Here is a 46,282-nt window from a genome sequence, read left to right as displayed (position 1 = left end):
GCGCAACCTGGGCTTACGTCACGAAGGGGTGGCTTCGTGCGCGAGGACGAGGAGACACTCCGGAGGGGCACCGCCCCAACCCCCACTCCGGCCCCGCCCGAGGGGCACAAACCCAGCCCCGCCGGCGATTGAGGCGCACGACCGGCGGTGGGGTCAGCGTCGGCGTAGCGAGATACGGGTGAGGGTGGCGGTCTGGATCAGGAGCAGGGCGCCGCCCGCCGCGGCCGGCCAGAGCGGTTCGGCCGGGCGGGGGCCCAGGGACCAGGCCGGCCCGTCCGGGTCCACCACCACCGCCAGCCGCGCCCCGACCGGGAGGTCCATCGTCACGGGCCCGGGAAGGTCGCGGCCCGCCTCCGTGCGCAGCCGCAGCGAAGGGGTCTGGGTCGAGCCGTCCTGCACCATGGTCCGCGACGCGACCACCGCCGTCTCCTCCCGGCCCCGCTCGTGCAGAAGGTGCCGGTCCCACGCGATCCAGCCGGTCACCGCGATCCCCACCGCGGCGAGCGCGACGGCGGTGCGGGCCACGAACTCCGCGTCGGTGCCGTGCGGTACGGCCGCGCCGAGGACGAAGAGGCCCAGCAGGATCAGGATCCAGAAGCCCTCCGGCCCCCGCAGCAGCAGGATCGCCCCGAACTCCGCGGCCAGCAGCAGGCAGTTGCGTACCAGAGCCCCCGGCACCCGCCGGACCAGTTCAGACATGGACACATCATGCCCGGGGAAACCCGGGTGCGCCGCTCCCCGGGGCACCTTTAGGATCGGGGCAAGGGCGGGGTCGTAGCACAGAGGTAGTGCGCCTACACAGCATGGAGGAGGACGCCGGTTCGAATCCGGCCGCCCCGCCCCCCTACTCCAAGGCCGCCACCCACGCCGCGGCCCCCGCCAGCGCGGACGCCGCGGCCGGCAGTGGAAGTCCCAGGAAGCCGTGGAAGACGCCCGGGTGGAGCTGGACCGTGCAGTCGACGCCCGCCGCCGCGAGGCGGCGCCCGTACGCGAGGCCCTCGTCCCGCAGCACGTCGCAGTCGGCGAGGACGATCAGGGTGCGCGGGAGCCCCGACAGGTCGGGGGCGCGCAGCGGGGAGACGTGCGGGTGGGCCGGGTCGCCGCCGTAGGTGTCCCAGTACCAGGCCATGTGCGCGGCGGTGTGGAAGCAGCCCTCCGCGTAGGCCTCCACGGAGGCGGAGTCCATCGACGCGTCCAGCGGCGGATAGAACAGCAGTTGGCCCGCGGCAAGTTCGGGGGCGCGCAGCGCGGTGACCGCGGCGAGGTTGCCGCCGCTGGAGTCCCCCGCCACCACCACCCGGGCCGGGTCGCAGCCCAGTGCCTGGGCCTGCGCGCGCGCCCACAGCAGCACGGTCAGCGCGTCGTCCGGCGCCGCGGGCCAGGGGTGTTCGGGGGCGAGCCGGTAGTCCGCCGAGACCAGCACCGCGCCCGAGGCCGCCGCCAGCCTCCGGCACAGCGCGTCGTGGGTGTCCAGGCCGCACATCACCCAGCCGCCGCCGTGGAAGTAGACGACCAGGGGGCGGCCCGTGGCTCCCGGGGCGGGGTCGTAGACGCGGACCGGGACGCCCGAGGCGTCGGCGTCCCGCACCGAGGCCACCTCCGGGCCGGGCGGCCGGGGACCGGATGCCGCCGCCCGCAGGGCCGCCGGATCGCCGGGGCCGGGGAAGCCGGCGGACATCGCGTCGCACAGCAGACGGGCTGCCGGTGACAGGGGATCGCTCATGCCGTCGTCATCCCCCCGTCGACCGTGAACTCCGTGCCCGTCACGTACGAGGACGCATCCGAGCAGAGGAAGAGGACCAGCTCCCCGACCTCCTCCGGCCGTCCCATCCGGCCCAGCGGCACGTGCGACCAGTCCCGGCCCGCGACCGCTTCGGCCACCATCGGGGTGTCGATGGCCCCGGGGTGCACCGAGTTGACCCGGATCCGGTCCCGGGCCAGGTCCAGCGCCGCCGACCGGGTCAGCCCGCGCAGCCCGAACTTGGTGGACCCGTAGGCCGCGTGGCCCGGTATGCCGACCAGTCCGGCCGTGGAGGAGATGTTGACGATCGAGCCGCCGCCGCCCGCGCGCAGGACCGGCGCGACCGCCTGGATGCCGAGGAACGGTCCCAGCAGGTTGACCCGTAGGAGCGCCTCGAAGCCTTCGAGGGTCTGCTCCTCCACGTGCGCCGTGCGCCACAGGGCCGCGTTGTTGACGAGCGCCGAGACCGTGCCGAAGGCCGCGACCGCCGCCTCCACCACCCCCGCCCAGCTCGCCGCGTCGGCCACGTCGTGCCGTACGTACAGTCCCTGGTCTCCGAGTTCCGCGGCCACCGCCCGGCCTTCGTCCTCCCGTACGTCCGTCACGACGACGCGCGCCCCGGCCGCGGCGCACAGCCGGGCCTCGGCCGCGCCCTGGCCGCGTCCGGCGCCGGTGATGGCGACGACCTTCCCGTCGAGGGAGACTCCCACGGTTCAGCCCTCCAGCGCGCGGAAGTGCGGGATGACCTTCTCGCCCCACTGGCGGATGGTCTCCATGCACGCCTCCTGCGGCACGGTGCCCATCTGGATCAGGCACATCACCTCGTCGACGCCGATCTCGCGCAGCTGCTCGACGTAGGCGATGGCGGTCTCGGCGCTGCCGTACGCGTGCTCCGCGTTGTAGGTGCCGGTGTCGACGGGGCGGGCCGGGATGTTCGCCTCGTGCAGCTTGGCGACGAGCTCCTCGCGGCCCTGCGCGAGGGCCGCCGCGTGGTCCTCGTCCTCGGCGTGGCCGGTCGGCTCCGGGCCGTTGCCGTACCAGTGCGCGATGGACTCGGCGAAGAAGCGCTGGCCGCGGGTGCCGAGCCGCAGCGCCCGCGCGGCGTCGTCGAGGACGATGGTGGGGCAGAGGGCGGAGAGGTGGTCGTTGGCGCGGTCCGAGACCAGGCGCTCGCCGGTGCGGGTGGCGATGGCCTCGTCGTAGACCTTGCGCATCGCGCGTACGTCGTCGGCGCCCGCGAAGCCCATCACCAGGGCTCCGATGCCGAGTTCGGCGGCGAGCTTGAGGGTGTCGTGCTTGGAGCAGGCCATGAAGAGCGGCGGGTGCGGGTCCTGGACGGGGCGGGGCAGGATCGCGCCGGGGCCGATGTCGAGGGAGCCGTGCCACTCGAACTCCGGCTCCCGCCAGGCGGCGGAGAAGATCCGCAGCGCCTCCTCCATCTGCGGGTAGGTGTCCTCGGGGCGGACCCCGTACATGGACATCTCCTGGCGGGTGGCGCCGCGGCCGGCGCCGATGTCGACGCGGCCGCCGGAGAGGACGTCGAGCATGGCGGCGCGTTCGGCGACGCGCACCGGGTGCTGGTAGCCGAAGGGCATGGTGACGACGCCGTGGCCGATCCGGATCTTCTGCGTCCGGGCGGCGACCCAGGTCAGGAAGATCTCGGAGGCGCTCATGTGGGCGTACTGGGTCAGGGAGTGGTGTTCGACGGCCCAGATCCGGTCGAAGCCCATCTCCTCGGCGAAGACGGCCTGTTCCACGCAGTCGTGGATGACCTGGCGCTCGCGTTCGGGGGTGGGGTCGACGAGCTGCGCCTCGAAGATCATCGAGAACTTCACGCTGAGGTCCCTCCATCCAGGAGTTATTTCTAATAGGAATACTTCTAGCAGTCATACCCCTCGGGGGGAAGGGCGCCGCGGGGACCGGTCGTAGACTGCGCTGCGTGGCAGAAGAGACGGCAGGCGAGACGAAGAAGCAGACCCTCCCCGCGACCAGCTGGGCGGTGCTCGGCCTGCTCTCCTTCGGCGAGGAGCTCTCCGGCTACGACCTGAAGAAGTGGTCGGACTGGTCGCTGCGGTTCTTCTACTGGAGCCCGTCCTTCAGCCAGATCTACGGGGAGCTCAAGCGGCTGGAGAAGGCCGGCTACGCCTCCTCGCGGCTGGTCGCCCCGGAGAGCGGCACCCGTGACAAGCGGGTGTACCGGATCACCGACGAGGGCATGGCGGCCGTACGGGAGTGGGCGCGGGAGGCCCCGGTCGACCCGCCGGTGCTCAAGCACGGGCCGATGCTGCGGCTGTGGCTGGGCCACCTGCTGGAGCCGGAGCAGATGCGCGAAGTCCTCGTACAGCACCAGGAGTTCGCCGAGAAGATGCGGCGCCGCGCGGTGGCCGACGTGGAGGGCGCGAAGGACGAGGCGGCGTGGGCGTACCCGACGCTCACCCTCAAGTGGGCGGAGCGGTACTACGCCTCCGAGCGCGATCTGGCCGCCGCCATGCTCTCCGACATCGAGGAGCTCGGCAAGCGCCCGTAGGCGCGCCGGAAGTAGAGCAGCGGCGGCTCGGCGGGGCGGTGCGCGGTCAGGCCGGTGACGCGGCCGAGCGCGATGACGTGGTCGCCGCCGTCGAGGACGCCCTCCAGCGCGCACTCGACGGTCGCGAGGACCCCGTCGAGCAGGGGCGCGCCGTTGCCGCCCGCGCGCCAGGGCACGCCGGCGAACTTGTCTCCCCCGGTCACGGCGAACCGGCGGCACAGCTCCCGCTGGTCCTCGGCCAGGATGTTGACGGCGAAGGCGCCGGCGGCCCGGATCCTCGGCCAGGTGGTCGACGTGCGGGCGGGGCAGAAGCAGACCAGCGGCGGGTCCAGGGACACGGACGAGAAGGACTGGACGGCCATTCCGACGGGGTGGCCGTCGCTTCCGCGTGCCGTGACGACGGCGACGCCGGTGCAGAAGCTGGACAGGGCGGACTTGAGGTCCGGCATGGAAACCTCCAGAGCGGATTGTTCCTACTAGGTATATGCCTAACAGAAATACCTGTGGTTGGATACCGCTCACGCTCGCTCGCTCGTCGCACAGGGAGGGTCCGATGCCACCACCACCGCCCCCGCCTCCACCGCCCCCGCCTCCTCCGCCACTGCCGATACCGCCGCCGCCCGCCACGCTCGCCCGGCTCCCCGAGTACGCGGCCGCCGCCCACGGGGAGTTGGAGGCGCTCGCCGACGGCGAGGTCCGCTGGACCTTCGCCCGGCTGGCCGCCGAGACCGCCGCGGCCGCCCGCGCCGCGATCGCCCACGGGATCCGGCCCGGCGACCGGGTGGCGGTCTGGGCCCCCAACAGCCGCCGGTGGATCACCGCCGCCCTCGGTGCGGTCGCCGTGGGAGCGGTCCTCGTACCGGTCAACACCCGCTACAAGCCCGCCGAGGCGGCCGACATCATCCGGCGCAGCGGCGCCCGCGTGCTCTTCACCGAGCGCGGCTTCCTCGGCACCGACTACGCGCGGGCCCTGCACACCTCGGGCGAGGACCTCGGCGCGCTCGCCTCCACCGTCGTCCTGCGGGGCGGCGCCGGCCCGCACGGCACGCTCTCCTACGAGGCGTACGTGGACGCCGGGCACCGCGTCACCGAGGCCGAACGCCTCGCCCGGGCGGACCGGATACGCCCGGACGACCTCAGCGACATCCTCTACACCTCCGGCACCACCGGCCGCTCCAAGGGCGTGACGACCACCCACGGCCAGACGATCCGGCTCTACCTCTCCTGGTCCGAGCTGGTCACCCTGCGCCCCGGCGACCGGTACCTGCTGGTGAACCCCTTCTTCCACACCTTCGGCTACAAGGCGGGCGTCCTGGCCTGCCTGCTGCGCGGCGTCACCATGCTCCCCGAGGCCGTCTACGACACCGACCGCATCCTGGCGCGGATGGCCGCCGAGCGGGTGACCTGCCTGATGGGCCCGCCGACCGTCTTCCACGGCCTGATCCGCCACCCCGGGCGCGCCGCCCACGACCTGTCCGCGCTGCGGCTGGCCGGCACGGGCGCGGCCTCCGTGCCCAGCGCCCTGGTCGAGGAGATCCGCGGGGTGCTGGGCGCCCCCGACGTGTTCACGGCGTACGGACTGACGGAGTCCGGCGGCGTCGTCACGGTCTGCCCCACCGACGCCGATGCCCGGACCCTGGCCCACACCGTCGGCCTGCCGCTGCCGGACACCGAGGTGCGGATCGCCTCCCCGCTCGGCGAGGTGCTGCCCGCCGGGGAGCCCGGGGAGGTGCAGGTCCGCGGCTACCACGTCACCCCCGGCTACCTGGACGACCCGGCGGCCACCGCCGAGGCGGTCCTGCCCGGCGGCTGGCTGCGCACGGGGGACATCGGGGTCCTGGACGGGCGCGGCTACCTCTCGATCACCGACCGGCTGAAGGACATGTACGTGGTCGGCGGGTTCAACGCCTATCCGGCGGAGGTGGAGAACGTCCTGCTGACCCACCCGGCCGTCACCGACGCGGCGGTGGTCGGGGCCCCGGACGAGCGCCTCGGCGAGGTCGGGGTGGCCTACGTGGTCACCACCGGCCCCGTCACGGCCGCGGAGCTGACCGCCTGGTCGCGGGAGCGGCTGGCCAACTTCAAGGTGCCGCGGCGGTTCACGCGGCTGGCGGAGCTCCCGCGCAACGCGGGCGGAAAGCTGCTGAAGACGGAGCTGCGGCGCGCGGCGCGAAGGGAGTCGACGTGAACGGTCCGGGCGGGCGGGGGCTGGAGCCGACGCCGGAGCAGGAGGAGCTGTGCGCTGCCGTACGGGCGGTCCTCGCGCGGCATCGGGGCCACGCGGCCTGGTCCCCGCTGACGGCGCAGGTGGGCGCGGCCGCGCTGGCGGTGCCGGAGGAGTACGGGGGCCTGGGCTGCGGGGCCGCCGAGATCGGCGTGGTCATGGCGGAACTGGGCCGCGCGCTGAGCCCCGTACCGTTTCTGGGCTCGGCGGTGCTGACCGTGGGGGCGCTGCTGGAGTCGGGCGACCGGGAGGCGTGCGCGCGGCACCTGCCGGGGCTGGCGGAGGGCACGCTGGTGGGCGCGCTGGCCTGGGCGGAGGCCCCGGCGGGCGGCCGCGGCGGCTGGGAGGCCGGGGACGTGGCCACGCGGGCGGTGAAGGCCGGTTCGGACTGGCTGCTGACCGGCACCAAGCGGTACGTCCTGGCCGGGCCGGTGGAAGCGGGGCTGCTGCTGGCCTTCGCCAGAACGGGCGACGGCGAGGGCGAACTGGGGCTGTTCGAACTCACCGCCCCGCCCGCGTCCTTCACCGTACGGTCCACCATGGACCGCACCCGCCCCCTCGCGGAGCTGACCCTGGACCGGACCCCGGCCCGGCTGCTCTCCGCCGACGGCGCCGGTGTCCTGGCGCGGGTCCGGGACGCGGCCTGTACGGCGCTGGCCGCCGAGCAGGCGGGGGCGGCCGGCCGGGCCCTTGAGGTGACGGTCCGGTACGCGAAGGACCGGGTCCAGTTCGGGCGGCCCATCGGCTCCTTCCAGGCGGTGAAACACCGGCTGGCGGACATGTACACGGCGGTGGAGACGGCCCGTTCGCTGTCCCTCGCGGCAGGCGCCGCCGTCGCTGACCGCCCGGAGCTCGCGTCCGCGGCCAAGTCGGCCTGCTCGGAGGCGCTCGCGTACGTCGCAGGCGAGGTGATCCAGCTGCACGGCGGCATCGGCATCACCTGGGAGCACGAGGCGCACGAGTTCCTCAAGCGCGCCCACGGCTCCGCCCACCTGTTCGGGACACCCGCCGCGCACAGGGAACGCCTCGCCTCCGAACTGGCGTTCCTCTCTCCCGGTCGACGTACGGCTGACATACCCTCGGGCCCATGACGGGCAGTGCGATCAACCTCCGCAAGGTCGAGGAGACGGCTCCGGCGCTCGTGAGCCTCTACAAGAGCGCCGGGGTCTCCCTGCACAAGTACGGCCTGGAGGGCGGGCGCGCCGCCGTCTACCTGGTCCTCGACTACTCCGGATCGATGCGCCCGTACTACCGGGACGGCAGCGTGCAGGCCCTCGCCGACCGGGTGCTGGGCCTGTCCGCGCACTTGGACGACGACGGCCGGGTGCCGGTGGTGTTCTTCTCCACGGAGGTCGACGCTGTAGAGGAGATCTCCCTCTCCGGGCACGAGGGCCGGGTCACCGAGATCGCCTCCCGGCTCGGCCACATGGGTAAGACGTCGTACGACGCGGCGATGGAAGCAGTGATCGACCATTACCTGGATTCGGGGTCTACGGACCCGGCCTTGGTCGTCTTCCAGACGGACGGAGGGCCGCTCAGCAAGTTCGCGGCGGAGAAGTACCTGTGCAAGGCGGCCCGGCTGCCGCTGTTCTGGCAGTTCGTCGGCTTCGGGAACACGCGCAGCTCGCAGTTCGACTTCCTGCGGCGGCTGGACGAACTGCCCGTCCCGTCCGCCCGCGTCGTGGACAACGCGGGCTACTTCCACGCGGGCCTGGACCCGCGCGCCGTCCCGGACTCACAGCTGTACGACCGCCTGGTCGGCGAGTTCCCGGTCTGGCTCGCGGCGGCCCGGGGCGCGGGCATCGTGCGCGCCTGAGCGGCGGGCGCGGGGGCCGCGCGCTTTGATGGAGGTATGACGACGAACAACTGGGCAGCGTTCGAGAAGGCGGAGCCGGAGTTCGCGGCGGCCGTCCAGGCCCGCTTCGCGCAGTTCCCGCACCACGTCCTCGGCACCCTCCGCAAGGACGGCTCCCCGCGGCTGGCCGGGCTGAATGTCGACATCCGCGGCGGGGAGCTGTGGCTGGGCATGATGGCGGGCTCGCTGAAGGCCCGGGACCTCCAGCGCGATCCGCGTTTCGCCCTGCACACCAATCCGGGCGCGGGCGAGGAGATGCCGGACGGGGACGTACGGATCTCAGGGCGCGCGGTGGAGCAGGTGGACCCGCCCGAGCTGCACCGGTACGCGGAGGAGACGGACACCCCGCACCCGTTCCACCTCTTCCACGCCGATCTGACGGAGGTCGTGCACATCGGCGTGGAGGGCGACGATCTGGTGGTGCGGACCTGGACCCCGGCGCGCGGCCTGCGCACCATCCGCCGGGGCAATGACGACGAGCCGCCGAGGGAGGACCCGCCGGGCGGGACCCCGGCCGACCCGGTGCCGGGCGGGCCCGCTAGCTGAGCGGGAAGATGTCGGCGGTCCCGACGACGGAGGGGTCGATGTCGACCCAGTTGCGGTCGATGTTGATGGTGACCCCGCCGTAGGTGGCGTTGTGGTCGCCGCGGAACTGGTGGGCGCGGCGCCGGCCGCCCCACTGGGGGGTGCCCGCGGGCAGGCCCATGTCGGCGTCGGAGACGGAGGCCGAGTTGTTCCAGCGGGCGACCCACAGCACGTCCGGCATGGCCTCGGGGGCCTGGTGGTGGTGGGCGCTGAGCGCCTTGGCTCCGGAGCTCGCCGAGACGTAGGCGGCGGAAAGGTAGCCCAGCTCGTGCAGCCGTACGGTCCAGGCGGTCAGGTAGGCGACGACCGGGGCGTCCCAGGTGGCGCGGTCGGTGTAGTTCTCCAGGTCGTTGTAGAGCAGGGTGCCCGGGGGCAGCCCCAGGGACGCGGCGGCGGCCGCCGCGCCGTCGGCGGCGGACCGGCCCTGCGCGTCGGCCTCGGAGGGGTCGGTGGACAGGCCGGTGCTGGAGCTGTTCCAGGGCTGCGGGCCCACCCAGATCGGCATGAGGTGCCAGCCCCCGTCGGCCTGCCGCCGTACCCAGTCGGCCGTGAGCTGCGGCTGGGCACAGGCCCGGGCGCGGCCGCCGATGTAGATGCCGATCGCGCCGAAGGGGGAGTCGGCCCGCCAGGTGTCCATGGACCGCTGGGTCGGGGCGGTGCAGGCGTCGAAGCCCTCGCCGGTGAAGGGTGCCTGTGCGGTACGGGGCGTGTCGCCGTCGGCGGCGGCCAGCGCGGGCCGGACGGGGCGCATGGGGCCCGCGGGGGCACCGGGGGCACTGGGCGGTACGGCGCGGGCGCGCGCCAGGACCCGGCGTACGGCGTCGGGCGCGGTCCCGTAGGAGACGGTGGCCATGACCCCGGGCCGGGTGAGGGCGTACCGCAGCTCGTTGCTGTCGGACCGGGGCGGGTCCTCGGGCAGCGTGGTTCCGGAGTCGACCGCGATGGTGGGGATGTCGGCGCGCTGCGGGGCTCCGTCGAGGGGTTCGAGGTGGAGGGTGTCGGCGCGGCTGACGGCGGCCCGGCCGGTGCACTGGCTCTGGGTGCCGGCGTGGCCGAGGTAGAGGGTGGGCAGGTCGAGGCGCAGGCAGGCGTCCGGGTCGAGGTCGAGGTCGACGACCCGCCAGTCGGCGGGGACGGCGAGGCGCAGACCGGCGTAGTCGATGGTGCGCGCGTCGAGGGTCCGGGCGTCGGCGGTCCGGGCATCGATGGTCCGGGCGTCGGCGGCGGTCGTCGCCGCGGGGAGTACGGGGACCAGCAGGGCGGCGCCGAGGAGGCCGCTCAGCAGCGTTCGGATGGGGGCCATGATCCGGATAGTTACCAGACGGCGGGGCCCCTCAACTTCGCCGAGGAGCCCCGCAGATGGTCCGTACGGCCTATTGCGGCCCGCCCGTTGCTGCGGCCTATTCCGCGGCCTGGTCCTGGAAGGCGGGCAGGTCGAAGATCCGCTGCTTGCCGGCCTCGTCCATGAGCTCGACGAGCGGCAGGACCAGCTCCCACAGGTCCTGCTTGTCGACCTCCCGGACGAGTGCGTCCAGTTCCGTGTCGCCGAGCGTGGCGGCGGCGTCCGCCACCACCTTGCGCGCGTCCCCGGGCAGGACGCCGACCAGCGGCAGGAACTCTCCCCACAGCCCGGTGGACACGACGGCCCTGACCACCCCGGCCAGCACCTGCGGGTCCCGCAGGGAGTCCAGCCGGGCCACGGCGAGCCGGTCCTCCTCGCCGAGCAGGGCGACGAGGGGCAGCAGCGTCTCCCACAGCCCCTGATCGTGCGTCACCCGCACGAGTGAGTCCAGCTCGGCCCCGTCGAGGCGGGCGGTGAGCTGGGCGATCCGCAGCCGCTGCTCGCCGCCGACCATGGCGGCGACGGCGAGGGCCTCCTCCCAGAGCCCGGCGGCCGAGGCGGTGCGGACCACCGAGCCGAGCCGCTCGTCGCCCATGAGTTCGAGGATCCGGGGCAGCCGCTCGGGCAGGTCCACGTAGAAGCCGGCCTTCAGCACGTCCGCATCACCCACCTGCTCCAGGATCCGCCCGAGCACCTGGTCCCTCATGTGGCCGACGAACCGGCCCATGGTGAGGTGGTCGCGGTTCTCGGCGAGCACGACGGCGATCCGTACGACGAGCCCCTCGTCGAGCCGGTCGACGATCGCGGCGATCTTCCGCGGGTCGAGGTGGGCACAGGACTCGGCCGTGAACGACACGGGCAGCTTCTCGATGATGTCGGCGGCCCGGCCGGCCTCCAGCCGTCCGGCGACGGCGGCCGCCAGCCGGGGCCCGAGCGCCTTCTGCGAGATGGCGGCGGCGACTCCGGCGGGCACCAGCTTGGTGGCGGCGGCGATCCGGTCGAGCATCTCGGGGGCGCCGTCGAACAGCGCGGCGGTGGCCCCCTCCCGGAAGGCCCGCACGTCCTCGCCCGGCAGCCCGGCCAGGAATCCGAGCTCGGCGGTGTCGAGACCCACCAGCCGGGCGACCTTCTCCACCTCGGCGCGGCTCGCGGCGCTCACCGGAACAGCACCTTGCGTACGGCCCCGCGCGCGAGGGCGGGCACCAGCTTGAGCGCCTCCTCGGCGGCCTCGTTCAGCCCGTCGGCCTGCCGGCCGCGCTCGGCGTGCAGCGCGTCGGCGAGCCGCGTCAACTCCCCGGCGCCCAGGCCCCCGAATGACTCGGGTGGCTCGACTCCCCCCAACTGCGCGGCCAAACGACCCAGTTCCTGATCCACACTCACGGGGCGACCTCCCATGCCGGAGACGACGGCTCGCCCCGAGCGTGGTCCTGTATTGACTAATAGTCAATACTCGCGGGTAGCAGAACCTTCCCCGCGCCGGGCGCACAACTGGGCCATAACCCTGCGCGACGGGACCGGGGTGCCGCAGGATGTGCGTGTCGGGTGCGAGGGGGACCGCGGGCGGTCCCGGAGCCATGGGGGCGTGGCGGACGTGGCAGGACAGCTCATTGGCATGGTGCTGGAGGACGGTGGCGAAGAGACCGCTGTCGTCTTCGAGGTCGACGGGGACTTAGCCGGGTCCGACCTGGAGATGGCGGCGGCCGAGGACGGACTGGTGGGACGGGCCGGCATCTCGCTACAGGACGCCCTGGACCGGGTGAAACCCACCCTGTCCAAAGTCGCCCGGACCATACGCGAACTGGGCCCGGACGAAGCCGAGATCGAGTTCGGGCTGAAGATGGGCGGCGAGACCGGCGTCATCGTCGCCAAGGGCACGGCAGAGGTGAACTTCGCCGTCCGTCTCGTCTGGCACCGCGCCTGAGCCGGATGGGGGCGCGGCGCGACGGGTTCGTCGTCAAGATCCGGCAGGGCACATCCGACGTTCCCGTCGGGGTCGGCTTCGTCGTGGGCGACAAGCACATCGTGACCTGCGCGCACGTGGTCAATGTGGCTCTGGGGCGGCAGAAGGGGACCTCCGACCGGCCGGCTGACGAGGCACGCATCCAGGTCGAGTTCGTGCTGCTCGGCGATGCCGAGGGAGCTCCGCTGCGCAACTGCCGCATCGCGGCCTGGGATCCGCCTCCGGGGCCCGGGCGGCCGGGCCGCGACATCGCGGGACTCGTGCTGGTGGGGGGAGACACCCTCCCGGTGGGGGCCGGACCGGCCAGGCTCGTCGACCCCAGGAACGGTCTGGCGGAGAGCACCGAGGTGTCCGTCTTCGGCTACCCGGGCTCTCCCCCGCGCAAGGCCAACGGCGCCTGGAGCAGCTGTGTCCTGCGGGGCGCCGTCGGCGGCGGCCTGGTCCAGCTCGACACGGCCGGCGAGTCCGCGTTACGTGCCCAGCCCGGCTACAGCGGTGCGGCCGCCATCATGTCGGACCGCTGGGGCGACGCGGTGATCGGCATGCTGGCCGTCGCGAGCCGCAATGGCGAGCACGAGGACGCGTACGCCGTGCCGCTGTCGGAAATGGCGGCGGCCTGGCCCGAGGTGCTGGAACGCAGCGTGCTGCCCCCGTGCCCCTACCGGGGCCTGCAGGCGTTCACCGCGGCCGATGCCCGGGCCGGTGTGTTCGTGGGCCGGGAAAGGGAGATCGAACGGCTCCGGGCGATGCTCGTGCACCAGCCCTGCGTCGTGGTGGCCGGGCCTTCGGGGGTCGGCAAGTCCTCGCTGGTCGGGGCCGGTCTGGAACCGGCCCTGGCCGCCGACGGCTGGACCGTCGCGAGCTTCCGGCCAGGTTCCACACCGTACGAGTCGGTGGCACGCGCACTGCTGGACCTGGAGGACCCCGGCGCCCACCACACGCTGGAGCGGCTGGAGAGCCGTGCGCGCTCCCTGCGGGAAGAGGGGTTCTGGCCGGTCGCCACCCGGATCGCCTTGCTCACCGGCCGTCGGCTCACCCTCGTCGGCGACCAGTTCGAGGAAGTCCTCAGCAACGGCCCGCACGGGCTGCGGCAGGAGTTCCTGGATCGGATGTTCCCCGAGCCGGACACCATGGACGACGCGCCAGTCCGGCTCGTCTGCACCCTGCGGTCCGACTTCCTGCCCGACCTGCTGGACCTGCCCACCGTCGGTCCCCGCATCCAGGACCGCCAGCTCAACGTCTCCCCGCTGGACGAGGCGGCACTGACCCGGGTGATCGTCGAACCGGCCGCCGCGGCCTCGGTCGTCTACAGCCGGGGCGTCGCCGAGGCCATCGCCGCCGAGGCGGTCAAGGCCCCGGGTAGCCTCCCGCTGCTCGAGTTCGCTCTCACCGAGCTCTGGCCCATGCAGCAGGAACGGAAGATCACCTTCGACGGGTACCACGCCCTGGGCGGAGTCTCGGGGGCACTCAACCGGCACGCCGAGAAGGCCTTCCAGTTCCTGGCCCGGCAGCTGGACGAAGCCCGGATCCGACGGGTGCTGCTGTCCATGGTGCGGGCCCGCGGCGGGGCGAGCAGCGCGGTCCGGGTGACGGCCCTGAAGGCCCATCTGGACCGGGACTGGCACGTCGCCCAACTCCTGGCGGAGCCGGACCGACGGCTGGTGGTCCTCGGGACGACCGGACCCGGGACGGCGGAGATCGCCCACGAGGCGCTGATCAGGGAATGGGACAGGCTCGCCGACTGGGTCGACGCCGACGCCGACTTCCAGCAGTGGCTCGCCGTCATGGAGGAGCGGGCCGCGGACGGAGACCTGCTTTCCGCGACCCGGGTATCTGAGGCGGAACACTGGCTGAGCGAGCGCAGCAGCGACGTACCCACCGTGGTGAGCGAGTTCATCGAGCGCAGCACCGCCGCCGTGCTCGTCCAGCGGCACAACGAGGTGATGCTGACCAAGTCGCAGGAGCTGACCCAGCAGTGGATCGAGCGGTCCACGATGCTGGAGAACCGGCAGGGGGCGCTCCAGGACGCCAACCGGCAACTGGAGGAGAAGGCGGCACGGCTGGCCCGCGAGAACAGCGCGAGGGAAGCCCACTTCGCCCGGACCGAGGAGGCGCTGCAGACCCTGCAGGAGGGCAACGAGCTGCTGGCCCTGTCGATCAGGCACAAGAGCGAGTTCCTGGCCAACATGTCGCACGAGCTGCGCACTCCGCTGAGCTCGCTGCAGCTCCTGGCCCGGGAACTCGCCGACAACGCCGAACGGACGCTGACCCCGAAGCAGGTCGAGTACGCCCGGGCCATCCACGGTGCGGGGCGCGACCTCCTCGCACTGCTGGACGACATCCTCGACCTGTCCGACGCGGAGACCGGCCGGATGCAGATCGTCCCGGTCCGGGTGCCTCTGCTCCAGGTCGCCGACCACCTGGACGCCGCCTTCTCGCCCCTGGCGCAGGAGAAGGGGCTGGAGCTGTCCGTCCGAGTGGCACCAGAGCTGCCTCCGACGCTGTACGCGGACGAGCAGCGGCTGCTCCAGATCCTGCGCAGCCTGCTCGGCAACGCCGTGAAGTTCACCGACCACGGCGACGTACGGCTGGACATCCAGCCCGCCGACCGGAAGCTGCCGGCGTCGGTCCGCGGGCGGCTCGCCGACGTGAAGGCGGCGGAGCTGATCGCCTTCTCCGTCGCCGACACGGGGACCGGCATAACCGCCGGACGGCTGGAGGTCATCTTCGAGGCGTTCAAACACGCCGGCGACCCCACCGACAGCAGCCACGTCGGGGCGGGGCTCGGCCTGTCCATCAGCCGGGAGATCGCCCGTCTGATGGACGGCGAGATCCACGTGGCGAGTGAACGCGGGCTCGGCTCCGTGTTCACCCTCTACCTGCCCCTCATTTCCGGCGGGCCGCTGCCCCCGCCTGAACCGCACGCCCTCCCCGCCCCGGAGATCCTCGCCGAAGGCACCGCCGAACCCGCCCCGTCCTACGGCTTCGCCGGGCAGAAGGTGCTGATCGTGGACGACGACGCCCTGGCCGCGTTCCGGCTCACCACGGACTTCGAGCAGCACGGCCTGGAGGTGCTGTGGGCGGAGCGCGTACCGCAGGCGATCGCCACGGTCACGGCCGACCCGGAGGTGGCCCTCGTCCTCCTGCGCCTGCCCACCCAGGGCATGAGCGGCAGCTCCGCGGGAGCCTCGGTCATCGCCCAACTGGCCGGCAGCTCCCGGCGCCCCGTCATCGCCCTGGCCCGCAAGGCGACCGCCCTGGGCCGCGAAAGGGCCCTGGCCGCGGGCGCCTCGGACTACGCCATCGACTCCCCGGACCCCGACCGTCTCCTCCCGGTCCTCCACCACTGGCTCCACCCGAACCCTCCGGCCCCGTAACCGATCACCTGCCGGTTCCCACCCCGAAGACGGCCCAGACGGTCTTGCCCACCGCCTCGTCCAACACTCCGAACTCGTCCGCCACCTCTTTCACCAGCCACAGTCCCCGCCCCGCGGACGCCTCCGGCGAGGTGCACTGGATCACGGGAAGTCCCGGACCGCTGTCACGAACCTCGATCAGCACACGGCCTGATTCACGCACGAGACGAACAGCGAAGTCCCTGCCTGGCGGAGCACCGTGAAGTACCGCGTTCGCGGCGAGCTCCGAGGCACAGAGCCGCATATCGGCCCACCTCTCCACGACACCCCATCCGGCCAGGGTGTCGCCCACGAACTGCCTGGCCCGTAGCGCTATTCGCGAAAAGCAGCAAGGTTTGCGAGATTGGGTGGAGACGCCGTCGTGTCACATAACGCGGGTCGGGGTACCGCCCCCTGACGGACATACGGGAGGACGATGTGGGCAGCAGCGGATGGACCAGTACGTCGTTGCCGTACCTGACTCCGCGCGCCGCCGGGGAGGCGGACGCCTGGACGGGAGAGGCCGGGGCTCAGCGGGGCGGACAGCGCGTCCTGCACACCGGAGAGGTCACCGCCCCATCGGAGGTCGCCCTGATGCTCGGCCTAGCTGGCGACGAGACGGTGGTGGTCCGCCGCAGGATCATCGAACTCGACGGCGCACCGACCGAGCTGACGGACACCTACTACCCCGCGGCCATCGCGGCAGGGACTCCACTGGCCGGCACCGGGAAGATCCGTGGTGGCGCCGTGACCCTGCTGGCCGCCCTCGGGCACGTCGGGGTGCGGGTCGTCGAGAACGTGACGGCACGGATGCCCAGCGGTGAGGAGCGCGAGCAATTGCGCCTCGGGTCGGGCGAACCGGTACTTCAACTCGCTCGCACCACCTACGACTCGGCGGACCGCCCGATCCAGGCGGACGTGATGGTCATGCCCGCAGGCCGCCAGCAGTTGCGGTACGAGATCAGGATCGGATGACCGTGCCCAGCCACGAACCCGAGGGAGTCGACCCGCGGCCGCTCCACGCCCGCATCGCCGCCGACCTCCGCGACGAGATCATGAGCGGCGACCTCGCGGCGGGCGCCAAACTGCCCTCGACCGCTCAGTTGAAAGACCGCTTCGACGCCTCCAACGCGACGATCCAGAAGGCCGTTCAGCTCCTGAAGGACGAGGGGCTGGCCATCGGCCGCGCGGGCGCGGCGGTGACCGTACGGGAGAACCGACAGCGGACCGTACGCCCGGCGGAATCACTCACCCCGGCGGCGGCCGGGGCCGCGTACCCCTGGCTCGTCGAGGCGGCGGAAGGACCGTCCGTCGCGCGCAGCTCACTGCTGGCCGTCGAGGAGGTGCACGTCGTCGGCGATGTCGCCGCGGCCCTCGGCCTGCCGGAAGGCGGATCGGCGGTGCGCCGCCGCCAGCTGATCAGCATCGACGGCGAGCCGGCGGAGCTGGTGAGTTCGTACTACCCCGTGGACATCGCGCGCGGCACCGCCCTCGCGGAGGCACGGCGGATCCGGGGTGGCACGCCGACCCTGCTGGCGGAGCTCGGCTTCCCGCCCCGCCGCAGCGTGGACCGGATCTCCGCCCGGGTCGCGACGCAGGAGCAGTACACCGCCCTGCGGCTGCCGGGGGACCTGCCGGTGCTGCGGACGCTCCGCACGGTGTACGCCGATGACGAGCGGGCCATCGAGGCCACGGTCATGGTGAAGGCAGGCCACCTGTACGAGCTCCGCTACGAGTTCGCGCCCGAGGCCTGACGGCGAACGCCACAGCGCCCGCCATCCCTGGTCGGGGACTATGGCGGGCGCTGCGTCAGGTTTCCGTACGCCGTTGTACGGACCGTATGAGGGGTCCTCCCGGGGGAGGGGTTCTGCCGTGGTTACACGGTCAGGGAGCGGTCCGTCGGCTTGACCGGGTACGGGAGGGCGCTGGTGCCGGTCAGGAAGCGGTCCACGCCGCGGGCGGCCGAGCGGCCTTCCGCGATGGCCCAGACGATGAGCGACTGGCCGCGGCCGGCGTCGCCGGCGACGAAGACGCCTTCGACGTTGGTCGCGTAGGAGGCGTCGCGCTCGATGTTGCCGCGGGCGTCCATCGCCAGGTCGAACTGCTGGACCAGGCCGTTCTCCTGGTCGGTGCCCGTGAAGCCCATCGCCAGGGTGACCAGCTGCGCGGGGAGGACGCGCTCGGTGCCGGGCTTCTGCTCCAGCTTGCCGTCCTTGAACTCCACCTCGATGAGGTGCAGGGACTGGACGTTGCCGTCCTCGTCGCCCTCGAAGTGGGTGGTGGAGACGGAGTAGATCCGCTCGCCGCCCTCCTCGTGGGCCGAGGTGACCTTGTACAGCATCGGGAAGGTCGGCCAGGGCTGCCCGGTCGGGCGGTCCTCGGACGGCTTCGGCATGATCTCCAGCTGGGTGACCGAGAGGGCCCCCTGGCGGTGGGCGGTGCCGACGCAGTCCGCGCCGGTGTCGCCGCCGCCGATGACGACCACGTGCTTGCCCTCGGCCGTGATGGGGGGCGCCATGAAGTCGCCCTCCTGGACCTTGTTCGCGAGGGGGAGGTACTCCATCGCGAAGTGGATGCCGTTCAGCTCGCGGCCCGGGACCGGGAGGTCGCGGGAGACCGTGGCGCCGGCGGCGATGACGACCGCGTCGAACCGCTTGCGCAGGTCGGTGGCCGTGATGTCGCGGCCGACCTCGATGCCGGTACGGAACTTGGTGCCCTCCGCGCGCATCTGCTCGATGCGGCGGTTGATGTGCACCTTCTCCATCTTGAACTCGGGGATGCCGTAGCGCAGCAGGCCGCCGACGCGGTCGGCGCGCTCGTACACCACCACGGTGTGGCCGGCCCGGGTCAGCTGCTGGGCCGCGGCGAGACCCGCCGGGCCGGAGCCGATGACGGCGGCCGTCTTGCCGGACAGGCGCTCCGGCGGCTGCGGGGTGACGTTCCCGTTGTCCCAGGCCTTGTCGATGATCGAGACTTCGACGTTCTTGATCGTGACGGCCGGCTGGTTGATGCCGAGGACGCACGCCGACTCGCAGGGGGCCGGGCAGAGGCGCCCGGTGAACTCCGGGAAGTTGTTCGTGGCGTGGAGGCGCTCGGAAGCCGCCGACCAGTCCTCGCGGTACGCGAAGTCGTTCCACTCCGGGATCAGGTTCCCGAGCGGGCACCCGTTGTGGCAGAACGGGATGCCGCAGTCCATGCAGCGGCCGGCCTGCTTGCTGATGATCGGGAGCAGCGAGCCCGGAACGTAGACCTCGTTCCAGTCCTTCAGCCGGTCGGCCACGGGACGGGAGCAGGCGGTCTCGCGCGGGGTGGTGAGGAAGCCCTTCGGGTCAGCCATTGGTCGCCGCCTCCATCATCTTCTCGGTGGTCTCGGACTCCGAGAGTCCGGCCAGCTCAGCGGCGTCCTTGGCGGCGAGCACTGCCTTGTACGTGGTCGGGATGATCTTGCTGAAGCGGTCCACCGCGACGGACCAGTCAGCCAGGAGCTTCGCGGCCACGGTCGAGCCGGTCTCCTCCTCGTGGCGGCGCACCACATCGTGCAGCCACTGCTTGTCGGTGTCGGAGAGGGAGGTCTCGACCGCCTCCGTGTTGCCGACGTTGACGTTGTTCGGGTCGAGGTCGATGACGTACGCGACGCCGCCCGACATGCCGGCCGCGAAGTTGCGGCCCGTCTCGCCCAGGACGACGGCCTGGCCGCCGGTCATGTACTCGCAGCCGTGGTCGCCCACGCCCTCCGAGACGACCAGGGCGCCGGAGTTGCGGACGCAGAAGCGCTCGCCGGTGCGGCCGCGCAGGAACATCTCGCCGCCGGTGGCTCCGTAGCCGATGGTGTTGCCGGCGATGGTGGAGTACTCGGCGAGGTGGTCGGCGCCGCGGTCCGGGCGGACCACGACACGGCCGCCGGAGAGGCCCTTGCCGACGTAGTCGTTGGCGTCGCCCTCCAGGCGGAGGGTGATGCCCTTCGGCAGGAAGGCGCCGAAGGACTGGCCGGCCGAGCCCGTGAAGGTCAGGTCGATGGTGTTGTCGGGCAGGCCCGCGCCACCGAACTTCTTCGTGACCTCGTGGCCGAGCATGGTGCCGACGGTCCGGTTGATGTTCCGGATCGCGACCTGGGCGCGGACCGGCAGGGCCGCCTCGGCGGAGTCGGCGTTCAGCGCGTCGGCCGCGAGCTCGATCAGCTCGTTGTCGAGGGCCTTCTCCAGGCCGTGGTCCTGCTCGATCAGGGCGTGGCGGACCGCGCCCTCGGGCAGCTCGGGCACGTAGAAGAGGGGCTCCAGGTCGAGGCCCTGGGCCTTCCAGTGCGTGACGGCCTTCGTCGTGTCGAGGAGCTCGGCGTGGCCGACGGCCTCCTCGATCGTGCGGAAGCCCAGCTCGGCGAGGATCTCGCGCACCTCCTCCGCGATGAACTCGAAGAAGTTGACGACGAACTCGGGCTTGCCGGAGAAGCGGTCGCGCAGGACCGGGTTCTGCGTGGCGATGCCGACCGGGCAGGTGTCCAGGTGGCAGACGCGCATCATGACGCAGCCGGAGACGACGAGCGGCGCGGTCGCGAAACCGAACTCCTCGGCGCCGAGCAGCGCGGCGATGATGACGTCGCGGCCGGTCTTGAGCTGGCCGTCCGTCTGGACCACGATGCGGTCGCGCAGCCCGTTGAGCAGCAGGGTCTGCTGGGTCTCGGCGAGGCCGAGCTCCCAGGGGCCGCCCGCGTGCTTCAGCGAGGTGAGCGGGGATGCGCCCGTACCGCCGTCGTGGCCGGAGATGAGGACGACGTCCGCGTGGGCCTTGGAGACACCCGCGGCGACGGTACCCACGCCGACCTCGGACACGAGCTTCACGTGGATGCGCGCGGCCGGGTTGGCGTTCTTGAGGTCGTGGATCAGCTGAGCCAGGTCCTCGATGGAGTAGATGTCGTGGTGCGGCGGCGGGGAGATCAGGCCGACGCCCGGGGTGGAGTGCCGGGTCTTGGCGACCCACGGGTAGACCTTGTGGCCGGGCAGCTGGCCGCCCTCGCCGGGCTTGGCGCCCTGCGCCATCTTGATCTGGATGTCGTCCGCGTTGACCAGGTACTCGGAGGTGACGCCGAAGCGGCCGGAGGCGACCTGCTTGATCGACGAACGCCGCGCCGGGTCGTACAGGCGGTCCGGGTCCTCGCCGCCCTCACCGGTGTTGGACTTGCCGCCCAGCTGGTTCATGGCGATGGCGAGGGTCTCGTGCGCCTCCTTGGAGATGGAGCCGTACGACATGGCGCCCGTGGAGAAGCGCTTGACGATCTCGGAGACCGGCTCGACCTCGTCGATGGAGATCGACGGGCGATCGGACTTGAAGCCGAAGAGGCCGCGGAGCGTCATCAGGCGCTCGGACTGCTCGTTCACGCGGTCCGTGTACTGCCGGAAGATGTCGTACCGGCGGTTGCGGGTGGCGTGCTGGAGGCGGAAGACCGTCTCCGGGTCGAACAGGTGCGGCTCGCCCTCGCGGCGCCACTGGTACTCGCCGCCGATCTCCAGCGCGCGGTGCGTGGCCGCGATGCCGGAGGCCGGGTACGCCTTGGCGTGGCGGGCGGCCACCTCCTTGGCGATGACGTCCAGGCCGGCGCCGCCGATCTTGGTGGCGGTGCCGCTGAAGTACGTGCCGACGAACTCGTCGTTCAGGCCGACGGCCTCGAAGACCTGGGCGCCGCGGTAGGAGGCGACGGTGGAGATGCCCATCTTGGACATGACCTTCAGGACGCCCTTGCCGAGCGCGTAGATCAGGTTCTTGATGGCCTGCTCCGGCTCCAGGCCGGACAGGAAGGTACCGGCGCGCAGCAGGTCCTCGACGGACTCCATGGCGAGGTACGGGTTGACCGCGGCGGCGCCGTAGCCGATGAGCAGCGCGACGTGGTGGACCTCGCGGACGTCGCCGGCCTCGACCAGCAGGCCCACCTGGGTGCGCTGCTTGGTGGCGATGAGGTGGTGGTGCACGGCGGAGGTGAGCAGCAGCGACGGGATCGGCGCGTGCTCGGCGTCCGAGTGGCGGTCCGAGAGGACGATCAGGCGGGCGCCGGCCTCGATGGCCGCGTCGGCCTCGGCGCGGATCTCGGCGATCCGGGCGGCCAGCGCCTCGGCGCCGCCCGAGACCCGGTAGAGGCCCGAGAGGGTGGCGGCCTTCATGCCCGGCATGTCGCCGTCGGCGTTGACGTGGATGAGCTTGGCCAGCTCGTCGTTGTCGATCACCGGGAAGGGCAGGGTGACGCTGCGGCAGGACGCGGCGGTCGGCTCCAGCAGGTTGCCCTGCGGGCCCACCGAGGACAGCAGCGAGGTGACGAGCTCCTCGCGGATGGCGTCCAGCGGCGGGTTGGTGACCTGCGCGAACAGCTGCGTGAAGTAGTCGAAGAGCAGCCGGGGGCGCTCGGACAGGGCCGCGATCGGGGAGTCCGTACCCATGGAGCCGAGCGGCTCGCCGCCGGTACGGGCCATCGGCGCGAGGATGACGCGCAGCTCTTCCTCGGTGTAGCCGAAGGTCTGCTGGCGGCGGGTGACCGAGGCGTGGGTGTGCACGATGTGCTCACGCTCGGGCAGGTCCGAGAGCTCGATCTCGCCGGTCTCCAGCCATTCGGCGTACGGAGCGGCGGCGGCGAGCTCGGACTTGATCTCGTCGTCCTCGATGATCCGCTTCTGGGCGGTGTCGACGAGGAACATCTTGCCGGGCTGGAGGCGGCCCTTGCGGACGACCTTGGCCGGGTCGATGTCGAGCACGCCGACCTCGGAGCCGAGGACGACGAGGCCGTCGTCGGTGACCCAGTAGCGGCCGGGGCGCAGACCGTTGCGGTCGAGGACCGCGCCGACCTGGGTGCCGTCGGTGAAGGTGACGCAGGCCGGGCCGTCCCAGGGCTCCATCATCGTGGAGTGGTACTGGTAGAACGCGCGGCGGGCCGGGTCCATGGAGGTGTGGTTCTCCCACGCCTCCGGGATCATCATCAGCACGCTGTGCGGGAGCGACCGGCCGCCGAGGTGGAGCAGCTCCAGGACCTCGTCGAAGGAGGCCGAGTCGGAGGCGTCCGGGGTGCAGATCGGGAAGATCCGGTCCAGCACGCCGTCGCCGAAGACGTCGGACGCCAGCTGGGACTCGCGGGCCTTCATCCAGTTGCGGTTGCCCTTGACCGTGTTGATCTCGCCGTTGTGCGCGACGAAGCGGTACGGGTGGGCGAGCGGCCAGGACGGGAAGGTGTTCGTCGAGAACCGGGAGTGGACCAGGGCGAGCGTCGAGGCGAAGCGACGGTCGGAGAGGTCCGGGAAGAAGGGCTCCAGCTGGCCGGTGGTCAGCATGCCCTTGTAGACGATGGTGCGGGCGGAGAGCGACGGGAAGTACACGCCGGCCTCGCGCTCGGCGCGCTTGCGCAGCACGAAGGCCTTGCGGTCCAGCTCGATGCCCGTGCTGCCGTTGGAGACGAACAGCTGGGAGAAGGCCGGCATGGTGGCGCGGGCGCCGTTGCCGAGCAGGTCCGGGGTGACCGGAACCTCGCGCCAGCCGAGGACCGTGAGGTTCTCCTCGGCGGCGATGGCCTCGATCTGCTCCACGGCGACGGCCTGTGCGGTGCCGTCGGCGGGGAGGAAGGCGATGCCGACGGCGTAGGCGCCGGCCTCGGGAAGGTCGAAACCGGCGACCTCGCGCAGGAACGCGTCGGGCACCTGGGACAGGATTCCGGCGCCGTCGCCCGAGTCCGGCTCGGAGCCGGTCGCGCCGCGGTGCTCGAGGTTCCGCAATACGGTCAGCGCCTGCTCAACGAGGGTGTGGGTCGCCTCGCCGGTGAGGTTCGCCACGAAACCGACGCCACAGGCGTCCTTCTCGTTGCGCGGGTCGTACATGCCCTGCTGGGCGGGGCGACCGTCCATGGGCGACCAGGCAGTGGTGCTGAGGCCGGTCGCGGAGTGCGTGGATGCGGAACGCATCGGCTCTCCCGTCGTCGTCGTGGCATATGTGCATAGCCGAGGGACGACGTTGGCCCTCTGCGAAATTTCGTGCAGGTTACATGATGACGGCAATCCCGAGAAGCGGATATGCCATTCCAGCATGCGGACACTGCGCGAAGCAGAAAAGAGGGGACCTTCGGGGCGTTTGGCAAAGCTTCACGGGGGACGAAGGTCCCGGCGCGAGGCGGGCATCATTGCCCGGGCGCCCTGGTGTGATGCCCGGTGGACACAGGAGCGAAACCACCGGGTAACGAACTACTTATGTTGTGCTCTGCATAGTGTCTCACTCCATGCCCGGTCAGCCTACGGCTCCGCCGATCCAGGTGCCCAGGACGTACGTCACACCGGCGGCCGCACCACCCAGGACCAGCTGCCGCAGCCCGCTGTACCACCAGGACCGGGCGGTGACCCGCGAGACGACCGCGCCGCAGGCGAAGAGCCCGACCAGGGCCAGCAGCACCGCCGGCCACAGGGACGTGGCTCCGAGCAGGTACGGCAGTACGGGGAGCAGCGCGCCCAGGGCGAAGGAGCCGAAGGACGAGACGGCGGCGACGAGCGGCGAGGGCAGGTCGTCGGGGTCGATCCCGAGCTCCTCGCGGGCGTGGATCTCCAGCGCCTGCTCGGGATCGCGGGACAGCTGCATGGCGACCTCGCGGGCGAGGGCCGGCTCGACGCCGCGCGAGACGTAGAGCTCGGCCAGCTCCTCCATCTCGTCGACGGGGTGCTTGCGCAACTGCTGGCGCTCTATGTCCAGTTCGGCGAGGACCAGCTCGCGCTGCGAGGCCACGGAGGTGTACTCGCCGGCCGCCATGGAGAAGGCACCGGCCGCGAGGCCCGCGAGCCCGGTGATCACGATGGTGTGCGGGGCGACGGCGCCGCCGGCCACGCCGGTCATGAGCGCGAGGTTGGAGACGAGTCCGTCCATGGCACCGAAGACGGCCGGCCGCAGCCATCCGCCGTTGACGTCGCGGTGGGTGTGGTTGTCCCGGTGCGCGGTGTGCAGCGGTGCTTCGATGTCGATGATGGACATACGGATATCTCCCCATTTGTGCGAACGGGCGCCGCGAGACGCGCCGCTCCCCCTGAACACCTCGAAACTACGCACGATTTCTGCCGCCCGCCAGCAAGGAAGGCCGTACTTACCTGCGGTTTTGCGGGTCGGCGACCGGGTGACGGGGGTGTTCGCGGGGCGTTTCGCGACGAGCGACAAACCACATGCCATGGCACAAATCCCCCAAGGGCTCAATATGAGTCCCATCAAGTGGAGAGGCGCGCCATGGAGCTGATTGCATGCAATCCGCAGGTCCTCCTCGAACGGGCCAGGGGCGCTCTTCTGGGCCTCGCGGTGGGTGACGCGCTGGGCGCCCCCGCCGAGAACATGAAACCGTCGGAGATCCGGGCGAAGTGGGGCCGGATCGAGGGCTTCGTCTCGGACGACCCGGCGGGCACGGACGACACGGAGTACGCGATCTTCTCGGGCCTGCTGCTGGCCCGCCACGGCTCGGCGCTCACCGTCGCGCACGTCGAGCGCGCGTGGCACCACTGGATCGCGGACCTGGACGAGGGCCCCTTCCGCGGGGCGGGCTTCAGCGAGCGCGGCACCCTGGAGAACCTCCGCCGCGGCCTGGCGGCCCCCATCTCGGCCCAGCACCGGCACGCCTGGTCGGACGGTCTCGCCATGCGGGCGGCCCCCTTCGGGGTGTTCGCGGCGGGCCGCCCGGCGGAGGCGGCCCGGCTGGTCGCCATCGACGGCTGCGTCAGCCACGACGGCGAGGGCATCTACGGGGGCCAGGCGGTGGCGGCGGGCGTCGCCGCGGCCATGGCGGGCGGCAGCCCGGCATCGGTGATCTCGGCGGCCCTGTCGGTCATCCCCTCCGACTCCTGGACGGCCCGCTCCCTGCGCCGGGCCGTCACCGCCGCCCCGCGCGGCGAGCGGGCGGTGCGCTCGGCGGTGGTCATCGGCGGCTACCCCTGGACGGACCTGGCACCCGAGGCCGTCGGCCTGGCCTTCGGCGCCTTCGCCGCATGCCGGGGCGATTTCCCCTCCTCGGTCCTGACGGCGGTGAACATGGGCCGCGACGCGGACACCACGGCGGCGGTGGCGGGCGCCCTGTCCGGCGCCCTCTCCGGCGCGGGCGCCATCCCCCTGCCCTGGTCCTCGGCCATCGGCCCGGTGCGCGGCAGCTGCCTCCCCTCGATGCGGGGCTACCACGTCCTGGACATCGCGGACCTCCTCACCCCGGAATACGAGGCCCCCCGATGACCCACGCCGACCCGACGGCGGCCGCGGCCCCGACCGCCGCCCCGCGGGCCTCTTCCCCCGCCCCGCCCCTTCCCGACCCCGCGCCCACGAAGCCCCGTACGGCCACCGCCACGGCCGACACCGCAGCGGCCCCGCAGCCCCGGAGCGTCCCGGCCGACGTCCGGGTCGCGGCCCGCCCCCCGGGGTACGGTGACGCCCCCGCCGACACCGCTGCCGATGCCCGGGCCGACGCCCGGTTGCAGGCCGGCGCCCGGGACCGGGCCGGGGGCCGGGATGGGGCCCGGCGGATCGAGGGGCTGCTGCTCGGGCTCGCCGCAGGCGACGCGGCCGGGTGGCCCGCGGCCCGCCACCGCGCGAGCCGCATGCCCGAGTGGACCCGCCGCCTCACCCGCGAGCTCGACACCTTCGCCGAGCAGAACGCGACCACCACCCTCCCCGTCCCCATCGCCCTCAACCAGCCCCCCGAACCCCTCCGCCTCGGCCCGAGCGACGACGCCGAGTGGGCCGCCTTCGCCGCCGAGTCCGTCCTCACCGCCGCCGGAGTCCTGCTCAGCGACCTCTCCCGGTCCAGACGGATGCGCGCCGCCATCGACCTCGCCTGGAACGCCCTCGCCTCCGAGATCGCCGCGGCAGCGGACCGCGCGCCCGAGGTCGAGTCCGCCGTCCTCCCCCTCCGCGCCCGCATCTCCGTCCGCGCCGGCCTCGGCAACCTCGCCGCCGGCCTGCGCCCGCCCGCCACCGGCCACGACAACCCGCACTACTTCGACGACGCCGCCTGCATCCGCGCCTGCGTCCTCGCCGTCGTGCACCCCGGCGACCCCCGCGCGGCGGCGGACCTCGCCGAGTTCGACGCCCGCTACACCCAGGACGGCGACGGCGTGCACGGCGCCCGCGCCATGGCCGCCGCCATCGCCACCGCGCTCACCACCCCCGACGTGGACGCCGCCGTCGACGCCGCCCTCGAACAGCTCCCCGAGGCCACCGAGATCGGCCGCAACGCCCGCCACGCCGTCAAACTCGCCCGCGCCCACCCCGAGGGCGGCGGCGCCTTCGCCATCGTCCCCACCCTCGAACACGAGATCGTGGACCACGTCTACAGCTACGGGATCGCCGCCGCCGAAACCGTCCCCGTGGCCCTCGCCCTCGCGACCGCCGCCCGCGGCAAGGTGACCGAGGCCGTCCCCGCCGCCGCCTGCCTGTCCCGCGTCGCGGACTCCGCCCCCGCCCTCGCCGGCGCGCTCACCGGCGCCCTCGGCGGCGGCGACTCCATCCCCGCCGCCTGGCGCGAGGCCTGCCGCACCCTCTCCGGCTGCGCCCTCCCCCGCCTGGCCGGAACCGATCTCGTGGAGCTCGCCACGCTCCTCGCTCGCACGGAACTCACCTCACCCAAGGGATGATTCGGACATGACGCTCACGTTGGAGGACCGGGCCTGCGGCGCTCTCGTCGGAGCCGCCGTCGGCGACGCGCTCGGCGGCCCGGTGGAGGGCTGGACCCCGGACCAGATCGTGGAACGGCACGGCGGCCGCGTGCACGGCATCGTCGGGCCCTGGCACGAGGACTGGCGCACCGCCCGCCCCATCGCCCCGTACCACAAGGGCGACGGGCACGTCACGGACGACACCTTGATGACGCACGCGCTGGTACGGGTCTACGAGGCCGTACGGGACCACCTCGACGCCTACTCCGTCGCCGACCACCTGGTCCCCGACCTGATGACGAACCTCCGCTGGATCCCCGAACTGGAGGCGGAGGCCCTCCCCTTGCAGCGGATCTTCCTGGCCGAGAAGTGGATCGTCACCCGCCTCCACTACGCGCACGCCGATCCGCGCGAGGCGGGCAACGGCAACATCGTCAACTGCGGTGCGGCGATGTACATGGCGCCGGTCGGGATCGTCAACGCGGGGAATCCGGCGGGCGCGTACGCGGAGGCGCTGGACCTCGCCGGGGCGCACCAGTCCTCGTACGGGCGGGAGGCGGCGGGCGTGTTCGCGGCGGCGGTCGCGGCGGCGTGCGTGCCGGGTGCGACCGCCGCGTCGGTGGTGGAGACGGCCCTGTCCCTGGCCAAGGACGGCACCCGGGCCGCCATCGCCGCCGTCGCCGAAGTCGCTTCGGCACACCGGGACTTCGAGTCCGCCCTCGTTCCACTCCGCGCCGCGGTGGCCGCGTACGACTCGGTCGGCCCGGACTACCGCGCCCCGTCGCTCGGCGCCCGCCGCCCCTCGCGCCTGCACTCCATCGAGGAACTCCCGATCGCCCTCGGCATGCTGCTGATCTCCGACGGCTCCTACGAGACCTCCGTGCTCGGCGCCGTCAACTACGGCCGGGACTGCGACTCCATCGCCACGATGGCGGGGGCCGTCGCCGGGGCCCTGGGCGGCGAGGCCGCGGTTCCGGCGACCTGGGCCAAGCAGGTCGCCGAGGCCAGCCGCCTCGACCTGCACGCCCCGGCCGCGGCGCTGGCGGCGGTGGCCCGCGAGGTCTTCGCCCTCGACCGCTCCCGCCGCCGCGCCCACGAGGCCGCCTTCACCGCCCTCGCGGACCCCCGGTGACGGGCTGCGGCGGGCTGCTGCGGGTCACCTGGGTCCAGCCCGAGGACCTGATCGGGCACGAGCTGCGACAGGCGGCCGAGGACGGCCGCGACGCGGACGCCGTCCGGCAGGCCTGGCGGGCCGCGGGCGGCCCCCCGGCCCCGGACCGGGCCGGCGTCTCCCCCACCCCCGCCCCGCCGGAACTCCGCTCCCTGGCGACCCGCCTCCTGGACGAACTCGCCCGCCTCTCCTCCCCCCTCACCCCCGACGAACCCACCTCCTGGCAGTCCATCCGCACCACCTGGCCCGAACCGGCCCCCGACGGGCCCGCACCGGAATCCACCTGGACCACGCCCCCCGGGGCCCTGGTCCACCCCGGCTCCGGCGCGGGGCGGGGCCGGGTGTGTGCCGGGGCGCCCCCGCAGGGCGCCGAACACACCGCCGATGCACTCTCCGACCCCGGGGCCACGTTCGGCGCCCGAGGAGGTGCCCCGGCGCGCGCCCGGCCCCGCCCCGCGCCCCTCCCCGACCGGCACCCGGCCCGACCCGCGGAACAGGAGCCCGCCCGTCCCGTCCCGGGCCCGGGCCCCGGCCCCGGCTCGGGCCCCGGCCTGGGGCTGGGGCTGGGGCTGGGCCCGGGCGACCGGGTTCCCTGCACCCCCGAGCCCGCGGCCGACCCCGACCTGCAGACCCGGCTGGAAGCCGCCTGGCTCGGGCGCGCCGCCGGATGCCTGCTAGGCAAGCCCGTCGAGAAGCTGCCGCTCGACGGGATCCGGGCCCTGGCCCGGGCCGCCGGGAACTGGCCGCTGGACGACTGGTTCACCGAACGCGGCGTCCCGCCGGAGGTCCTGGCCGCCCATGCCTGGAACCGCCGCTCCGCCCCCACCTCCCTCGCCGAGAACATCGACGGCATGCCCGAGGACGACGACCTCAACTTCCCCCTCCTCGGCCTGCTCCTCCTCCAGCGCCACGGCAAGGGCTTCACCACCGCCGACGTCGGCCGCCTCTGGCTCGACGAGCTCCCCGCCGGCCGGACCTTCACCGCCGAGCGCGTCGCGTACCGGAACCTCCTGCACGGGCTGGAGCCCCCGCTCACCGCCACCCACCGCAACCCCTTCCGCGAGTGGATCGGCGCCCTCATCCGGGCCGACGTCCACGGCTGGACCAACCCGGGCGATCCGGCCGCCGCCGCGGCCCAGGCCCACCGCGACGCCGTCCTCACCCACACCGCCAACGGCGTCTACGCCGCGCTCTTCGTCGCCGCCGCCACCGCCGAGGCCGCCACCGGCCGGGCCGACGTCCACACCGCGCTCCGGGCCGGCCTGGCCGTCGTACCGCCGCGCTCCCGCCTCGCCGAGGCCGTCCGCTTCGGGGTCACGACCGCCGAGCGGGAGGCCGGCTTCGACCGCGTCGCCGACCGGCTGCACGCCCGCTACGGCCACCACCACTGGGTCCACGCCCTCCCCAACACCGCCCTGATCGCCGCGGCCCTCACCCACGCGGACGGGGACTTCACCGGCTCCATCTGCCGTGCGGTGTCCGGCGGTTGGGACACCGACTCCAACGGCGCCACGGTCGGCGCCCTCGCCGGGATCCTGGCCGGGTCACCGGAGAGCATCCCGCACCGCTGGACCGCACCGCTCAAGAACCGCCTCGCCACCACCGTCCCCGGCTTCGACGGCATCGGCTTCGACACCCTCGCCCGGATCACCGCACAGGAGGCAGCCCGCCCATGACGGCCATCGCCGTGCTCGGCAGTACGAACATGGACCTCGTCGCCTACGTCCCCAAGGCCCCCCGCCTCGGGGAGACCGTCACCGGCCGCGCCTTCCGCACGGTCCCCGGCGGCAAGGGCGCCAACCAGGCCGTCGCCGCGGCCCGCCTCGGCGGGGAGGTGGTGATGATCGGCGCGGTCGGCGCCGACGAGTTCGGCGTACGGCTGCGCTCCGCGCTCACCGCGGCCGGGGTCGAGACGGCGGCCCTGCGCACCGTCGAGGGCGCCAGCGGCACCGCCCACATCACGGTGGACGACGAGGGCGGCAACAGCATCATCGTCATCCCCGGCGCCAACGCCCACGTCACCGGCCTGGAGGCGGGGGACGACTCCCGCATCGCCGCCTGCGACGCCCTGCTCCTCCAGCTCGAACTCCCCCTGGAGGCGGTCCTCGCCGGAGCCCTGGCCGCCCGCGCGCACGGCGTCCGTACGGTCCTCACCCCGGCCCCGGCCCAGCCACTGCCGGCCGCACTCCTCGCCGCCACCGACCTGCTGGTGCCGAACGAGCACGAGGCCGCCGCCCTCACCGGACTCACCGACCCCGGCCAGGCGGCCGAGGCCTTCCTCCAGGACGTCCCCGAGGTGGTGATCACCCTCGGGGCGGCCGGGGTCCTGTACGCGGCCCGCGGCCGGGAACCGCTGACCGTGCCCGCGCCGCGGGTCCGGGCCGTGGACACCACCGCGGCCGGGGACACCTTCGTCGGCGCCCTCGCGGTGGCCCTGGGCGAAGGCCGCCCGATGCCGTCGGCGCTGCGCTGGGCCCAGGCGGCGGCCGCGCTCTCCGTGCAGCACCCGGGGGCCCAGGACTCGATGCCGACCCGCGCGCAGACCGACGCCGCTGCCCTGGCCGGGCGGGACACGGAACCCGGCCAGGCCCCCGGTCCCGGCGCCCCGGGCCGCGCACCCGAGACCGAGCCCGAGTCCGCACCCAGAGCCACCTCATGAGGCCCGCCGTCCCGGGCCCTGCCTCCGGGCCCGGCTCCGGCTCCGGCTCCGGCTCCGGCTCCGGCCACGGGAGCGGCCTCCCCGACGCCGCGGCCGGTCGGCCGAGCACCGGAACCGCCGACGCCCGGCAAGGGCATGCGCATGGGCACGGACAAGGCCCCCTGCAAGGGATGCGCGTGCTCGACCTCGCCACCCTGTTCGCCGGGCCGCTGGCGGCCACCCTGCTCGGGGACTTCGGTGCCGAGGTGGTCAAGGTCGAGCACCCCGACCGCCCCGACCCCTCGCGCGGGCACGGCCCCGCCAAGGACGGCGTCGGGCTGTGGTGGAAGCTGCTCGGGCGGAACAAGCGGACGATGACCCTCGATCTGTCCACCCCCGGCGGCCGGGACACCCTCCTGCGCCTCGCCGCCACCGCCGACGTCGTCATCGAGAACTTCCGCCCCGGCACCCTGGAGAAGTGGGGCCTGGGCTGGCCCGAGCTGTCCGCCGCCAACCCGCGGCTGGTCCTGACCCGCGTCACGGCCTTCGGCCAGCAAGGCCCGTACGCCCACCGCCCCGGCTTCGGCACCCTCGCCGAGGCGATGAGCGGCTTCGCCGCGATCACCGGGGAGCCGGACGGGCCGCCGACCCTCCCGCCCTTCGGACTCGCCGACTCCATCGCCGCGCTGACCACCGCCTACGCCGTGATGACCGCCCTCGCCGGACGCGACCGCACCGGGCACGGCCAGGTCGTGGACCTGGCCATCATCGAGCCGATCCTCACGGTGCTCGGCCCGCACCCGCTCTGGTACGACCAGCTCGGCTACGTCCAGCCCCGCACCGGCAACCGCTCCGCCAACAACGCTCCCCGCAACACCTACCGCAGCGCCGACGACCGCTGGCTGGCGGTGTCCGCCTCCGCCCAGTCCATCGCCGAGCGGGTCATGCGAGTGGTGGGCCGGCCCGAGCTGATCGCGGAGCCGTGGTTCGCGACCGGCTCCGGGCGGGCGGCCCACGCCCACGTCCTGGACGAGGCCGTCGGCGGCTGGATCGCCCGCCACAAGGCGGAGGAGGTCGTCGCCGCCTTCGAGGACGCCCAGGCGGCCGTCGCCCAGGTCTACGACATCCGCGACGTGATGGCCGACCCCCAGTTCGCGGCCCTGGACACGGTCACCGAGGTCGAGGACCCGGAGCTGGGCCCGCTCCGGATGCAGAACGTCCTCTTCCGGCTCTCCGAGACCCCCGGCGGGATCCGCTGGGCGGGCCGCCCGCACGGCGCGGACACCGACGAGGTCCTGACGGAGCTCGGCCTGACCGAGGCCGAGATCACCGCTCTGCGGATGGAGGGGGCGCTGTGATCCTGACCTGGCTGTACGCGCCGGGCGACCGCCCGGCGGTGGTCGCCAAGGCCATCGGCTGCGGGGCGGACGCGGTGATCGTCGACCTGGAGGACGCGGTTCCGGTCTCCCGCAAGGAGTACGCCCGCGCCGCCACGGCCGAGCTGCTCGGCGAGCGGCCGCCGGTCCCCGTCCACGTACGCGTCAACGCGATCGACTCCCCCTGGGGCGGCGCCGACCTCACCGCCCTCGGGGGGCTGCACGGTCTCGCGGGGCTGCGGCTGCCGAAGATCAGCGCGCCGGAGCAGGTGGTCGCCGCCGCCGACCGCACGGGCGGGGTCTGCCTGCACGCGCTGCTGGAGTCGGCGCTGGGGGTGGAGCGCGCGTACGAGATCGCCCGCGCGCACCCCGCCCTGCGCGGGCTGTCGCTCGGGGAGGCCGACCTGCGGGCCGACCTGGCGGTCAGCGCGGAGGCGGGCCTGGACTGGTGCCGCTCGCGGGTGGTGGTGGCGGCCCGTGCGGCGGGGCTGGCGCCGCCCGCGCAGTCGGTGTTCCCGGACATCCGGGACCTGGAGGCGCTGGCTGTCTCCTGCGCGCGCGGCCGCTCGCTCGGCTTCCTCGGCCGGGCGGCGATCCACCCGCGCCAGCTGCCGGTGATCGAGCGGGCCTATTTGCCGGAGCCGGAGGAGGTCGTCGCCGCCGAGGAGGTCCTGGCGGCGGCCCGGGCGACCCCTGGGGCCCTGGCCCTGCCCGACGGCCGCTTCGTCGACCCGGCGGTGGTCGCCGCCGCGCACCGCACCCTGGCCCTGTCCCTGCGGGCCGCCCAACGCTGACCGCGGCCCGCTGCGGCCCGGCCTCCCGGGGCTCCGCCCCGAACCCCGCGCCTCAAACGCCGGCGAGGCTGGATGTGCCCCTGCCGTCGTGCGAGTGCGGCGCCGCCTCTTGGGGCTCCGCCCCAAACCCCGCGCCTCAAACGCCGGCGAGGCTGGATTTGGCTCCTGCCGTCGTGCGGGTGCGGCGCCGGATGCAACGCGAAGGGGGCGCCGCGTTGTGCGCGGCGCCCCCTCGGGACCCTTGGGTCAGAGCTTCTTGGCCTGCGGGGCCTCGGACCCTTCCGGGTCCGGGTCGGCGTCGGCCGCGTCGGTCGCATCGGGCTTCGTCAGGTCGGGCGCCTTCGACGGGGCCTCCGCGTCGGCCGCGTCGGTCGGGGTGTCACCCTTCTCCGCGCCGGAGGCGTCCGGTTCCACGACTGCCTCGCGGCCCGGCCTCAGCTTCGCCGACAGGACCAGGTAGACCACGGCCAGCACGAAGACCACGATCGAGGTCCACACGTTCAGCCGGAGCCCCAGGACGTGGTGCGCCTCGTCGACCCGCATGTACTCGATCCAGCCGCGGCCCACGCAGTACGCGGCCACGTACAGGGCGAAGGCCCGCCCGTGCCCGAGCTTGAAGCGGCGGTCGGCCCAGATGACCAGCACCGCGACGCCGATGCACCACAGCGACTCGTACAGGAAGGTCGGGTGGTAGGTGCCCGCGACCCGGTTCGGGCCCTCGCTGATCTCCAGCGCCCACGGCAGGTCGGTGGCCCGGCCGTACAGCTCCTGGTTGAACCAGTTGCCCCAGCGCCCGCAGGCCTGGGCCAGCGCGATGCCGGGGGCCAGGGCGTCCGCCCAGGCCGGGAGCGGGATGCCCCGCAGTCGGCAGCCGATCCAGGCGCCCACCGCGCCCAGCGCGATCGCGCCCCAGATGCCGAGGCCGCCCTCCCAGATCTTGAAGGCGTCGACCCAGTTGCGGCCCTCGCCGAAGTAGAGCTGGTAGTCGGTGATCACGTGGTAGAGGCGACCGCCGACCAGGCCGAAGGGCACCGCCCACACGGCGATGTCCGCGACCGTGCCCGGCTTGCCGCCGCGCGCGATCCAACGCCGGTTGCCGAGCCAGACTGCGACGAAGACACCGATGATGATGCAGAACGCGTAGCCGCGGAGCGGGATCGGTCCGAGATGGATCACGCCGGTCGACGGGCTGGGGATGTAAGCAAGTTCCATGGCAGACCCGACGCTACCCTGCCGGGCGGTGCACACCGCAACCCGCCCGGCAAGCCGAAACCAAATCCACACACGGCACGGGTGATTCTCAGCCCTCCCCCGCGCCCGCCGATCCGGTCTTCGAGGGTGACTTCGACCCCCGGCCCGACGGCGTGGACGAGGGCGTGGCGGAGGGTGTGGCCGACGGTGAGGCCTTGGCCGACCCCTTCGCCGCGGGGGCACCGGTGGCGCCCTTGGCCGCGGCCTCCACCTGCTCCTTCAGCTTCTGCGGGGTCACCGGATTGGCCTGGTCGGAGAAGATGTCCTTGCCGTCGAGCTGCACGGTCGGCGTGCCCCGGAAGTTCCCGGCGCGGAAGGCCTCCTGCGATTTGCCCACCCAGCTGTTGTGGGTGCCCTTCTCGACGCACGCGCGGAACGCGGGGGTGTCGAGCCCCTCCACCTTTCCGGCCAGTTCCAGCAGCTTGGCGTTCTTGCCGTAGGCGTCGTCGACCTCCTGCGGCTGGTTCTGGAAGAGGACGTCGTGGTACGCGGAGAACTTGCCGGCGTCCTGCGCGCAGGCCGCCGCGTTCGCCCCCTTCAGCGATCCGCTGCCGCCCATGTTGCCGTCGATGAGCGTGACCAGGTGGTAGTCGACCTTCAGCAGTCCCTTGGCCTCCAGGTCGTGGATGGTGGCCCGGTAGTTGTCCTCGAAGGCTTTGCAGGCGGGGCAGCGGAAGTCCTCCCAGACGGTCAGGGTGGACTTGGCCTCGTCCTTGCCCGTCCGGATGGCGAGCGCGTCCTTGCCGGTGGCCCCGGAGGGGGCGACCACCGGGCCCTCCTTGGCGGACTTGTCGCCCTTGCCCGCGTTGGCCGCGATCACGCCGACGACGGTGGCCAGGCCGAGGACGCCGACCACCGCCGACGCCACGAGGAGGGTCCTCCGCCGCTTGTCCCGGGACTTCTGCCGCTCGCGCTCCTCCTGGAGTCGCTCCCGGGCCGATCGTTTCGTCGCATCGCGGTTCGCACCGTCGTTCTTCTCGCTCACGTTCGGCCAAACGAAGCGGGGAGGCACTCTCGTGCCTCCCCGCTCCCACTTCCACCCGATCGGGCTACAGAACCCCTTCCGGGACCCGCCCGGCGTCAGGACCTGCGTACGCCTTCCGCAAGCTCGGCCGCCAGGGCCCGGACGGCGGCCAGCCCCGCGGGCAGGTCCGGCGCGTCCAGCAGGAGCTTCACGAAGGCCGAGCCGACGATCACGCCGTCCGCGAAGCCGGCGACCTCCTTGGCCTGGACGGCGTTGGAGACACCGAGGCCGACGCAGACCGGCAGGTCGGTGGTGGCGCGGGTGCGCGCCACCAGGTCCTGGGCCTGGTTGCCGACCGACTCGCGGGTGCCGGTGACGCCCATGAGGGAGGCCGCGTAGACGAAGCCGGAGCCGGCCGCCGTGATGGTGGCCAGGCGCGCGTCCTTGCTGCTGGGCGCCACGACGAAGACGGTCGCCAGACCGTGCTTCTCCGCGTGCTCGCGCCACAGCGCGGACTCCTGGACCGGCAGGTCGGGCAGGATGCAGCCCGCGCCGCCGGCCGCGGCCAGCTCGGCGGTGAACCGCTCGACGCCGTAGCGGTCGATGGGGTTCCAGTAGGTCATCACGAGGACCGGGGCCCCGGTGGCCTCGTGTGCCTCGCGGACCGTGCGCATCACGTCGGCGATCTTGACGCCGCCGCGCAGGGCGATGTCGTCGGCGGTCTGGATGATCGCGCCGTCCAGCACCGGGTCGCTGTGCGGGAGGCCGACCTCGACCACGTCCGCGCCGCCCGCGATGACGGCCTTGACCGCCTCGATCCCGCCGTCGACGGTCGGGAAGCCGGCCGGGAGGTAGGCGACGAGGGCCGCGCGGTCCTCCGACTTGGCCTTGGCGAGGGTGTCGCTCAGCAGCTGGATGCGCCCGGTCTTTTCGCCGGCTGTGCTCACTTCGACTCCCCCTCGGCCTTGTCGCTGCCGTCGTACAGCCCGAAGTAGCGGGCGGCCGTGTCCATGTCCTTGTCACCGCGGCCGGACAGGTTGACGACCAGCAGGCCGTCCTTGCCCAGCTCCTTGCCCAGGTCGAGGGCGCCCGCGAGGGCGTGCGCCGACTCGATCGCCGGGATGATGCCCTCCGTGCGGGAGAGCAGGCGCAGGGCCTGCATCGCGGCGTCGTCGGTGACCGCGCGGTACTCGCCGCGGCCGGTGTCCTTGAGGTAGGAGTGCTCCGGGCCGATGCCCGGGTAGTCCAGACCGGCCGAGATGGAGTACGGCTCGGTGATCTGACCCTCCTCGTCCTGGAGGACGTAGGAGCGGGAGCCGTGCAGGATCCCGGGCTCGCCCGCGGTCAGCGTGGCCGCGTGCTCGCCGGTCTCGACGCCGTGCCCGGCGGGCTCGAAGCCGACCAGGCGGACGTCGGCGTCCGGGATGAAGGCGTGGAAGAGGCCGATGGCGTTGGAGCCGCCGCCGACGCAGGCCGCGACGGCGTCGGGCAGCCGGCCCGCGCGCTCCAGGATCTGGCGGCGGGCCTCGACGCCGATGACCCGGTGGAAGTCGCGGACCATCGCCGGGAAGGGGTGGGGTCCGGCGACCGTGCCGAAGAGGTAGTGGGTGCGGTCCACATTGGCGACCCAGTCGCGGAACGCCTCGTTGATGGCGTCCTTCAGGGTCCGGGAGCCGGACTTCACCGCGATGACCTCGGCGCCCAGCATCCGCATGCGAGCGACGTTCAGCGCCTGGCGCTGGGTGTCGATCTCGCCCATGTAGATGACGCATTCGAGGCCGAAGAGGGCGCAGGCGGTGGCGGTGGCCACGCCGTGCTGGCCGGCGCCGGTCTCGGCGATGACGCGGGTCTTGCCCATGCGCTTGGTGAGCAGCGCCTGGCCCAGCACGTTGTTGATCTTGTGCGAGCCGGTGTGGTTGAGGTCCTCGCGCTTGAGGAAGATCCGCGCGCCGCCGGCGTGCTCGGCGAACCGGGGCACCTCGGTGAGGGCGCTGGGCCGGCCCGTGTAGTTGACCATCAGGTCGTTGAGCTCGGCCGCGAAGGCCGGGTCGCCCTTGGCCTTCTCGTATTCGACGGCGACCTCGTCCACGGCGGCGACGAGCGCCTCCGGGATGAACTTGCCGCCGAAGTCGCCGAAGTAACCCTCGGCGTTCGGAACGTGACCCTCCGGGTCCGGAATGAAGAACTCGCTGGACATGTCCAGTGCTCCTACAGGTGCGATGTACGGCCGGGTGGACTCACCGTATTGCGCCGCCCGCAAGTCGAGCGCACACCCCGCTGGAGGGATGCCGCGCGTACGGTACGGGTCGGCCCGCGCCCGGAGCCGGTCGGCCCGGTCGTCAGGCCGTACGGGAGCACGGCGCGGCGATGCCGCCGCGCGGGACTCCTCGTTACAGCGCGCCTGCGGGGCGCCATCGCATGCCGTTGACCTGACCGGGCTCGGAGCCGATCACGTACCGCACCCGCCGCCCGTGCACGCGCCGGGCCGGGGCGCGGCAGCCGCGAGGGCGGCAGCCGCGCGCCAGGGGCGCGTGCGCCGTCGGCACGCCGACCGGGCCGCGGCGATGTGCCGGCGGCGCGGGCTGCGTGCTGACGGAGGGGCGGTTGTGGGGCATGGGACGGGTCAGCTCCGACCGTGGCGCAGGGCGGGGTGGGCGCCGGCGGCGACGAGGTCGGCCACGGCCGCCTTCGGGTCGCGGCCGGTGACCAGGGACTCCCCTACCAGGACGGCGTCGGCGCCCTCGTTGGCGTAGGCGATCAGGTCGTGCGGCCCGCGGATGCCGGACTCGGCGACCTTGACGATGTGGGCCGGGATCTCCGGGACGACGCGCTCGAAGGTGGAGCGGTCGACCTTGAGGTCCTTGAGGTTGCGGGCGTTGACGCCGATGATCCTGGCGCCGGCGGCGACCGCGCGCTCCACTTCCTCCTCGTCGTGGACCTCGACGAGCGGGGTCAGTCCGATGGACTCGGCCCGCTCGATGAGGGAGACGAGGGCCTCCTGTTCCAGGGCCGCGACGATCAGCAGCGCGAGGTCGGCGCCGTAGGCGCGGGCCTCCCAGAGCTGGTACGCCGTGACGATGAAGTCCTTGCGCAGGATCGGGATGTCCACGCGGGCGCGGACGGCCTCCAGGTCGGCCAGCGAGCCGCCGAAGCGGCGCTGTTCGGTGAGGACGGAGATGACCGCCGCACCGCCCGCCTCGTAGTCTGCGGCGAGCCCGGCCGGATCGGCGATCGCGGCCAGCGCGCCCTTGGACGGGCTGGAACGCTTGACCTCGCAGATCACCTTGACGCTGTCACCGCGCAGTGCGGCGACGCCGTCCTTGGCCTGGGGCGCCTTGGCGGCACGCTCCTTGAGCTCGTCGAGGCTCACGCGGGCCTGCCGTTCGGCAAGGTCTTCGCGGACCCCTTCGATGATCTCGTCGAGCACACTCACGCGAGCGGCCCCCTTCCGGGTCGATGACGGTCGGCCGCCTTGCAGACACGTACAACTGCAAGGTCAGCACTCAAATGGTATCCGCAGGTGGCCTCGCACTCCGCACGCGGTTGACGCCGTCCCAGTAACTGGACATTCGGAATCGGGGCTTCATTCGGCCTGTGCACGGGCCTCAGGGGGCCAGCGCGGAACCGAAAGAAAGATTCCGGACAACGGCGAAAACCAGGGCCACGGCGCCGATCGCCCACCAGTACGGCGCCCTCAGGACGATCCGGGGAGCGGGCCCGCCCCGGACGGCCCGAACCAGCCACAGGGCCAGGAAGCCGGCGAAGGCGAAGTAGCCGACGACGGCGAGGGCATTTGACCCGAAAGCTGCGATCAGATCGCCGTGGGCGAACGCGTGCGCGCTGCGCAGGCCGCCGCATCCGGGGCACAGGATTCCGGTCAGCCGGAAGAGCGGGCAGACCGGGTAGTGGCCCGGCTCATTGGGGTCCACGGCCCCCACGTACGCGAAGGCGGTGACGGCCGCGGCCAGGGTGAGCGCGGGGGCGGCCAGGCGCCGGGCGCGGGAAGCCCGTACGACGGGGACGGCGGGCCCGGGCGGTACGGGCGGCACCGGGTCGCCCGGGGGCCCTGGCGGCCCGGAGGGCGCCGGGTGCGCCGGGTGCGCCGGGGGCTCCGGGCGTGCGGGCTGTGCGGGGGCCGGGGGCACCGCCGGCGGCGGCACGACATCGGGCGTGCGAGAGGCGTCCACCTGGCGATTCTCTCCGGTCGTGACAAAAGGCGCAGCCCGAGGGGGCCGCGCCTTTCGGATCCTCGGTACCGCTCAGACCTTGGCCGGGACCTTCGCCGCGGCGATGACGTCCGCCAGGTCCTTGTGGGCGGCCTTCGGCGCACCCATGCCCGCGGCCTTCATCGCCATGCCGACGACACCGCCGATCGCGACGACGACGAGACCGGCCCAGAAGCCCAGCGGGTTCGCGATCACCATGAAGGCGCCGGAGATGCAGAAACCGATGAAGGCGATGAAAACACCGGTCCAGGCGGCCGGGGTGTGTCCGTGGCTAGTGCCCGCCATGAGTTGCTCCTCGTTTGCTCTGTCGCGCTGCTGTGTCGAACGTGCGGTCTGTGTCGAACGCTCGGTGTCATTGTCCCGCACCCGGCGGGGTCGCCGTCCACGGGGGTCGGCCAGTCGGCCGGTCACCGCGGCCGGTTGGGCGGGCCGGTCGGCAGGCGGGCCCGGGGGTGGCTCAGTGGGTCGGGTCCTCGCCCCGGTCCAGAGCCTTCCACAGATCCTCCGGCCGGTCCGGATCCACCGCCGCGGCCGTGCGGGTGCGCGGGCTGCCGTCGCGCTCGTAGCGGCCGCCCATCGCCGGCCAGCTCCGGCCGAAGCGCAGGGCCAGCAGCCCGGCGGCCAGGATCAGGGCCGCGCCGGCGGCCGTGACGTACGGCCACGCCGTGTGGGTCAGCCCGGCCACGTGGGCCGCGGTGTCCGCGGTCGTACGGGCGGCCTGCGCGTCCAGGGCGCTGCGGCCGTCGGCGGCGAAGAGCGCGGTCAGCACGGCGCCCAGGCCGCTGAGCGCCAGCAGCCCCGACACCAGCAGCCGGCCCTTGCCGCGTACGGCGAAGACGGCTACCAGGGCGGCGAGGCCGACGATGGCCAGGGCCGCGGGAAGTCCGGTGACGGCCCGCCCGTCCGCGGTCAGCGCGAGCGAGTCGCCGCCGAGGGCGGTGGTGCCCCGGGCCCAGGTCCGGCCGGAGGCGAGCAGGACGACGGTGGCGCCGAGCGTGCCGAGCAGCAGGGCGACGGCCACGCTGCGGCGGCCGCCTTTGCTCTCGGGGGCATCGGCAGGGGTTCGGGGCGGGGGCACGGCACTCACGTACCCCACTATCCCCTACGCCCTCAGGAGCGGTGGAGGCGGTTCGCCGCTCCCACCGCGCGCAGCACGGCGGCCGCCTTGTTGCGGCACTCCTGGTCCTCCAGCTCGGGCACCGAGTCGGCGACGACACCGGCTCCGGCCTGGACGTACGCCGTGCCGTCGCGCAGCAGCGCGGTGCGGATGGCGATGGCCGTGTCGGAGTCCCCGGCGAAGTCCAGGTAGCCGACGCAGCCGCCGTACAGGCCGCGGCGGGTGGGCTCCAGCTCCTCGATGATCTGCATGGCGCGGGGCTTGGGAGCGCCGGAGAGGGTGCCGGCCGGGAAGCAGGCGGTGAGCACGTCGAAGGCGGTCTTCCCCTCGGCGACCCGCCCCGTGACGGTGGAGACGATGTGCATCACGTGGGAGTAGCGCTCGATCGACATGAAGTCGACGACCTCCACGGATCCGGGCTCGCAGACCCGGCCGAGGTCGTTGCGCCCCAGGTCGACGAGCATGAGGTGCTCGGCGCGCTCCTTGGGGTCGGCCAGCAGCTCCTCGGCGAGGTCGTGGTCCTCCTGCGGGGTGGCTCCGCGGTGCCGGGTGCCGGCGATGGGGTGGACCATGGCCCGCCCGTCCTCGACCTTGACCAGCGCCTCGGGGCTGGAGCCGACCACGTCGAAGCCGTTCTCGAAGCGGAAGAGGTACATGTACGGGGACGGGTTGGTGGCCCGCAGCACCCGGTACACGTCCAGCGCGGAGGCCTCGCAGGGGGTCTCGAACCGCTGCGAGGGCACCACCTGGAAGGCCTCGCCGGCCCGGATCCGCTCCTTGATGTCCTCGACGGCGGCCTGGTACTTCTCGCCGCCCCACAGCGCGGAGAACTGCGGCAGCTCGGAGGGCGGCAGCACGGACGGGGCGTACGGGGCGGGCCGCCCGAGGTCGGCCTCCATGGCGTCGAGGCGCGCGACGGCGTCCGCGTGGGCCTCGTCCACGCCGGTGTCGAGGTCGTTGTGGTTGATCGCGTTGGCGATGAGCAGGACGGTGCCGTCCCAGTGGTCGAGGACCGCCAGGTCGGAGGTGAGGAGCATGGTCAGCTCGGGCAGCTGCAGGTCGTCGTCGGTGTGCTCGCCGATGCGCTCCAGGCGGCGCACGATGTCGTAGCCGAGGTAGCCGACCATGCCGCCGGTGAAGGGGGGCATGCCGCCCGCGAGGTCACGGGGGGTGTGCAGGGCCTCGACGGTGGCGCGCAGGGCGTCCAGCGGGTCGCCGTGGGTGGGTACGCCGACGGGCGGGGTGCCGATCCAGTGCGCCTCGCCGTCCTTGACGGTGAGGGTCGAGTCGCTGCGTACGCCGACGAAGGAGTACCGGGACCAGGAGCGACCGTTCTCGGCGGACTCCAGCAGGAAGGTGCCGGGGCGTTCGGCGGCCAGCTTGCGGTAGAGCCCGACGGGGGTGTCCCCGTCGGCCAGCAGCTTGCGGCTCACGGGGATGACGCGGCGGTCGGCCGCCAGCTTGCGGAACGTCTCAAGATCCATGGCGTGGGACCCTACCTAGTCGGCTTCGCGGAGGAGGACATCGTCGTCGAAGCAGGTGCGGGCGCCGGTGTGGCAGGCGGCTCCGACCTGGTCGACCTTGACGAGCACGGTGTCGGCATCGCAGTCGAGGGCGACGGACTTCACGTGCTGGAAGTGGCCGGAAGTGTCCCCCTTCACCCAGTACTCCTGACGGCTGCGGGACCAGTACGTACAGCGGCCGGTGGTCAGGGTGCGGTGCAGGGCCTCGTCGTCCATCCAGCCGAGCATGAGCACCTCACCGGTGTCGTACTGCTGGGCGATGGCCGGTACCAGGCCGTCGGCGGAGCGCTTGAGGCGCGCGGCGATGGCGGGGTCGAGGTTGCCGGGGCGGGGGGACGTACTCATGCGGCCATTGTGCCGGGCGCGCATGCCGGATACGGATCACTGTCCGCCTGATGAGCAGGCACGCGGCGTGATCCGGCCGTAGGCTGACCCGCATGTCTACCCATGCGAAGCGCGAACGACTGCTGCTGGCAGACCTGTTGGAGGCGGCCGGGCCGGAGGCGCCGACGCTGTGCGACGGCTGGACCTGTCGGGAACTGGCGGCGCACGTGGTGGTCCGGGAGCGGCGCCCGGACGCGGCGGGGGGTCTGCTGCTGAACGTGCTGAAGGCCCGCCTGGACAAGGCGATGGAGGAGTACGCGGCCAAGCCGTACGAGGAACTCATCCAGCTGATCCGCACGGGGCCGCCGAAGCTGTCGGTGTACTCCCTGAAGCAGATCGACGAGGCCGCGAACGCGGTGGAGTTCTACGTCCACGCGGAGGACGTGCGGCGGGCCCAGCCGGACTGGTCCCCGCGGGAGCTGGACCCGGTGTTCTCGGACGCGCTGTGGTCCCGGCTGGAGAAACTGGCCCGCCTGACGGGGCGCCGTGCCCCGGTGGGCCTGGTCCTGCGCCGCCCGAACGGCCAGACGGCCGTTGCCCATAAGGGGACGCCGGTGGTGACGGTGACCGGCGAGCCGGGTGAGCTGACGCTGTTCTGCTTCGGCCGCCAGGGCGCCGCCGACGTCTCGCTGGACGGTGACAAGGAGGCCATTGCCAAGCTGACGGTGGCCGAGCTGGGCATTTAGCGGCTGCAGCGCCGCTGCCAGGGGCTCCGCCCCCGACCCCCGCGCCTCAAACGCCGGCGGGGCTGGATTCGGGGCTCCGCCCCGGACCCCGTACGTGCGCTCCGCGCCCGTGCCCTCAAACGCCGGGCGGGCTGAAACATCCAGCCCCGCCGGCGTTTGAGGCGTGGGGGTCCCCCCGGACGGAGTCTGGGGGAGGGTCTGGGGCGGAGCCCCAGGAAGCCGAGCGTCAGCGGACCGGGTGGCCCGCTTCCCTCAGCGCGTCCTTGACCTCGGAGATGCGGAGGTCGCCGAAGTGGAACACCGAGGCGGCGAGCACCGCGTCCGCCCCCGCCCCGATCGCCGGCGCGAAGTGCTCCAGCCGCCCCGCGCCACCCGACGCGATCACCGGCACGGTCACGTGCTTCCGCACCGCCGCGATCATCTCCGTGTCGTAGCCGTCCTTCGTGCCGTCCGCGTCCATCGAGTTCAGCAGGATCTCCCCGGCGCCCAGATCGGCCGCCCGGTGCGCCCACTCGACCGCGTCCATGCCCGTGCCCTTGCGGCCGCCGTGCGTGGTGACCTCGAAGGAGCCGGAGGCGGTCCGGCGCGCGTCGACCGACAGCACCAGCACCTGCCGCCCGAAGCGCTCCGCGATCTCCTGGATCAGCTCGGGGCGGGCGATGGCGGCCGTGTTCACGCCCACCTTGTCCGCACCGGCCCGCAGCAGCTTGTCCACGTCGTCCGCGGTGCGGACGCCGCCGCCCACGGTCAGCGGGATGAAGACCTGCTCGGCGGTCCTGCGCACCACGTCGTACGTGGTCTCGCGGTTCCCCGAGGACGCGGTGATGTCGAGGAAGGTCAGCTCGTCGGCGCCCTCGGCGTCGTACAGCTTGGCCATCTCCACCGGGTCGCCGGCGTCGCGCAGGTTCTGGAAGTTGACACCCTTGACGACCCGGCCGTTGTCCACGTCCAGGCAGGGGATCACTCGTACGGCGAGGGTCATGCCGCACCTCCGTACGCCTCGACCTCGACCTCGACGACCATGCTGGGGTCGACGAAGCCGGAGACGATGATCATGGAGGCGGCGGGCCGGACCGCGTCGAAGAGCTCCTTGTGGGCGCGGCCCACCTCGTCCACGTCCCGGGCGTGGGTGAGGTACATCCGGGTCCGGACCACGTGCTCGGGGCCGAGACCGGCCTGGGCGAGGGCCTTGAAGGCGACGCCGAAGGCGCCGACGGCCTGGTCGTACGGGCCGTTGGCGTCGGCCGCGGTGCAGCCGGAGACCAGGACGAGGCCGTTCGGGAGCTGGACCGCGCGGGAGTAGCCGATGACGTCCTCGTAGGCGCCGCCGGACGAGATGCGGCGTACTTCGTCGGAACTCATGCGGAGACCACCTTCAGGGCTTCTTCCAGGGTGAAGGCCTTGGCGTACAGGGCCTTGCCGACGATCGCGCCCTCGACGCCCAGCGGGACCAGCTCGGACAGCGCCCGCAGGTCGTCGAGGGAGGAGATGCCGCCGGAGGCCACGACGGGCCGGTCGGTGGCGGCGCAGACGCCCCGCAGCAGCTCCAGGTTGGGGCCGGTGAGCGTGCCGTCCTTGCCGATGTCGGTGACGACGTAGCGGGCGCAGCCCTCGGAGTCGAGGCGGGCGAGGGTCTCGTAGAGGTCGCCGCCCTCGCTGGTCCAGCCGCGTCCCTTGAGGGTGGTGCCGCGGACGTCGAGGCCGATGGCGATCTTGTCGCCGTGCTCGGCGATGGCCTTGGCGGCCCACTCGGGGGTCTCCAGGGCGGCGGTGCCGAGGTTGACGCGGGTGCAGCCGGTGGCGAGGGCCGCGGCGAGCGAGGCGTCGTCGCGGATGCCGCCGGACAGCTCGACCTTGATGTCCATGGCGCGGGTGATCTCGGCGACCAGCGCGCGGTTGTCGCCGGTGCCGAAGGCGGCGTCCAGGTCGACCAGGTGCAGCCACTCGGCGCCGGAGCGCTGCCAGGCGAGGGCCGCGTCCAGCGGGGAGCCGTAGGAGGTCTCGCTGCCGGACACCCCGTGCACGAGGCGGACGGCCTGTCCGTCGCGGACGTCGACCGCGGGGAGGAGCTCAAGCGTCTTCTGCGTCGGAGTCATCAGAGGGTCTCGATCCAGTTGGTGAGGAGCTGGGCTCCGGTGTCGCCGGACTTCTCCGGGTGGAACTGGGTGGCCCACAGGGCGCCGTTCTCCACGGCCGCGACGAAGCGCTCGCCGTGGGTGGCCCAGGTGACCTTGGGGGCGCGGATCACCGGGTTGGTGACCTCCAGGCTCCAGTCGTGCGCCGCGTAGGAGTGCACGAAGTAGAACCGGGCGTCGGCGTCCAGGCCGGCGAAGGCCTGGCTGTCGGCGGGGGCCTCGACGGTGTTCCAGCCCATGTGGGGGACGACGGGGGCCTTGAGCGGGCCGACCGTGCCGGGCCACTCGTCCAGGCCTTCGGTCTCGACGCCGTGCTCGATGCCGCGCTCGAAGAGGATCTGCATGCCGACGCAGATGCCCATGACCGGGCGTCCGCCGGAGAGCCGGCGGCCGATGATCCAGTCGCCGCGGGCGTCCTTGAGCCCCTGCATGCAGGCGGAGAAGGCGCCGACGCCGGGGACGAGGAGCCCGTCGGCGTCCATGGCCTTGTCGTAGTCGCGGGTGATCTCGACGTTCGCGCCGACGCGCGCGAGGGCGCGCTCGGCGGAGCGGACGTTGCCGAAGCCGTAGTCGAAGACGACGACGTTCTTGGTGGCTGCGCTCATTCCCAGATTCCTTGGATCCGCAGGACTCCGGCGACCAGACACATCACGGAGCCGATGGCGAGCAGGATGACGACCGACTTGGGCATCTGCTGCTTCTGGAAGGAGTAGACGCCGCCGGCCAGGAAGAGGCCGACGACGATCAGGATGGTCGAA

The 46,282-nt window shown here is 73.0% G+C and carries 45 protein-coding genes and 1 tRNA gene (1 of these 46 only partly in view); 18 read left to right on the top strand and 28 right to left on the bottom strand.

Features of this window, described 5'->3' with window-relative positions:
• Positions 1-153 precede the first annotated feature (153 nt).
• Positions 154-699, bottom strand: coding sequence for a hypothetical protein (locus ACFWBN_RS25565; protein ID WP_385179364.1), 546 nt, complete (start codon positions 697-699; stop codon positions 154-156).
• A gap of 67 nt (positions 700-766) precedes the next feature.
• Here ACFWBN_RS25565 and ACFWBN_RS25560 point away from each other — a divergent pair.
• A tRNA-Ala gene (locus tag ACFWBN_RS25560) sits at positions 767-841 on the top strand.
• Between the two features lie 3 nt (positions 842-844).
• Here ACFWBN_RS25560 and ACFWBN_RS25555 read toward each other — a convergent pair.
• The 3 genes from ACFWBN_RS25555 to ACFWBN_RS25545 are packed head-to-tail and all read right to left on the bottom strand — an operon-like array spanning position 845 to position 3,576.
• Positions 845-1,723 (bottom strand): alpha/beta hydrolase, encoded by an 879-nt coding sequence (locus tag ACFWBN_RS25555; RefSeq protein ID WP_385179362.1) that lies wholly within the window; start codon positions 1,721-1,723, stop codon positions 845-847.
• Positions 1,720-2,451: an SDR family NAD(P)-dependent oxidoreductase gene (locus ACFWBN_RS25550; RefSeq protein WP_385179360.1), complete on the bottom strand. Its 732-nt coding sequence runs from the start codon at positions 2,449-2,451 to the stop codon at positions 1,720-1,722. The genes ACFWBN_RS25555 and ACFWBN_RS25550 overlap by 4 nt, the downstream gene beginning before the upstream one ends.
• A gap of 3 nt (positions 2,452-2,454) precedes the next feature.
• On the bottom strand, positions 2,455-3,576 hold the full coding sequence (locus ACFWBN_RS25545; protein WP_385179357.1) for an LLM class flavin-dependent oxidoreductase: 1,122 nt from the start codon (positions 3,574-3,576) through the stop codon (positions 2,455-2,457).
• Between the two features lie 104 nt (positions 3,577-3,680).
• Here ACFWBN_RS25545 and ACFWBN_RS25540 point away from each other — a divergent pair, with 104 nt between their 5' ends.
• The gene (locus ACFWBN_RS25540; protein ID WP_385179355.1) at positions 3,681-4,268 is read left to right on the top strand and encodes a PadR family transcriptional regulator; all 588 of its coding nucleotides are present in this window, start codon (positions 3,681-3,683) and stop codon (positions 4,266-4,268) included.
• On the opposite strand, the gene ACFWBN_RS25535 is transcribed toward ACFWBN_RS25540, so the two are convergent.
• Complete coding sequence (locus ACFWBN_RS25535; protein WP_385179353.1) at positions 4,199-4,717, bottom strand: flavin reductase family protein; 519 nt, start codon at positions 4,715-4,717, stop codon at positions 4,199-4,201. The two genes, ACFWBN_RS25540 and ACFWBN_RS25535, sit on opposite strands and share 70 nt — an antisense overlap.
• Before the next feature lie 104 nt (positions 4,718-4,821).
• Here ACFWBN_RS25535 and ACFWBN_RS25530 point away from each other — a divergent pair, with 104 nt between their 5' ends.
• From ACFWBN_RS25530 to ACFWBN_RS25515, 4 genes are read left to right on the top strand one after another with little or no spacing between them, the layout of a single operon-like run.
• A complete protein-coding gene (locus ACFWBN_RS25530) occupies positions 4,822-6,456 on the top strand; it encodes a FadD3 family acyl-CoA ligase (RefSeq protein ID WP_385179352.1) in 1,635 nt (544 codons plus the stop codon).
• Positions 6,453-7,583 (top strand): acyl-CoA dehydrogenase family protein, encoded by a 1,131-nt coding sequence (locus tag ACFWBN_RS25525; RefSeq protein WP_385179350.1) that lies wholly within the window; start codon positions 6,453-6,455, stop codon positions 7,581-7,583. The genes ACFWBN_RS25530 and ACFWBN_RS25525 overlap by 4 nt, the downstream gene beginning before the upstream one ends.
• The gene (locus ACFWBN_RS25520) at positions 7,580-8,308 is read left to right on the top strand and encodes a vWA domain-containing protein (protein WP_385179349.1); all 729 of its coding nucleotides are present in this window, start codon (positions 7,580-7,582) and stop codon (positions 8,306-8,308) included. The genes ACFWBN_RS25525 and ACFWBN_RS25520 overlap by 4 nt, the downstream gene beginning before the upstream one ends.
• Before the next feature lie 36 nt (positions 8,309-8,344).
• A complete protein-coding gene (locus ACFWBN_RS25515) occupies positions 8,345-8,893 on the top strand; it encodes a pyridoxamine 5'-phosphate oxidase family protein (protein ID WP_385179347.1) in 549 nt (182 codons plus the stop codon).
• Here the strand turns inward: ACFWBN_RS25515 and ACFWBN_RS25510 are convergent.
• The 3 genes from ACFWBN_RS25510 to ACFWBN_RS25500 form a co-directional block, all read right to left on the bottom strand.
• The gene (locus ACFWBN_RS25510) at positions 8,886-10,235 is read right to left on the bottom strand and encodes a DUF1906 domain-containing protein (RefSeq protein ID WP_385179345.1); all 1,350 of its coding nucleotides are present in this window, start codon (positions 10,233-10,235) and stop codon (positions 8,886-8,888) included. The two genes, ACFWBN_RS25515 and ACFWBN_RS25510, sit on opposite strands and share 8 nt — an antisense overlap.
• A 97-nt stretch (positions 10,236-10,332) precedes the next feature.
• Positions 10,333-11,433: a hypothetical protein gene (locus ACFWBN_RS25505; RefSeq protein WP_385179343.1), complete on the bottom strand. Its 1,101-nt coding sequence runs from the start codon at positions 11,431-11,433 to the stop codon at positions 10,333-10,335.
• The gene (locus ACFWBN_RS25500; RefSeq protein ID WP_385179342.1) at positions 11,430-11,654 is read right to left on the bottom strand and encodes a hypothetical protein; all 225 of its coding nucleotides are present in this window, start codon (positions 11,652-11,654) and stop codon (positions 11,430-11,432) included. The genes ACFWBN_RS25505 and ACFWBN_RS25500 overlap by 4 nt, the downstream gene beginning before the upstream one ends.
• A gap of 211 nt (positions 11,655-11,865) precedes the next feature.
• On the opposite strand from ACFWBN_RS25500, the gene ACFWBN_RS25495 reads away from it, so the two are divergent.
• Complete coding sequence (locus ACFWBN_RS25495; RefSeq protein WP_385179340.1) at positions 11,866-12,195, top strand: CU044_2847 family protein; 330 nt, start codon at positions 11,866-11,868, stop codon at positions 12,193-12,195.
• A 5-nt stretch (positions 12,196-12,200) separates the two neighbouring features.
• Positions 12,201-15,611, top strand: a complete 3,411-nt coding sequence (locus ACFWBN_RS25490; RefSeq protein WP_385179338.1) for an ATP-binding protein — start codon at positions 12,201-12,203, stop codon at positions 15,609-15,611.
• Between the two features lie 4 nt (positions 15,612-15,615).
• On the opposite strand, the gene ACFWBN_RS25485 is transcribed toward ACFWBN_RS25490, so the two are convergent.
• Positions 15,616-15,942, bottom strand: a complete 327-nt coding sequence (locus ACFWBN_RS25485) for an ATP-binding protein (RefSeq protein WP_385179336.1) — start codon at positions 15,940-15,942, stop codon at positions 15,616-15,618.
• 125 nt (positions 15,943-16,067) lie between these two features.
• On the opposite strand from ACFWBN_RS25485, the gene ACFWBN_RS25480 reads away from it, so the two are divergent.
• Together ACFWBN_RS25480 and ACFWBN_RS25475 are read left to right on the top strand one after the other, a co-directional pair.
• On the top strand, positions 16,068-16,604 hold the full coding sequence (locus ACFWBN_RS25480; RefSeq protein WP_385179335.1) for a GntR family transcriptional regulator: 537 nt from the start codon (positions 16,068-16,070) through the stop codon (positions 16,602-16,604).
• On the top strand, positions 16,601-17,383 hold the full coding sequence (locus ACFWBN_RS25475) for a GntR family transcriptional regulator (protein ID WP_385179333.1): 783 nt from the start codon (positions 16,601-16,603) through the stop codon (positions 17,381-17,383). Before ACFWBN_RS25480 ends, ACFWBN_RS25475 begins: the two co-directional genes overlap by 4 nt.
• Before the next feature lie 122 nt (positions 17,384-17,505).
• On the opposite strand, the gene ACFWBN_RS25470 is transcribed toward ACFWBN_RS25475, so the two are convergent.
• The 3 genes from ACFWBN_RS25470 to ACFWBN_RS25460 all read right to left on the bottom strand — a co-directional run bounded on the left by ACFWBN_RS25470 (position 17,506) and on the right by ACFWBN_RS25460 (position 24,608).
• Positions 17,506-18,966, bottom strand: a complete 1,461-nt coding sequence (locus ACFWBN_RS25470) for a glutamate synthase subunit beta (protein WP_385179331.1) — start codon at positions 18,964-18,966, stop codon at positions 17,506-17,508.
• Positions 18,959-23,500: a glutamate synthase large subunit gene (gene gltB / locus ACFWBN_RS25465; RefSeq protein ID WP_385179372.1), complete on the bottom strand. Its 4,542-nt coding sequence runs from the start codon at positions 23,498-23,500 to the stop codon at positions 18,959-18,961. Before gltB ends, ACFWBN_RS25470 begins: the two co-directional genes overlap by 8 nt.
• Before the next feature lie 376 nt (positions 23,501-23,876).
• On the bottom strand, positions 23,877-24,608 hold the full coding sequence (locus ACFWBN_RS25460) for a VIT1/CCC1 transporter family protein (protein WP_385179329.1): 732 nt from the start codon (positions 24,606-24,608) through the stop codon (positions 23,877-23,879).
• A 246-nt stretch (positions 24,609-24,854) separates the two neighbouring features.
• On the opposite strand from ACFWBN_RS25460, the gene ACFWBN_RS25455 reads away from it, so the two are divergent.
• From ACFWBN_RS25455 to ACFWBN_RS25425, 7 genes are all read left to right on the top strand, one after another.
• Positions 24,855-25,841, top strand: a complete 987-nt coding sequence (locus tag ACFWBN_RS25455) for an ADP-ribosylglycohydrolase family protein (RefSeq protein ID WP_385179328.1) — start codon at positions 24,855-24,857, stop codon at positions 25,839-25,841.
• Complete coding sequence (locus ACFWBN_RS25450) at positions 25,838-27,238, top strand: ADP-ribosylglycohydrolase family protein (RefSeq protein ID WP_385179326.1); 1,401 nt, start codon at positions 25,838-25,840, stop codon at positions 27,236-27,238. Before ACFWBN_RS25455 ends, ACFWBN_RS25450 begins: the two co-directional genes overlap by 4 nt.
• 7 nt (positions 27,239-27,245) lie before the next feature.
• A complete protein-coding gene (locus ACFWBN_RS25445) occupies positions 27,246-28,391 on the top strand; it encodes an ADP-ribosylglycohydrolase family protein (protein WP_385179324.1) in 1,146 nt (381 codons plus the stop codon).
• Positions 28,388-30,106 carry an ADP-ribosylglycohydrolase family protein gene (locus ACFWBN_RS25440; RefSeq protein WP_385179322.1) on the top strand — a complete coding sequence of 573 codons (1,719 nt, stop codon included), beginning with the start codon at positions 28,388-28,390 and terminating at the stop codon, positions 30,104-30,106. Before ACFWBN_RS25445 ends, ACFWBN_RS25440 begins: the two co-directional genes overlap by 4 nt.
• On the top strand, positions 30,103-31,089 hold the full coding sequence (gene rbsK / locus ACFWBN_RS25435; protein WP_385179320.1) for a ribokinase: 987 nt from the start codon (positions 30,103-30,105) through the stop codon (positions 31,087-31,089). Before ACFWBN_RS25440 ends, rbsK begins: the two co-directional genes overlap by 4 nt.
• 170 nt (positions 31,090-31,259) lie before the next feature.
• Positions 31,260-32,426 (top strand): CaiB/BaiF CoA transferase family protein, encoded by a 1,167-nt coding sequence (locus ACFWBN_RS25430; RefSeq protein ID WP_385179318.1) that lies wholly within the window; start codon positions 31,260-31,262, stop codon positions 32,424-32,426.
• Positions 32,423-33,238, top strand: a complete 816-nt coding sequence (locus ACFWBN_RS25425; RefSeq protein ID WP_385179316.1) for an HpcH/HpaI aldolase/citrate lyase family protein — start codon at positions 32,423-32,425, stop codon at positions 33,236-33,238. The genes ACFWBN_RS25430 and ACFWBN_RS25425 overlap by 4 nt, the downstream gene beginning before the upstream one ends.
• Positions 33,239-33,484: 246 nt before the next feature.
• Here ACFWBN_RS25425 and lgt read toward each other — a convergent pair whose 3' ends face one another.
• From lgt to hisI, 11 genes are all read right to left on the bottom strand, one after another.
• Positions 33,485-34,450 carry a prolipoprotein diacylglyceryl transferase gene (lgt, locus tag ACFWBN_RS25420; protein ID WP_385179314.1) on the bottom strand — a complete coding sequence of 322 codons (966 nt, stop codon included), beginning with the start codon at positions 34,448-34,450 and terminating at the stop codon, positions 33,485-33,487.
• A gap of 88 nt (positions 34,451-34,538) precedes the next feature.
• Complete coding sequence (locus tag ACFWBN_RS25415; protein ID WP_385179313.1) at positions 34,539-35,474, bottom strand: DsbA family protein; 936 nt, start codon at positions 35,472-35,474, stop codon at positions 34,539-34,541.
• A 95-nt stretch (positions 35,475-35,569) separates the two neighbouring features.
• Complete coding sequence (trpA, locus tag ACFWBN_RS25410; protein ID WP_385179311.1) at positions 35,570-36,400, bottom strand: tryptophan synthase subunit alpha; 831 nt, start codon at positions 36,398-36,400, stop codon at positions 35,570-35,572.
• Positions 36,397-37,650, bottom strand: a complete 1,254-nt coding sequence (gene trpB, locus ACFWBN_RS25405) for a tryptophan synthase subunit beta (protein WP_385179309.1) — start codon at positions 37,648-37,650, stop codon at positions 36,397-36,399. The genes trpA and trpB overlap by 4 nt, the downstream gene beginning before the upstream one ends.
• A 193-nt stretch (positions 37,651-37,843) precedes the next feature.
• Positions 37,844-38,068: a tryptophan biosynthesis modulator TrpM gene (gene trpM / locus ACFWBN_RS25400; RefSeq protein ID WP_385179308.1), complete on the bottom strand. Its 225-nt coding sequence runs from the start codon at positions 38,066-38,068 to the stop codon at positions 37,844-37,846.
• Positions 38,069-38,076: 8 nt separating this feature from the next.
• Positions 38,077-38,886, bottom strand: a complete 810-nt coding sequence (gene trpC, locus ACFWBN_RS25395; RefSeq protein WP_385179306.1) for an indole-3-glycerol phosphate synthase TrpC — start codon at positions 38,884-38,886, stop codon at positions 38,077-38,079.
• A 172-nt stretch (positions 38,887-39,058) separates the two neighbouring features.
• Positions 39,059-39,640 (bottom strand): DUF2752 domain-containing protein, encoded by a 582-nt coding sequence (locus tag ACFWBN_RS25390; protein ID WP_385179304.1) that lies wholly within the window; start codon positions 39,638-39,640, stop codon positions 39,059-39,061.
• A 72-nt stretch (positions 39,641-39,712) separates the two neighbouring features.
• The gene (locus tag ACFWBN_RS25385; RefSeq protein ID WP_385179303.1) at positions 39,713-39,964 is read right to left on the bottom strand and encodes an HGxxPAAW family protein; all 252 of its coding nucleotides are present in this window, start codon (positions 39,962-39,964) and stop codon (positions 39,713-39,715) included.
• A 172-nt stretch (positions 39,965-40,136) separates the two neighbouring features.
• On the bottom strand, positions 40,137-40,775 hold the full coding sequence (locus tag ACFWBN_RS25380) for a TIGR02234 family membrane protein (RefSeq protein ID WP_385179302.1): 639 nt from the start codon (positions 40,773-40,775) through the stop codon (positions 40,137-40,139).
• 14 nt (positions 40,776-40,789) lie between these two features.
• A complete protein-coding gene (locus ACFWBN_RS25375; RefSeq protein WP_385179300.1) occupies positions 40,790-42,280 on the bottom strand; it encodes an anthranilate synthase component I in 1,491 nt (496 codons plus the stop codon).
• A gap of 15 nt (positions 42,281-42,295) precedes the next feature.
• Positions 42,296-42,664: a phosphoribosyl-AMP cyclohydrolase gene (gene hisI, locus ACFWBN_RS25370; RefSeq protein WP_385179298.1), complete on the bottom strand. Its 369-nt coding sequence runs from the start codon at positions 42,662-42,664 to the stop codon at positions 42,296-42,298.
• A gap of 92 nt (positions 42,665-42,756) precedes the next feature.
• Here hisI and ACFWBN_RS25365 point away from each other — a divergent pair, with 92 nt between their 5' ends.
• The gene (locus ACFWBN_RS25365) at positions 42,757-43,389 is read left to right on the top strand and encodes a TIGR03085 family metal-binding protein (protein ID WP_385179296.1); all 633 of its coding nucleotides are present in this window, start codon (positions 42,757-42,759) and stop codon (positions 43,387-43,389) included.
• A 226-nt stretch (positions 43,390-43,615) separates the two neighbouring features.
• Here ACFWBN_RS25365 and hisF read toward each other — a convergent pair whose 3' ends face one another.
• The 5 genes in view from hisF to ACFWBN_RS25340 are tightly spaced (each overlapping or abutting the next) and all read right to left on the bottom strand, a layout consistent with a single transcriptional unit that may run on beyond the window.
• A complete protein-coding gene (gene hisF / locus ACFWBN_RS25360; protein WP_385179294.1) occupies positions 43,616-44,371 on the bottom strand; it encodes an imidazole glycerol phosphate synthase subunit HisF in 756 nt (251 codons plus the stop codon).
• Positions 44,368-44,751 carry a RidA family protein gene (locus ACFWBN_RS25355; RefSeq protein ID WP_362048244.1) on the bottom strand — a complete coding sequence of 128 codons (384 nt, stop codon included), beginning with the start codon at positions 44,749-44,751 and terminating at the stop codon, positions 44,368-44,370. The genes hisF and ACFWBN_RS25355 overlap by 4 nt, the downstream gene beginning before the upstream one ends.
• A complete protein-coding gene (gene priA / locus ACFWBN_RS25350; protein ID WP_385179292.1) occupies positions 44,748-45,485 on the bottom strand; it encodes a bifunctional 1-(5-phosphoribosyl)-5-((5-phosphoribosylamino)methylideneamino)imidazole-4-carboxamide isomerase/phosphoribosylanthranilate isomerase PriA in 738 nt (245 codons plus the stop codon). The genes ACFWBN_RS25355 and priA overlap by 4 nt, the downstream gene beginning before the upstream one ends.
• Positions 45,485-46,129 carry an imidazole glycerol phosphate synthase subunit HisH gene (gene hisH / locus ACFWBN_RS25345; protein ID WP_385179290.1) on the bottom strand — a complete coding sequence of 215 codons (645 nt, stop codon included), beginning with the start codon at positions 46,127-46,129 and terminating at the stop codon, positions 45,485-45,487. Before hisH ends, priA begins: the two co-directional genes overlap by 1 nt.
• Positions 46,126-46,282 carry the 3' portion of a hypothetical protein gene (locus tag ACFWBN_RS25340; protein WP_385179288.1) on the bottom strand. It continues 11 nt past the right edge of the window, so 157 of the gene's 168 nt are visible here — the last part of the coding sequence; its start codon lies beyond the right edge, outside the window; the stop codon is at positions 46,126-46,128. Before ACFWBN_RS25340 ends, hisH begins: the two co-directional genes overlap by 4 nt.

The sequence above is a fragment of the Streptomyces sp. NPDC059989 genome (assembly GCF_042736975.1).
Lineage (GTDB): Bacteria > Actinomycetota > Actinomycetes > Streptomycetales > Streptomycetaceae > Streptomyces.
The sequence above is the reverse complement of the archived record's forward strand: the minus strand, read 5'-3'. Positions and strand labels throughout refer to the sequence as shown.

Bases quoted from the DNA above. Each gene is read 5' to 3' on its own strand.
- ACFWBN_RS25565 (WP_385179364.1), bottom strand. From the start codon at position 699: ATGTCTGAACTGGTCCGGCGGGTGCCGGGGGCTCTGGTACGCAACTGC.
- ACFWBN_RS25555 (WP_385179362.1), bottom strand. From the start codon at position 1,723: ATGAGCGATCCCCTGTCACCGGCAGCCCGTCTGCTGTGCGACGCGATG.
- ACFWBN_RS25535 (WP_385179353.1), bottom strand. From the start codon at position 4,717: ATGCCGGACCTCAAGTCCGCCCTGTCCAGCTTCTGCACCGGCGTCGCC.
- ACFWBN_RS25530 (WP_385179352.1), top strand. From the start codon at position 4,822: ATGCCACCACCACCGCCCCCGCCTCCACCGCCCCCGCCTCCTCCGCCA.
- ACFWBN_RS25520 (WP_385179349.1), top strand. From the start codon at position 7,580: ATGACGGGCAGTGCGATCAACCTCCGCAAGGTCGAGGAGACGGCTCCG.
- ACFWBN_RS25515 (WP_385179347.1), top strand. From the start codon at position 8,345: ATGACGACGAACAACTGGGCAGCGTTCGAGAAGGCGGAGCCGGAGTTC.
- ACFWBN_RS25510 (WP_385179345.1), bottom strand. From the start codon at position 10,235: ATGGCCCCCATCCGAACGCTGCTGAGCGGCCTCCTCGGCGCCGCCCTG.
- ACFWBN_RS25490 (WP_385179338.1), top strand. From the start codon at position 12,201: ATGGGGGCGCGGCGCGACGGGTTCGTCGTCAAGATCCGGCAGGGCACA.
- ACFWBN_RS25475 (WP_385179333.1), top strand. From the start codon at position 16,601: ATGACCGTGCCCAGCCACGAACCCGAGGGAGTCGACCCGCGGCCGCTC.
- ACFWBN_RS25470 (WP_385179331.1), bottom strand. From the start codon at position 18,966: ATGGCTGACCCGAAGGGCTTCCTCACCACCCCGCGCGAGACCGCCTGC.
- gltB (WP_385179372.1), bottom strand. From the start codon at position 23,500: ATGGACGGTCGCCCCGCCCAGCAGGGCATGTACGACCCGCGCAACGAG.
- ACFWBN_RS25460 (WP_385179329.1), bottom strand. From the start codon at position 24,608: ATGTCCATCATCGACATCGAAGCACCGCTGCACACCGCGCACCGGGAC.
- ACFWBN_RS25455 (WP_385179328.1), top strand. From the start codon at position 24,855: ATGGAGCTGATTGCATGCAATCCGCAGGTCCTCCTCGAACGGGCCAGG.
- ACFWBN_RS25450 (WP_385179326.1), top strand. From the start codon at position 25,838: ATGACCCACGCCGACCCGACGGCGGCCGCGGCCCCGACCGCCGCCCCG.
- ACFWBN_RS25445 (WP_385179324.1), top strand. From the start codon at position 27,246: ATGACGCTCACGTTGGAGGACCGGGCCTGCGGCGCTCTCGTCGGAGCC.
- rbsK (WP_385179320.1), top strand. From the start codon at position 30,103: ATGACGGCCATCGCCGTGCTCGGCAGTACGAACATGGACCTCGTCGCC.
- ACFWBN_RS25430 (WP_385179318.1), top strand. From the start codon at position 31,260: ATGCGCGTGCTCGACCTCGCCACCCTGTTCGCCGGGCCGCTGGCGGCC.
- lgt (WP_385179314.1), bottom strand. From the start codon at position 34,450: ATGGAACTTGCTTACATCCCCAGCCCGTCGACCGGCGTGATCCATCTC.
- trpB (WP_385179309.1), bottom strand. From the start codon at position 37,650: ATGTCCAGCGAGTTCTTCATTCCGGACCCGGAGGGTCACGTTCCGAAC.
- trpM (WP_385179308.1), bottom strand. From the start codon at position 38,068: ATGCCCCACAACCGCCCCTCCGTCAGCACGCAGCCCGCGCCGCCGGCA.
- ACFWBN_RS25385 (WP_385179303.1), bottom strand. From the start codon at position 39,964: ATGGCGGGCACTAGCCACGGACACACCCCGGCCGCCTGGACCGGTGTT.
- ACFWBN_RS25375 (WP_385179300.1), bottom strand. From the start codon at position 42,280: ATGGATCTTGAGACGTTCCGCAAGCTGGCGGCCGACCGCCGCGTCATC.
- hisI (WP_385179298.1), bottom strand. From the start codon at position 42,664: ATGAGTACGTCCCCCCGCCCCGGCAACCTCGACCCCGCCATCGCCGCG.
- ACFWBN_RS25365 (WP_385179296.1), top strand. From the start codon at position 42,757: ATGTCTACCCATGCGAAGCGCGAACGACTGCTGCTGGCAGACCTGTTG.
- hisF (WP_385179294.1), bottom strand. From the start codon at position 44,371: ATGACCCTCGCCGTACGAGTGATCCCCTGCCTGGACGTGGACAACGGC.
- ACFWBN_RS25355 (WP_362048244.1), bottom strand. From the start codon at position 44,751: ATGAGTTCCGACGAAGTACGCCGCATCTCGTCCGGCGGCGCCTACGAG.
- priA (WP_385179292.1), bottom strand. From the start codon at position 45,485: ATGACTCCGACGCAGAAGACGCTTGAGCTCCTCCCCGCGGTCGACGTC.
- hisH (WP_385179290.1), bottom strand. From the start codon at position 46,129: ATGAGCGCAGCCACCAAGAACGTCGTCGTCTTCGACTACGGCTTCGGC.